General features: G+C 50.0%; 40 protein-coding genes. 18 read left to right on the top strand and 22 right to left on the bottom strand.

Translation table 11 applies throughout. From position 1 onward, the window contains the following. Nucleotides 1-42: 42 nt before the first annotated feature. On the bottom strand, nt 43-1419 hold the full coding sequence (locus tag AC5JLP_RS21105; RefSeq protein WP_496069919.1) for an eCIS core domain-containing protein: 1377 nt from the start codon (nt 1417-1419) through the stop codon (nt 43-45). A 303-nt stretch (nt 1420-1722) separates the two neighbouring features. On the opposite strand from AC5JLP_RS21105, the gene AC5JLP_RS21100 reads away from it, so the two are divergent. Both AC5JLP_RS21100 and AC5JLP_RS21095 read left to right on the top strand, forming a co-directional pair. Then, complete coding sequence (locus tag AC5JLP_RS21100) at nt 1723-3675, top strand: ATP-binding protein (protein WP_496069918.1); 1953 nt, start codon at nt 1723-1725, stop codon at nt 3673-3675. Between the two features lie 145 nt (nt 3676-3820). Continuing rightward, nucleotides 3821-6247, top strand: coding sequence for a tetratricopeptide repeat protein (locus AC5JLP_RS21095; protein WP_496069917.1), 2427 nt, complete (start codon nt 3821-3823; stop codon nt 6245-6247). A gap of 1 nt (nt 6248) precedes the next feature. Here AC5JLP_RS21095 and AC5JLP_RS21090 read toward each other — a convergent pair whose 3' ends face one another. From AC5JLP_RS21090 to AC5JLP_RS21065, 6 genes are read right to left on the bottom strand one after another with little or no spacing between them, the layout of a single operon-like run. Then, nucleotides 6249-6587: a XisI protein gene (locus tag AC5JLP_RS21090; RefSeq protein WP_496069916.1), complete on the bottom strand. Its 339-nt coding sequence runs from the start codon at nt 6585-6587 to the stop codon at nt 6249-6251. Continuing rightward, complete coding sequence (locus AC5JLP_RS21085; RefSeq protein WP_496069915.1) at nt 6575-6994, bottom strand: XisH family protein; 420 nt, start codon at nt 6992-6994, stop codon at nt 6575-6577. Before AC5JLP_RS21085 ends, AC5JLP_RS21090 begins: the two co-directional genes overlap by 13 nt. 32 nt (nt 6995-7026) lie before the next feature. Further along, complete coding sequence (locus tag AC5JLP_RS21080; RefSeq protein WP_496069920.1) at nt 7027-7110, bottom strand: DUF4351 domain-containing protein; 84 nt, start codon at nt 7108-7110, stop codon at nt 7027-7029. After that, nucleotides 7098-7238: a hypothetical protein gene (locus tag AC5JLP_RS21075; protein ID WP_496069921.1), complete on the bottom strand. Its 141-nt coding sequence runs from the start codon at nt 7236-7238 to the stop codon at nt 7098-7100. The genes AC5JLP_RS21080 and AC5JLP_RS21075 overlap by 13 nt, the downstream gene beginning before the upstream one ends. 37 nt (nt 7239-7275) lie before the next feature. Beyond that, entirely contained in the window at nt 7276-8673 is a 1398-nt protein-coding gene (locus AC5JLP_RS21070) for an ABC transporter ATP-binding protein (RefSeq protein ID WP_496069914.1), read from the bottom strand. Next, nucleotides 8670-9446 (bottom strand): ABC transporter permease, encoded by a 777-nt coding sequence (locus AC5JLP_RS21065; protein WP_496069913.1) that lies wholly within the window; start codon nt 9444-9446, stop codon nt 8670-8672. The genes AC5JLP_RS21070 and AC5JLP_RS21065 overlap by 4 nt, the downstream gene beginning before the upstream one ends. A 124-nt stretch (nt 9447-9570) precedes the next feature. Here AC5JLP_RS21065 and AC5JLP_RS21060 point away from each other — a divergent pair, with 124 nt between their 5' ends. Both AC5JLP_RS21060 and AC5JLP_RS21055 read left to right on the top strand, forming a co-directional pair. Further along, complete coding sequence (locus tag AC5JLP_RS21060) at nt 9571-11622, top strand: glycosyltransferase (protein ID WP_496069912.1); 2052 nt, start codon at nt 9571-9573, stop codon at nt 11620-11622. Beyond that, entirely contained in the window at nt 11550-11885 is a 336-nt protein-coding gene (locus AC5JLP_RS21055; RefSeq protein ID WP_496069911.1) for a hypothetical protein, read from the top strand. The genes AC5JLP_RS21060 and AC5JLP_RS21055 overlap by 73 nt, the downstream gene beginning before the upstream one ends. Nucleotides 11886-11912: 27 nt before the next feature. On the opposite strand, the gene AC5JLP_RS21050 is transcribed toward AC5JLP_RS21055, so the two are convergent. Continuing rightward, nucleotides 11913-13355 (bottom strand): tetratricopeptide repeat-containing sulfotransferase family protein, encoded by a 1443-nt coding sequence (locus tag AC5JLP_RS21050; protein ID WP_496069910.1) that lies wholly within the window; start codon nt 13353-13355, stop codon nt 11913-11915. A 97-nt stretch (nt 13356-13452) separates the two neighbouring features. Between AC5JLP_RS21050 and cysC the strand changes: the two genes are divergently transcribed. The 6 genes from cysC (at nt 13453) to AC5JLP_RS21020 (ending at nt 22563) form a co-directional block, all read left to right on the top strand. Then, on the top strand, nt 13453-14058 hold the full coding sequence (gene cysC / locus AC5JLP_RS21045; protein ID WP_496069909.1) for an adenylyl-sulfate kinase: 606 nt from the start codon (nt 13453-13455) through the stop codon (nt 14056-14058). After that, complete coding sequence (locus AC5JLP_RS21040; protein WP_496069908.1) at nt 14055-16304, top strand: glycosyltransferase; 2250 nt, start codon at nt 14055-14057, stop codon at nt 16302-16304. Before cysC ends, AC5JLP_RS21040 begins: the two co-directional genes overlap by 4 nt. A gap of 332 nt (nt 16305-16636) precedes the next feature. Further along, the gene (locus tag AC5JLP_RS21035; RefSeq protein WP_496069907.1) at nt 16637-17218 is read left to right on the top strand and encodes a Uma2 family endonuclease; all 582 of its coding nucleotides are present in this window, start codon (nt 16637-16639) and stop codon (nt 17216-17218) included. Between the two features lie 158 nt (nt 17219-17376). Then, on the top strand, nt 17377-17871 hold the full coding sequence (locus AC5JLP_RS21030; RefSeq protein ID WP_496069906.1) for a hypothetical protein: 495 nt from the start codon (nt 17377-17379) through the stop codon (nt 17869-17871). Nucleotides 17872-18293: 422 nt separating this feature from the next. Beyond that, nucleotides 18294-21860 (top strand): tetratricopeptide repeat protein, encoded by a 3567-nt coding sequence (locus tag AC5JLP_RS21025; protein WP_496069905.1) that lies wholly within the window; start codon nt 18294-18296, stop codon nt 21858-21860. A gap of 94 nt (nt 21861-21954) precedes the next feature. Further along, nucleotides 21955-22563, top strand: coding sequence for a transposase (locus tag AC5JLP_RS21020; protein WP_496069904.1), 609 nt, complete (start codon nt 21955-21957; stop codon nt 22561-22563). Nucleotides 22564-23170: 607 nt separating this feature from the next. Here AC5JLP_RS21020 and AC5JLP_RS21015 read toward each other — a convergent pair. Then, nucleotides 23171-24985 carry an ABC transporter ATP-binding protein gene (locus tag AC5JLP_RS21015; RefSeq protein WP_496069903.1) on the bottom strand — a complete coding sequence of 605 codons (1815 nt, stop codon included), beginning with the start codon at nt 24983-24985 and terminating at the stop codon, nt 23171-23173. 709 nt (nt 24986-25694) lie between these two features. Between AC5JLP_RS21015 and AC5JLP_RS21010 the strand changes: the two genes are divergently transcribed. After that, entirely contained in the window at nt 25695-28862 is a 3168-nt protein-coding gene (locus AC5JLP_RS21010; RefSeq protein ID WP_496069902.1) for an MFS transporter, read from the top strand. A gap of 273 nt (nt 28863-29135) precedes the next feature. On the opposite strand, the gene AC5JLP_RS21005 is transcribed toward AC5JLP_RS21010, so the two are convergent. From AC5JLP_RS21005 to AC5JLP_RS20995, 3 genes are all read right to left on the bottom strand, one after another. Beyond that, nucleotides 29136-30119 (bottom strand): alpha-ketoacid dehydrogenase subunit beta, encoded by a 984-nt coding sequence (locus AC5JLP_RS21005; protein ID WP_496069901.1) that lies wholly within the window; start codon nt 30117-30119, stop codon nt 29136-29138. 342 nt (nt 30120-30461) lie between these two features. Continuing rightward, nucleotides 30462-30593 (bottom strand): hypothetical protein, encoded by a 132-nt coding sequence (locus AC5JLP_RS21000; protein ID WP_496069900.1) that lies wholly within the window; start codon nt 30591-30593, stop codon nt 30462-30464. A 146-nt stretch (nt 30594-30739) separates the two neighbouring features. Then, the gene (locus tag AC5JLP_RS20995) at nt 30740-30904 is read right to left on the bottom strand and encodes a hypothetical protein (RefSeq protein WP_496069899.1); all 165 of its coding nucleotides are present in this window, start codon (nt 30902-30904) and stop codon (nt 30740-30742) included. 247 nt (nt 30905-31151) lie between these two features. On the opposite strand from AC5JLP_RS20995, the gene AC5JLP_RS20990 reads away from it, so the two are divergent. Next, entirely contained in the window at nt 31152-32039 is an 888-nt protein-coding gene (locus tag AC5JLP_RS20990; RefSeq protein WP_496069898.1) for a PhzF family phenazine biosynthesis protein, read from the top strand. Between the two features lie 29 nt (nt 32040-32068). Beyond that, nucleotides 32069-32365 (top strand): nitrate/nitrite transporter NrtS, encoded by a 297-nt coding sequence (gene nrtS, locus AC5JLP_RS20985; RefSeq protein WP_496069897.1) that lies wholly within the window; start codon nt 32069-32071, stop codon nt 32363-32365. Nucleotides 32366-32618: 253 nt separating this feature from the next. Here nrtS and AC5JLP_RS20980 read toward each other — a convergent pair whose 3' ends face one another. From AC5JLP_RS20980 to AC5JLP_RS20970, 3 genes are all read right to left on the bottom strand, one after another. Beyond that, nucleotides 32619-34010 carry an ATPase, T2SS/T4P/T4SS family gene (locus AC5JLP_RS20980; protein ID WP_496069896.1) on the bottom strand — a complete coding sequence of 464 codons (1392 nt, stop codon included), beginning with the start codon at nt 34008-34010 and terminating at the stop codon, nt 32619-32621. Between the two features lie 625 nt (nt 34011-34635). Next, entirely contained in the window at nt 34636-35592 is a 957-nt protein-coding gene (locus tag AC5JLP_RS20975; RefSeq protein ID WP_496069895.1) for a HetZ-related protein 2, read from the bottom strand. A gap of 35 nt (nt 35593-35627) precedes the next feature. Beyond that, a complete protein-coding gene (locus AC5JLP_RS20970; RefSeq protein ID WP_496069894.1) occupies nt 35628-35936 on the bottom strand; it encodes a hypothetical protein in 309 nt (102 codons plus the stop codon). Between the two features lie 145 nt (nt 35937-36081). Here AC5JLP_RS20970 and AC5JLP_RS20965 point away from each other — a divergent pair, with 145 nt between their 5' ends. Beyond that, nucleotides 36082-36231 (top strand): hypothetical protein, encoded by a 150-nt coding sequence (locus AC5JLP_RS20965; RefSeq protein WP_496069893.1) that lies wholly within the window; start codon nt 36082-36084, stop codon nt 36229-36231. 53 nt (nt 36232-36284) lie between these two features. On the opposite strand, the gene AC5JLP_RS20960 is transcribed toward AC5JLP_RS20965, so the two are convergent. Continuing rightward, on the bottom strand, nt 36285-36782 hold the full coding sequence (locus AC5JLP_RS20960; protein WP_496069892.1) for a CGLD27 family protein: 498 nt from the start codon (nt 36780-36782) through the stop codon (nt 36285-36287). A gap of 205 nt (nt 36783-36987) precedes the next feature. Beyond that, entirely contained in the window at nt 36988-37305 is a 318-nt protein-coding gene (locus tag AC5JLP_RS20955; protein ID WP_496069891.1) for a slr1957 family protein, read from the bottom strand. A 687-nt stretch (nt 37306-37992) separates the two neighbouring features. Between AC5JLP_RS20955 and AC5JLP_RS20950 the strand changes: the two genes are divergently transcribed. After that, the gene (locus AC5JLP_RS20950; protein ID WP_496069890.1) at nt 37993-39225 is read left to right on the top strand and encodes an ABC transporter substrate-binding protein; all 1233 of its coding nucleotides are present in this window, start codon (nt 37993-37995) and stop codon (nt 39223-39225) included. A 234-nt stretch (nt 39226-39459) separates the two neighbouring features. Here the strand turns inward: AC5JLP_RS20950 and AC5JLP_RS20945 are convergent, their stop codons facing one another. From AC5JLP_RS20945 to AC5JLP_RS20935, 3 genes are all read right to left on the bottom strand, one after another. Further along, on the bottom strand, nt 39460-40233 hold the full coding sequence (locus AC5JLP_RS20945; RefSeq protein ID WP_496069889.1) for a DsbA family protein: 774 nt from the start codon (nt 40231-40233) through the stop codon (nt 39460-39462). A 105-nt stretch (nt 40234-40338) separates the two neighbouring features. After that, entirely contained in the window at nt 40339-40566 is a 228-nt protein-coding gene (locus AC5JLP_RS20940) for a Uma2 family endonuclease (RefSeq protein ID WP_496069888.1), read from the bottom strand. Next, the gene (locus AC5JLP_RS20935) at nt 40536-40733 is read right to left on the bottom strand and encodes a Uma2 family endonuclease (RefSeq protein WP_496069887.1); all 198 of its coding nucleotides are present in this window, start codon (nt 40731-40733) and stop codon (nt 40536-40538) included. Before AC5JLP_RS20935 ends, AC5JLP_RS20940 begins: the two co-directional genes overlap by 31 nt. A 374-nt stretch (nt 40734-41107) precedes the next feature. Here AC5JLP_RS20935 and gatA point away from each other — a divergent pair, with 374 nt between their 5' ends. Then, nucleotides 41108-42571 (top strand): Asp-tRNA(Asn)/Glu-tRNA(Gln) amidotransferase subunit GatA, encoded by a 1464-nt coding sequence (gene gatA / locus AC5JLP_RS20930; RefSeq protein ID WP_496069886.1) that lies wholly within the window; start codon nt 41108-41110, stop codon nt 42569-42571. Between the two features lie 519 nt (nt 42572-43090). Here gatA and AC5JLP_RS20925 read toward each other — a convergent pair. Both AC5JLP_RS20925 and AC5JLP_RS20920 read right to left on the bottom strand, forming a co-directional pair. After that, complete coding sequence (locus tag AC5JLP_RS20925) at nt 43091-43306, bottom strand: hypothetical protein (protein WP_496069885.1); 216 nt, start codon at nt 43304-43306, stop codon at nt 43091-43093. Further along, complete coding sequence (locus AC5JLP_RS20920; protein ID WP_496069884.1) at nt 43290-43643, bottom strand: Uma2 family endonuclease; 354 nt, start codon at nt 43641-43643, stop codon at nt 43290-43292. The genes AC5JLP_RS20925 and AC5JLP_RS20920 overlap by 17 nt, the downstream gene beginning before the upstream one ends. 281 nt (nt 43644-43924) lie before the next feature. Here AC5JLP_RS20920 and AC5JLP_RS20915 point away from each other — a divergent pair, with 281 nt between their 5' ends. Together AC5JLP_RS20915 and AC5JLP_RS20910 are read left to right on the top strand one after the other, a co-directional pair. Then, nucleotides 43925-45463 (top strand): phytoene desaturase family protein, encoded by a 1539-nt coding sequence (locus tag AC5JLP_RS20915; protein WP_496069883.1) that lies wholly within the window; start codon nt 43925-43927, stop codon nt 45461-45463. Between the two features lie 181 nt (nt 45464-45644). Then, nucleotides 45645-45833, top strand: a complete 189-nt coding sequence (locus tag AC5JLP_RS20910) for a hypothetical protein (RefSeq protein ID WP_496069882.1) — start codon at nt 45645-45647, stop codon at nt 45831-45833. Nucleotides 45834-45860 lie beyond the last annotated feature (27 nt).

Raw genomic sequence — 45860 nt, 5'->3', positions numbered from 1 at the left:
AGCGGTCTCCCTACTTTACTCGACCCACCATTCTTTGACGCACTACCCAAAACTTTTTGTGCCTTTACTTTGTGGTGATAATTTTCCATTTTCATAAACTCCATCATATCTCTTTCCTATACTTCTATTGTCGCTTGAAACCCCCGGTCGTAAATTGTAAGGTGATGAATTTAGTAATCTTATCAGCTTCCTCGTATCATGAATATGCTGAACAACATTATTGTAGTAGGTCTTATCTCCTATTTTTATATAGGTACCAAAATTTCGTTGGGGTATAGTAACCTTTTTTATCATACTCATAATTGCCTGCTTTGGTTTTTCTTGCACGGTTTTTGCTATATCGTGGTAGGACAATCGATGAGCTAGGTCAAAAGCTGTCTTACCTAATAATTTCTTGATTTCTTTTTGTGCTTTTTTAATGTTATTCGTAAATGGTGTTCTGGTGTTTTTTGGCACGCTCTTTTTCTTAGAGCTACTGCTGGAAGCGTATTGTTTTACACATTGGATTGTTTCCTTATTAAATATTCTAAGAATTGGCTTATCACTATATAATATATTTTTTCCTTTAGTTGTATCTTTTTGACGTTTCATTTGCGATGTTATGTCTATTGCTTCCGCTATTCTTTTGTCTTTTGATCCACCTTTTTTCTTTCCATTTTTAATAGTAGCTCTATTTGCTGAGTCAAACTTTTGCTGCACCACATGAGTCAACTCATGCGCTATCAACTCCTGCCCCCCACGACTCCCTGGCTCATATGCCCCCTGCCCAAAGAACACATCCTGCTTCGTAGTAAAAGCCTTCGCCTGAATTGACCTTGCCAACCCATCCGCCTGCGCCCCCGTATGCACGCGCACCCCGCTAAAATCCGCCCCAAACGCCTGCTCCATAGGCTCTTTCACTGACAGCGACAACGGCTGTCCTCCGCTTTTCGCTCCCTGCAACTGGGCTTCCCACTCGCTAGAAATTTCTCCCTCAGCATCACCCGCTGCCTGCACGGTAATCTGCCGTTGCACCCGTCCCGCATCCTCAACCTTTGGTTGACTCTTTTCCTCCGACCTTGTACTGGGTGCTTGGAATGGGTCACTGTGAATTTCATCTACCACTTGCCGCGCCACCTGGTCAGCTTCTTGCTCGTACACATCCCCCGGCGTGCCGAGAGTCAGCTTTGCTTGCACACCTTCCAGCCCCAATGTTGGTAGTTCGGGTGGGCTGGCGGCTGCCAGTGAGCGGTTGATATTCTCAATCATCCCGCCCGACTGATTTTCTTTCGTCTCAAAGCGATCGGAACTGGCTTCCTGCCCCGCTTCCGTTCGCGCCACCTCAGGAAACGGTCGGGCGGCAAACGTCTCTTTACTCGCCGTCTGCGGTGCGGGAGGTTGCCACGTTTGCGCCTCTACCTTGCCACTCTCTTTCGCCATCGTTGCTCCTCGCCGCTCGGTGCCGTTTCTCTCGGATGTTGCATCGCCCTTAACATACCCAGCCACCCACCGCGAATCGCAACTCATCCACAGAACACAACGCGATCGCGCCGTTTAACCCTCAGAACTGTTGCGATAGTTGTTCCTCATCACGAAAAATGAAGAATCTTTAAGACTTCAAACCCTCGATCGAGTTTGAGGGGTTATCAGGGCATCCATTGGGCGTGCAACTTGGCACAGCAGCCGATCCGGTGAACCGTCCTCCCCATTGAGTCCCTCCATCAGCAATCAGGAAGAACCGCTATGACCGCGATCGCATCTCCCACGTGGTATCAGACCAACTGGCAAACGATTCAGCAAGAAGTCGGGCGGATTCGGCAGTGGGTCGAGTCTTTCCTGGAGAACAAATCGCTGGACAGTCTTCCCGATGCCAGTGCCCCAACCAGTGCCTTAACCCAACTCTGCACTAAATTCCAGTTGTCCGCCTTCGAGCGAGACATCCTCTTGCTGTGCATCGGCATGGAAATCGACCCCGCTTTTGCCCGCCTCTGTGCGAAAGCCAACGGCAACCCCGATCGCCCCTTTCCCACCCTGAGTCTAGCCCTGTCCATTTTTCCCGCTGCCCGCTGGTCGGTGCTCTCGCCCCAAAACCCCTTGCAACGCTGGCAACTAATTGAATTCGCTCCCGGCTTCACCCTCACCCAAGCGGCAATCAGAATCGACAAACGCATTCTCTGTTATCTGTTAGGCGAAACCGCCGTTGACGAACACTTGTTGGGACTGGTCACGTTCCCCGAACCAGAAACTCACCCGTTGCCGCTTTCCCAACACGCGATCGCCGATCGCCTCATGACCACCTGGTCGCAAGCCCCAGGCAAATTACCCCTCTTACAACTCTGCGGTGCTGAATCGACCACCAAACATCAAATCATCCGCAAGCTCTGCGATCGCCTCGGCTTTAACCCCGGCATGATGAACGCCGCTGTCCTGCCCACACTCCCTTCCGAACTGCATCAACTCAAGCAACGGTGGGAACGAGAAGCCATCTTAGGAAATCGCGTCTTATGCCTCGACTGCGACACCCTCTCCGCCGCCGATCTGGTTAAAACAACGGCGATTTCTCTCTTGATTGAAACGCTCCAGACTCCTTGCATCCTCAGTACCCCAGAACGCTTGCCCATTCAACAGCAAACTGCCGTCAGTTTTGACGCTCCTCCCCTCAGTTTCCACGAACAAAAATCCCTCTGGGAAACTCACCTCGGCACTGCCGCAACCGAACTGAACGGACAACTCACCAAGCTGGTCTCCCAATTTAACCTCAGCCCCGCCACCATTCAAGCCGCCTGCCTGCAAGTCACCCGTGACGATGAATGGTCAATCCAACAGCCAAACTCTAAACTCCACCATCAACTGTGGGATTTCTGCCGCACTCAAGCTCGTCCGCGCCTGGATGACTTAGCCCAACGCATCGACACCACAGCAAATTGGGATGACTTAGTGCTACCAGACCCCCAACGCGAGGTACTCTCCGACATCGCCACTCATCTGCAACAGCGATCGAAAGTTTACCAGGACTGGGGCTTTGCCAAACAAGGCAGTCGCGGTCTTGGCATCACTGCCCTGTTTCACGGCGATAGCGGGACGGGGAAAACAATGGCAGCGGAAGTCTTAGCCCAGCATTTTCATCTCGACCTCTACCGCATTGACCTCAGCGCCGTGGTCAGCAAATATATTGGTGAAACCGAGAAGAATCTCGCCCGGATTTTCGACGCAGCAGAAACGGGAGGTGCCATCTTACTGTTCGATGAAGCGGATGCTTTATTTGGCAAGCGGACGGAAGTGAAAGATAGTCGCGATCGCCACGCGAATGTCGAAGTGAGTTACTTACTTCAGCGCATGGAAGCCTACAGCGGTTTAGCGATCTTAACCACCAACTTAAAAAACGCCCTCGATACTGCCTTTTTGCGCCGCATCCGCTTTATGGTCGAGTTTCCCTTCCCAACAGCCCTCTATCGCGCTCAAATTTGGCAGCGCATTTTCCCACCGCAAACACCAACCGAAGGGCTAGACTACCAAAAACTTGGACAGCTACAGGTCGCTGGCGGCAACATCCGCAATATTGCCCTGAATGCCGCTTTTATGGCCGCTGATGCCGATGAACCCTTAATGATGAAACACATTCTTCAAGCAGCACAGCGGGACTATCTGAAGCTACAAAGACTTCTGACAAAAGAAGAAATGAGAGGCTGGGTCTAAGTTTCGGGTTTTCTGCGCCTTCACAGAAAACCTCAGTGATCTTCCGTATCTTGCTCATAAAATGCGATAACGATCGCAGTTCTAGCAACTACAGTAAGCTTATCGTAAGTATTTTCACATCTGCGCGATCACCCATCAGAAAAGCATGGACAAAAAGGACATACCTGGAATTTACGATGAAGTCTATGCCCAGGAATATAATCAAAGATTTCTTCTCAATGAGAAATCTAAACAGAATGCTGATTTTGAAGCAGAAACAATTAACAAGCTTTTAAGTGAAATCGGTGAAGGAGCAATGTGGTTAGATGTCGCCTGTGGCACGGGCTACTTTCTAAGTCGCTTTCCCAATATAGAAAGAGCCGGATTAGATATCTCACCTGCAATGCTCAAGGTTGCCAAGCAAGCAAACCCAAATACTCTATTTGTTCAAGGAGACTATAGAGATAAACGTCCGCAGTGGGAAGAAAAATGGGATTTAGTATCTTGTATGTGGTGGGCTTATTCTTATGTAGAGTCGTTATCAGAACTAGAAAAGGTCATTGAGAACTTTGCAAGTTGGACATCTGATAGAGGTATTTGTTTTTTGCCAGTTTGCGATCCTGCCGAATTGGGATCTGGTGATCTGAAACTTCCCTACACCAGCAAGGATCTAGGTGAAGGGGGTGGATTTTATCAGTTTGAAGGAGTCATTTGGAGTTGGATCGATGAAGATGCTGGAAAACGACATCTCAATTTGTTGGCTCCACAACTGAAGTGTATGCTTATTCTATTTAAGAAATACTTCGAGCAAGTAGAGATTATTGAATATCCGTTAGTTGAAGGAGCGACAAGGAGAGCGATCGTGGCTCGTTCCAAAAAGCAAAAAGAGAGTCCTGAGACAACCGCAAAAATTAAAATCCCAACATCCAGCGGATTCTTTTCATCATTCTTCAAAGCGATTCGATCGCGCGATTGGTGGCTCTACAAAATTCCACCCTTACTGGCGATCGCCTATGCTGAAATCCTCTTGCTGGATCTGCCTTTCCTCCAATCGATCCTGACTGTAGCTGCGTTGCTATTTGCGATCGCCTGTGTCGCTGCCTACGGACACATTATTAATGACAGTTTTGATGTGGAAGTCGATCGACAGGTCGGCAAACACAACTCAATGGCTCGGTTCTCGCCCTGGCAACGCGCCCTGTTTTGCCTTGCCTTGGCAGTACTGGGATTCAGCCTGCCCATCCTGATGCACTTTAGCACCCTGGCGATCGTGCTGTTGGGCATCAACTATCTACTACCTACCTTCTACTCCGCGCCACCGTTCCGCTTCAAAGAAAAAGGCATCTTCGGCATTCTCAGCGATGCTGCTGGCGCACACGCCATCCCTACCCTCTTCATCGCCACCACCTTTGCTCATCTCGTAGCTACACCATCGCTGCAAGTGATAGGGTTAGCGATCGCTGCAACTGCCTGGTCATGCTTTGCTGGCATCCGAGGCATACTCCTACACCAACTCTGGGATCGTACCGATGATTTGAGGTCTGGTGTAAAAACACTGGTGACAGAATCCGATGTCGGGAGCGTTCGGTTTTGGATGAGTCGCATTATCTTTCCGATCGAACTGCTGCTGCTCAGTGCCCTCATCCTGGTGATTGCCCACTCCACACCCCTCATTCTCGTTTTCACGATCGGCTATTTCCTCCTCAAAATCACCCTCTTCAAAGCCGATCCCACCGCGACCTTCGATCCCGCACCCATCCAAAAAGCCTACGTTGTCCCCCACGATTTCTACGAAGTCGGCTTGCCCCTCATCCTGGCGATCGCTCCCTCCTTGCAAAACGCCTGGTTCGCCATCTTGCTTCTGCTACAGGTGATTCTCTTCTACCCCGGCATCGAACGACGAGTCACCAACCTGGTGCAATCCTTTCGAGATAAGCCACAGGATTTGAACCCGATACAAGTGCAACTGAATGCGTCACAAGCAGCGTTAATGCAGCTCAACGATCAACTTCAGCAAACCAAAACTCAACTACAACAACTGCAAACAGAGGCTCAACGCGATCGCGCTCAAACCCAAACCGCCCTGGCAGTCCTTCAGGCAGAACTAACTCAGGCTGAATCGGTACAACAGAGCTTGCAAGCAGAATTAGAGCGATTCAAAGCGTACCTCCAGCACACTCAGGGAACATCCGGTGTCATGGATTATTATCGTCATGCGATCGCCACCAACCCTGACGACCTCCAACTCTATTACCAGGCACTCGAAACCCAACCCGACGATGCCCACATTCACTTACAGCTAGGCAATGCCTTAGTCAGACAAGGGCAACTTAATGAAGCGATCGCTCGTTACCAAACCGCCCTCCAATTCCATCCAGACAACGTTGAACTTCACCTGGAACTCGGAAAAGCGTTAGAGCAAGCAACGCGATGGGATGAGGCGATCGCGGCTTATCGACGAGCGATCTCACTCCATCCAACTCATGCTCTAGCCCATCAACACTTAGGCGATGCGCTAGCCGAACGCGGTCAGATCCACGAAGCCAGCGTCTCTTACCGCCGCGTCTTGCAACTTCAAGCCGCAACTTGCTGAATTATGACGTAGCGAACTCTGTATGCTGCCGTTGTTCAAGCGATCGAAAGCCCAGCACGATTCGCTCCTTGGGAATGCCAGCCGCGACCAGATCAACCGCAATGCCCTCCTCTGTGCCATCATGCTGAATCCAGAGCTTGTCGCCAATCCGATCAATGTGGATTAACGTCCCGTAAATCCGATAGCCATTTTGCCAACCCGTTTCGACCAAAAGATAGCGATCGCGGTCTCGATCGCACACCAACTCAATCTGAACCTGGTCATCGCCAGCGAGAAAGTCGGCGTAGTCTTGCAAAACTTTTTCAACGGCTTCAAAATACTGAGGGTTTAGTGAATCCATCGGGCGATCGCCTCCTCAATTGGATCAAAGGTGACTAGACTAACAATGCCATCCTCAATTAAGGTTCTGCCTGCCTCTTCTTCAAAAACTGTTTTATAGGTATTTTCAGTCACCGCTAAGTACAAACTATGTTCAGGGTAATAGCGTTTTAGTAACCGAGCATACAACACAAACTGACCAACAGCTTGCTCAAGATCCTTCATGTCTGAAGGACTGGTGAAACTTTTAACCTCAACCGCTATTTTCTCTTCGCCTCGCAATGCAGCTAATAATCGCTCTGCACCTAAATCAACAAACAGGTTCTTTCCACGCGCCAGTCGAATTCGCAGGGGATCGTGAGTAATTGTCCAGCCATCTTTAATCAGAGCATTTTTAACGGCATCATGATAAATATCTCTTGCAGGCATGATATTCTCGACGCTTTAAGCAACTTCATAACTCATCTATTACTCTGTTCGGTTAACCAAGTCTCTAGATCAGACAAACCGGAGAAATCGAGCAAGGCTTCACCTAAGGCTTCCAACTGAGCAATGGGCAGGGCAGCGATTTGCGATCGTACCGGCTCCGGCAACTCACCCACCCCCGATTCAACAATCGGAAAATGAGCGATCGCTCTGCTTCCTCTGCCCAACTGGTTGTAATCTGCATCATACCCCTCTCGTTCTCCTGCCTCTAGTTTACCAAGTGGTCATGATCCATTATGCTGCCCCTCTACTGGGTGTTCGTCCTCAGCTTCGAGCGCTGAAACCACCTGCATGTAGCACTCTCCTGATAAATTGCAGATGCCAAAATGAGAGTGCTCGTTGTAGCTGTAGTGGGGTTTGACGTAAAAGGTGCCGACTTTTTCAAAAACATCGCAGATTTGAAGCTGTTGATTCACCTCAGCTTGCGGTAGTTCATCTAACTGCTCATAAAGATTTTCTGGCATCGTGACCAACGCAAAACCCAGCACATATTGACCGGGCGCAATACTGAAGTCAATGCTGCGACAGAAGCGTATGTAAGCGCCCTGCTGCACTTGATGAGGGACGATCGCTTGATGTTGATGGGAGCCTTTTGCATGTACGACGACATTAAATTTATTCGTGATCATCAGAGAGACGATCGGCACCTCAATGGTTGCTTTTAACAGAAACTCGCAACAGAGATAAGCCTGTTCTCCCTGCTGGAAGACCGTTGAAAATTGTCCATCTTGATTGCAAATGGCATAGCGAACCAGTTGAGCTTCTTTGGCATCAGGCGAGTCAACCGCCACAAAATTGTCAGCCGTTGCCCAGAAAAAGGCGTTTGATGCCTCGATCGCCGTTGTCACTGGTTTCATCAGCGCAGACGCTTGAGTAGCAGGGTTGAGAGCGCCCCTTCGCAGTTGATGGAACTGAATAATCGCGGCTCTCGGTTCGCCTTGAAATAGCTTCTGTCCCTGATGCAGCAGAATCGCTTCCTTGCAATATTGCTGCACCGAATCCAGTTGATGCGTCACCAGAATAATCGTTACCTGTCGTTTGATCAATGCTTCCAGACGGGCGTAGCACTTCTGCTGAAAGAAAATGTCGCCCACTGCCAGCACTTCATCGAGGATCAGCACATCACAATCTAGAAAGGCAAAGAGGGAAAAGGCTAACCGGGCTTTCATGCCAGAGGAGTAGAGCTTCATGGGGCGATCGAAAAACTCCCCCAACTCCGAGAACGCCTCAATCTCTTGCAACCGACTCTGCACAAAACCAGGTGGAAAACCCAGCAGTTCGGCACTATAAATGGCATTGGCTCGTCCACTCAGTTCAAAGTTGAAGTCCGTGCCTAACTCCAGCAGGGAAAGTACTTTGCCCTCTAACCGATAGCTGCCCTCGGTGGGCTTCAACACGCCCGTGATGATCTTCAACAACGTGCTTTTGCCCGCACCGTTCTCGCCCATGATACCCAGGAACTCACCCCGTCGCACTGCAAACGAGACGTGCCTGAGTGACCAAAACGGTTGATGGTAGCTTTGCTGCTTAGGACTGGTCCATTCCCGCGCCCGATCCCAGGGATTGCGGTAGATCTTGAAGCACTTCCCTAAATTCTCGACTTGCAGCACTACATCGCTCATACCACGTCTCGCACATCATCTTGCAGTTTGTCATTCACCGTCGCCCCCAGCCAAACAAATAAAGTGATCCACGCTGTGATGATGATCCAACTCTGAAGGCTCGGCAGTCGATTTTCAAGCATCACATAGCGAATGGCTTCAATCAAAACATAGGGTGGATTCAAGTAGAGCCAGGGATGAATCGCTGGCGGAATCACCGTATCGGGATAAAAGATGGGCATCGTCCAACTCCATAGGGGAATGAGGAACTGGAGGCTTTGCCGGATGTCGGGAAACAGTGTTTGCAGATTTGCCAGCACTAACTCCATCCCGAACCCTAACCCTTGCAGCAACATTGCCAGCAGCGGTAAGAGCAGGAGGCTCAAACCCAGGTGTCCACCAAACGCAGCACTGAGCGGCAACAGTAAGACCAGGTAAATGAACAGCAGCAAAAAAGAGGTGACAGCCACCTTTGCCACAAAAATTTCAGGAGGAATGGCTAACCGTTTCAGATAGGTAGCATTTTGCGTAAAAGCATTACCACCCTGCACGATCGCATCGGCAAACGTGCGCCAAGGCAATAAGCCACTGGTCAGGTAGAGCGCATAAGAATGCCCTTGGGTGCCACGCGAAAGTAGCAGGGAGAACACGATCGTGTAGATGATAATTTCGCACAGGGGATGGATGAGATTCCAGAAGATGCCGATGCCTGTGCCTGCATAGCGGAAGTGCAGTTCATTCCAGGCATTGTAGAGAATGTAACGACGATAGTGATAAAGGTGATGAATCAACACAGCTTGTTTGATCGCTCAGGTTTTCGACACAAAAGTTTGGCTACTCAAAGGATTCCTGATCCTTGGCTCACTGTGCGACTCTTGTATAGTATCGGAGAGCTTCCTCCTTGAGTAGATTTTGACCGTGAGCGATCGCCCGTTGACCATGACCCCAGCCGACAGCGTGAGTGCCTTCATCCACCTTCTGCAAACTAGAAAGTGGGCGGTTTACTCGACCGACGAGCCGACAACCCCTGTGGTCTCCATCATCTCTTCCTTCTTCAATGCCCATCAGTATTTTGAAGCAACCTACCAAGCGGTCATCAACCAGACCTTTCAGAACTTTGAGTGGGTGCTTGTCGATGATTGCTCTACCGATGCAGACGCGATCGCCCTCTTCCAGACGCTACCAACCAAGTCCAGCAAAATCAAAACGCTCAAACATGATGTCAATCAGGGCTTGTCAGCAGGTAGGAACACGGCAATCGCCCACGCGCAAGGCAAATACCTCTTCTTCATCGACTTAGACGACCTGATCGATCCGACCTACATCGAAAAGTGCGTGCTGTTTCTGGAGACCCATCCCGACTGCTCGATCGTCAACTCCTACTCGGTTGGCTTTCAGGCTGAGGCATACTGGTGGCATCATGGCTTTGATCAGCCTGCACGGTTTATTGAGCAGAACTGGGTGACGGGTCGCCTGCTGTATCGCAAGTCAGATTTTCATCGTTTGGGTGGCTTTGATACCGACCTGAACGTGTATGGCGATTGGGAACGTTGGTTAAGGGCGATCGTTAACCAGCAAAAGGGCTGGACCATACCTGAATACCTGGACTGCTACCGTCGCACAGGTTCTGGGTTGTTGGCGACCTTGCTCAACGATCCAATTGAAAATAAGCGAGAAATCGATTTAATTCAAGCTCGCTATCGCCCCTTTTTCACCCGTGACTGTTTTAATCCTCCTGTTATTCACAGCCACCGTTTTGATAGTCAGCCAAGCCAGCCTACCATTGCCGTCAAAAATCCACTGAAACGATATGGCAATCGTCAACGTGTCCTTTGCTTCTTCCCTTTTTTGGAAGTGGGTGGAGCCGATCGCTTCAACTTAGATCTCCTGACACTGCTAACCGAGCGTGGCTATGAGTTCACGATCGCCACTACCTTAAAGTCCAACCATCGCTGGCACCAGCACTTCTATGCTGTCACTCCAGATATCTTCCACCTGACCCATTTTTTAGATGACAAGGACTGGCTGGCGTTTACTCAGTACATCCTTACATCAAGACAAATTGATCTTGTCCTCATCTCCAATTGCTACATCGCCTACTACTTCCTGCCCCTGCTCCGCCAAGCGTTTCCCAACGTCGCCTTCGTTGACTTCACGCACACGATCGATCCGGGTTGGCGCGGCAATGGCTATCCCAGGCTCTCCTGTCAGTTCAGCCAATGGCTTGATCGCCAGGTTGTCACTTCTAAGTTTTTAGCAACGATTTATCAGAGCGCGATCGACCCAGAGAAATTGCAAGTCTGCTATACCAACATTGATGCCGAGCAATGGGTTCATGATCGCCAGAAGCGTCAACAACTCCGATCAACGCTGAACCTTGCCGATGACATAGTGGTGCTACTGTTTCCTGCCCGCCTGGTCGAACAAAAGCGTCCGCTCTTCCTAGTCGATCTGGTTAACGCGCTAAGTGTTCACACTACCTCGATCGCAGTGCTTGTAATCGGTGATGGAGAGTTGCTGCCTGACCTGACAGCCAAAATCAGCCACCTGAATCTGGAGCCTTACGTTCACCTCCTCCCTCCGGTTGCCCCAGCCGAAATGCTCGCCTTCTACTCTGCCGCCGATATCTTGCTTTTACCGTCAGCCTACGAGGGGGTGTCCCTCTCCCTTTACGAAGCGATGGCAATGCAACTCCCCGTTGTTGCATCAGATGTGGGAGGACAAGCAGAATTAGTGACTCCTGAACGGGTTTTCTTGTGGCTAAAGGCGAGAGCGATGCACCGGAGATACTGGCGTATCTACAGGTTTTGCTACCACTCATTCGGAGTCAGTCGCTACGCCAGCAAGTGGGCGATCGCGCCCGCCAGCGCATCGTTGAATCTTTCAGTTTGGCAAGTATGGCTGACCAGATGGAAGCGATCTTTGGAGAGGCGATCGCTTTGCGTCAAGCCAGTCCTGAAGTTAAAGTAGAGCGGGCGATCGCGTCAGAGATGCTGTTGCTGGCTCTAGAATACGTACACCAGGATCAAGCCTTCAGCCATTTGTGGCAAGAAAAGTGCTGGCTGGAACGAGAAAGGAACCAGCTACGGCAAGAGAAGCAACGCTTGGAAGAGGAACGCCATGAACTGGCGTGGAAAAAGCGAGCAATGGAATCATCTAAGTTTTGGCAGTTGCGAAAACAGTGGTTCAAGCTGAAGCGGTGGCTGCGATTCACTCAAGAAGAAGAAATCTAGGTAGTGCAATTCTCTGAAGTTGATCTATTACAGATCATTCCAGCCAAACTTCATCCCCAAATACTCTTCTAGTTCCTGGTTATGCTTATAAAAGAAATCAAACAAAGTTTTTCGTAATTGATCATCAACAGTTGGATAAGATCCCAGATTCAACTTGGGATAGCTGATTAAATCACAATCAGGTATATTTAGAAACTTGAAAACGCCCTTCAAGGTGTTGGAGGGTGAACCATACAGGTCTTCACTGTTCAAAACTAGAAATTGCTCTTTAGGGAAACGTGACATCCATCGCTCTAAAAAAGGTAGATAAAGGCTGAACCAAAGATAGCCATGCTCTGTTTTCCAATACGTTTCGCTGACCTGAGCAAGATTTTCAGCATTTCCTAAAATTGCCATTTCATCCGCGATCGCTTCACCTAAAGAGCGGTTTTCTAAGCCCGCTTTAGCAGACATGTAGAAGTGAGATATTGTTCTGGAAACTGGATTTCTCAGTAGGATAATCAATTTGATCAGGGGAAACGCATTAAAGACTCGTTCTGCTGCACCAATCGTTCCCAGATACCAGGGGGTTGCCTCTCCGGTTAAAAATCTCTCCTTCTTGAATGAGCGTGGAGGAAATTGAGCCAAATACCAATCGAGTCCATACTCATATCTTTCATTAAAAAATTGTATTTCTTTCTCATGTGGATTAATAATTTGAGGATGTTGTGATAGATAGTGAAAGAGAGAGGTAGTTCCTGCCTTACCTACGCCAATGATTAAATAGTTGATAATCGTTTGCTGCTGAGATATTTTTTTCTCTGCCGATATTTGGTAATTTGATTGTAGCCATGCACGTCTATAAGCCTGGATTGCTTCAGGTAATCTATGCTGTTTCGTCAATATGTCTCCCAATACTGCATAAGCCAGACGATGAATCTTAGGAAGTCGTATCACTTGCAAATAGAGGTTGGCTAGTGACTCCAACTCATCGATTTCAGGCAAGACAAAATACTGAATTGTAAAATGAGGAAACTGTAAGCTTGGCTCTAGATAAATGGCTTTATAACTTAGCTTCAAAGCGTTATTCCAATCTTCTTGCTGTGCAAGCGCAGATGCTAGAATAAGAGCATCTCTCCATGTTGTAGTATCAGCCTTACTTCTCAATTCTTCCAGCGGCTTTACAACATCCGCCAAAACTGCAAAAGCTGCTTCTAAAGTCAAAGTTTTTGAAAAGGATTCCAGTAAAGACTCCCTTTCCTTTTCGTTAAAACCTAATCGAGCGAAGACTTTGGTTAAAGCTTCAGAAGTCATTACCGATCGGGGCTGAACTTTCAAGGCTTTTTGATAGGTTTCAAGGGTTTTCTCTAAATTACCTTGTTCATCGTAAAGTTCAGCTAACTGATGATAAATGACATCGCTGCGTGGATTAATCAGCAACGCTTTCTGATAATGCTCAATTAATTTAACCAGTTGTTCATCACTAGACATACTTCCTCAAAAAATGTAGAACTTCTTTGAAATCTCGAAACCTTTTTCTAGCTGGTTTTCAGATAATAGACCATGACGTTTAGATCCCTGCTAAAGCATGACTGATGACTCTCCCTTAAAGCATAGTGGCATAATCTTATGGCTAACTGGACTCAGCGGAGCAGGGAAGACGACGATCGCCCAGTACCTGGAGCATAAACTAAGAGAGGGCGATCGCCCAGTCGAACGGTTAGACGGAGATGCGATTCGCCAGCACCTCTCGCAAGAGTTAGGCTTTAGCCGCTCAGACCGTGATACTAATGTCCGTCGCGTTGGTTATGTGGCAAATCTTCTCAACCGTAATGGAGTGATTGTCATCGTCTCCCTCATTAGCCCCTACCGCACCGTCCGAGATGAACTACGCTCTACCCTCCACAACTTTGTCGAAGTTTATGTCAATGCGCCTCTAGAGGTCTGTGAAGCCAGAGATGTGAAAGGGTTGTATGCTAAGGCGCGATCAGGTCAAATCAAATCTTTTACGGGCATTGATGATCCCTACGAAGCACCACTCAACCCCGACATCACCTGCAATACTGCCGCAGAAACGGTAGAGGAGAGCGTTGCTAAGATCATGACCTGGCTAGAGGCTGCGGGCTATTTACAAGGATCAGAGCGTTTTGCTTCTGCCAACAGCGATCGCGCGTTTCAGCATATATCACCATGAAACTCTTCTTGATCACCAGCGAATGTCCTCCAGTGCCGGGTGGGATTGCCACCTATGTCGGCAACACGGCGGCGATGTTTGCCGCTGCTGGACATGACATCACCGTTTTTGCCCGCAGCCAGCAATCAGGCATCGCACAGCAGGGACACTGCACCTTCATCAAAATCGCGCCCAAAGACGTGCATCTCCTTGCTCCCACAAGAGCACATTCCCTCTCCGAAGCCCACCCTGCTTTTCCCTACAACGTCATGGGCTACTGGGGCGCTTTAAGTTACCAACTAGCAGAAGCGGTCATTGACTACATTCGCAAGCACGGCAAACCCGACGCGATCGAGAGCGAAGATTTTAGCGGACTTGCCTACTTTTTGATGCAGCAGAAGCTCATCGGCTGCCCGGAACTGCAAGGAGTGCCGATCGTCCTCACCCTGCACAGTGCCCAATATATGCTCTACCCCGCCGACCAGATGCCCAGCTATCGACTCTCTGATTACTGGGTCGGTCGCATGGAAAAGTTTTGTACCCTGGCGGCAGATGGCATTGTGGCACCGACTCGATACATTGCGAAACAGGCGATCGCCGCGTTAGGTGACGACTTAGACATTGAAATCATTCCGTTACCTGCATCTAAACAGCTTCTCCACACCGATCAACTCCCTCACGCTCAACCCCAACCGGGAGACATCGTGTACTTTGGGCGGCTCGAAGTGCGGAAAGGCATTTTGCCCCTGGTCGAAGCGTGTCGTCGTTTGTGGGATGCCGGGATTGAGTTTCGGTTAACGGCGATCGGCGGCGACACCTGGTATCACCTCCAGGGCTGTCACATGAAGGCTTACTTGCAACAGAAATATCGTCGGTACATTGAGTCCGGTCAACTCGTCCTTTTCCCACCACTGGCTCAGGCTCAGTTATACGAACGAATCGCTAAAGCCTGGTGTGTAGTGCTTCCTTCCCTCTGGGAGAACTTCCCTAACACCTGCCTAGAAGCCATGCTGCTGGAAAAGGTGATCCTGGCAAGCTCCGGCGTTGGTCATGTTGAGATGCTCCGGACTACCAAGGGAGAAGCAGGCATCCTTTTTGATTGGAACGTGCCCGGTGATTTTGAGCAGCAACTCAAGCAAATTCTGGCGTTCACTCCTGAAGAGATTTTGCAGGCAGGTCAGCAAGCACGGGATGTGGTTTTGCAACTCACCGGACATCCTCAAGTCCTCTCACAGCGACTGGCATACCTGGAAAAAGTCATTGATCGCCACACCCAAAGAACGTTCTTTCCGTCCTTAAACTATCCACCGCACGGCTATATTTCCCTTCCCCAAGTCTCGACTAACAACGTAGAAAACAAAGGCAGAATCTCTGTTTGCGTCCCGTTCTACAATCACGGACAGTTCATCGAAGAAACGCTAGAGTCGGTTTACGCCTCAGACTACCCCGATCTCGAAGTGCTTTTGTTGGACGACGGCAGCACCGACCCGCAAAGCCTAACAAAGCTGGCAAAGCTTCAAAGCCATTACCCGAACCTGAAGGTGATCCGTACCCCGAATCAAGGCGTTGCTGCCGCTCGTAATCAGATGGCAGCGATCGCCAGTGGTGAGTACATCGCGTTTCTGGACTCCGACGACAAGGTATCGTCCACCTTCTACACTCAAGCCGTCAAAGTATTAGACCATTACCAAAACGTCGGCTTTGTTGCCTCCTGGCTTCAAGAGTTCGGCAGTTCCCAGAAAGTTTGGCTTGCCTGGAATCCTGAATTTCCCTACTTACTCTGCCACAATATGCTTGGTGTATGTACCGTGGTACGAAAGTCTGCCTACTTAGCAGTGGGCGGCATGAAACCAGCCTTAGCCGAAAACCTGGAAGACTATGAATGCTGGATTAGCCTCTGTGAGCAAGGCTGGGTCGGAGTGGTGCTGCCAGCACTGCATTACTTCTACCGGATTCGCCCCACGTCCCGCTTAGGCACCAGCAATCGGGAGCAACTGTTGTATTTGTATGAAGCGATCGCTCGTCTCCACCCGGATCTATACAGCAAGTATGGCAGTGAGATTTACCAACTCTTAAATCAGAACGGTGCTTCCTGGCTTTGGGATCATCCCTCCCGCAATGCAGCGGTAGCAACCACAGACTTGACGGGTATGGAAATTCTCATGCTCATCGTCAACAAGTTAAAGCGCATGAGAAGTGACGGAGGCATCGCTTTAATTTTCAGAAAGTTGCTCCTCTTAGCGCGATCGCGCCTTCGCAGAGACTGATAACGATAAGCTTGGCAAACTGTACATCTGTGTCCGAACAATTTTTGGCAGAACCGTCTGTACCAGTCCTTATGCGACATCAAAAATTCTTCAGTTAGTTTGCCTATACTGGAAAAAATGACAGCCTTCTCGCACAGCAAGACTGTGCTGATTGCTGAACAACTGCATAGGCTCGTACTAGACTGTTAGTGCAGTATAGAACTTTATTTTTTATACCAATTTCAACTTTTCGCAAATCCGTCTTTTTAGTATAGAACTTTAACTTTTTGCCGCTCTAAACAACCAACGAGTTCATAGGCGTTTCGCAGCTTTCTGGTATAGGAGATTATTTTATGGATACAGATACTGCTATTGCTCTTCGTCGTTTGTCTGTACACGATTATTACCGGATGGCAGAATCCGGGATTTTCCAGTCGGATGAACGGGTTGAATTATTAGAAGGACAAATTATCCAAATGGCAGCGAAAGGAACGGCTCATCGAGCAGCCGTGACAAGAATTCAACGGCTGTTTGATCAGCGTTTGGGCGATCGTGTGTTGATTTGTTTGCAAGATCCCGTTCAGCTAAATGATTATTCAGAACCAGAACCGGATATTGCGATTCTAGTTCCAGATCCACTGGATTATGAGGAGCATCATCCAACGGCATCAGAAGTGTATTTGCTGATTGAAGTTTCTGATGCAACCCTCAAGTTTGACCGAGAGGTAAAAGCACCTCCTTATGCTCGTGCTGGCATTGCAGAGTATTGGGTATTGGATGTAAACGCTCGCAAGCTGCATGTCTACCGTGTGCCAAGTGCGGATGGGTATCAGAGTGAAGCTATTCTGTCTGAAGCATTGACAATCGCACCATTGGCGTTTCCAGAGTGTGTGATTACGGTAGGGGAGATGCTGCGATCGCACTCTGCTGCTTAGCGTGCTCATGGTTCCCATGAGGCTTCTTAGAGCCGCAGTGGTGGAAACCAGCCGATTGGTTACGGTAGCGATCGCGGTTGGGATGATTTTAGTCACGTTGAGAGTGTATTTGTGGTTGGGCACTCTAGGCTGGTAAATCTCTCAGGGAGAACGCTACTATGTCGATGACTTCAATTAGTGCAACGCTTGACGCAAAAGACCGGGATGCCGTGATGGCTGCTGTGACGACCATTAGAGAGAAGCTACCGTTTTTGATTGATTTGACAGCGGACGACCGCAAGGCTCTACCGAAGATGGGCGATAAGAGTCGGGCGTTTGTCAGCAAGGCGTTGGAGGTGGCGACGCAGAACCCGGACTTTTTGCCAAGGTCGTTTGACTTGGAGGAGTTGCGGAGAGATGTGCAGTTGTTTGAAGCGATGTATCCGATCGTGGTGGCGCTGACGCAGTTGCAGGAACTGGTGGATGATACGTGCTTGGCAGCAGGAAGTGAAGCATATGCGGCGGCGTTGCAGGTATATAACTACGCGAAAGCAAGTGGACAGGGTGCAGGGCTAGATGCAGTGGTAGGTGAGATGGGGCAACGGTTTGCTCGCAAACCCCGAAAGACTAAGGCACCAGAAGGAACGACACAGCCGCAAGGGGCAACAATGTAGCTTAAAGCCTGACGATTTGACTTCCGAAGCTGACGGTTGAAGCTCAGAGCTTGGATGTTAGAGCAAAAAGCTCAACGTTCCGAGGTCTGAGCTTCGTTCTTGGAGCAAAAAGGTCGGAGTTTCGAGTAAAAAGGTCGAAGTGTTGAGTAAAAAAGTCGAAGTGTCGAGTTCTGTAGCTTGCGTCTGCAGAGCAGTGGTTGGAGTTTTGAGTTCTGAGGGCGGAGTTTCGTGATCGAAGCTCGATTTGTCGAGTGCAGAGGTTGGACGGTGAGGGTTGGAGGGCGATCGCTCTCTGATCTGATGCTTGCGCCAGGAGGAGCAGTTGTTCCTAAGGATGAGCAATGTAAAGCTGTTGTGGTGTCAACGAATAAAATGATTCAAAATGGAGGCTACGGTGTCAAAGGTTTTGGGTTACTTGCTAGATGACTGAGGTCAAAGTCAAGGTATTTTTCTCCTACTCTCACAAGGATGAAGACTTGCGTGAGGGGTTAGAAGAACATTTGAAGTCTTTAGAGCGGCAAGGCAAGATTGAACCCTGGCACGATCGCAAAATTGACCCCGGTACAGATTGGCGTAAAGAGCTTGACAGTCAGCTAAACTCGGCAGATATTATTTTGCTGCTTGTTAGCCCAAGCTTTGTCAATTCCGATTTTTGCTACTGCACCGAATTGGAGCAGGCTAGAAAACGTCATGATGCTGGCGAGGCTTGCATTATTCCAATCTTTCTAAGATCCCTTGATCTGGGCGCACTTGAGAGAACGCCCCTACAAACGTTACAAGGATTACCGGAGCCAACCAAACCGATTACTAAGTGGGACGATCGGGATGAAGCCTTTACCGTGGTTGCCAAAGGCATCCGTGCAACTGTTAACAGGATTCAGCAGGAAAAAGAGGCAAGGCAAGCTGCTCAATCCAGCGAATTAGCTCGCCAATCGCCAATGCGATCGCGCGTTCCAGATGAGCACTATATCGAGCGGGATGAGGCGAAAAAGCTATTGGAACGGTTTGAAACCGCACTCCAGCAGCCGGAAGGACGGCCCTTACTGTTTAATATTTGCGGCATTGGCGGAGTTGGCAAAACAACATTATTGGGTCGCTTGCAGGAAGCTCATGCAGAAAACGTTGATTTTCTGGAGGTTTGCTTTGCGAAGACGGCTGATATCGAAACGCCGCTAAAACTCATGCGGAAGTTGCATCAGCAGGTAATGGCGCTTTTGGGTACTGAGACGAGCAACGACGCGTTTAGACAGCGGGAGCAGCTATTTGAAACAACGCTTTTTGCGTTGAGCCAGCAGTCGGTAGATGGAAAAGAACCCAGTAGTGAAGACGCAAGGAAGATTACGAGCTGGTTTGAACGGTTTATCTGGTTAGGGACAGCAAGCTTTGCATCGACCTCAAGCAAACCGAAAGCCTATGGCACTTCAGGCGCGGAATTTGCGGCTGTAGGGGCAATTGGTGAGGGTGCTGAGGGTTTACAAGACTGGATACAGCAGCGAGTCCGGCATCATCCTGCCACCAAAGATCAGCCTGAGCTACAGGCACTCATGTTGGAACCCGTTTCCAAACTGACGCAAGCGTTTGCCGAGAGTTTAATGCAAGCTGCCCAACGCAGAGAACGATCGCTTGTGCTGATTTTAGATACCTACGAGAAAGCGCAGGCTTATCTCAATCAATGGCTTTGGCAGTATTTGGTTGAAGATACCCCGCTGTATATGGCACCCGTGCGGCTGGTGGTGGTCGGGCGGCGATCGCTGCAAATCGATGAAGGTTGGCGCAAGCTCAATCAAGATCGAAAGCTGCTGCATGAGACATCACTCCAGAGATTTGACAAGAAGAAAACTGAGGACTACCTTCAGCATATTGGCATTCAAAATGGCGGGACACGCGCCAAAATCTATAGGGCAACCCAGGGATTACCCTATTATCTGGATTGGGTACGGAAACAACGAGAGGACGGTAAAGAACCTGACTTCTCCAAAGGCAATCAGGCGATCGCTGACCTACTCTTGCAGGGAATAGACTCCCAGCAGCGGCAGCAACAGCGGCAGCTTTTGCAGGTGGTAGCCTGTTGCCGATGGTTCGATCTCCCAATGATTCGAGTTTTGTTAGGGAGCAAGAACTTAGATTGGCAACAAGGCATTGATAATGCAGAGAGTTATTTTGAATGGCTGAAGCACTCAGATTTTGTTGAGTTTAGCAAAGGGCATTATTGCTTAGATGATGTAGCGCGCGATGTTTTTCGGCAGTCCTACTTCCAGGACGATCAGAATCAGTTTCGTAAAACCCATGCATTACTCGCTGACTACTTTAAACAGCAAGCAGATGAGCTTTTTGACCCTCAAAGTCTTCTACCCGATCCGTATGAGGATGAGGAGTGGCGAGGATTAATCGCGGAGTTTCTCTATTACAGTCTTTTTGGCAAAGGCAGAGAAGGACTTCAGCACTATATTGAGCAAGTCTTCATCGCTGCTTATTTGCGAGAACCAGATGTGTTTATCGCACCCTTTGCTTTCATTAATGCAGAGTTGAGTGAAGAAAGCCAAACGCTGCTTCCTGGCGCAACAGGCAAGTTTTTTAAGGATGCTGCAATGGCGCTCAGATTCGGTTGGCTTTTTCTAGGTCAGCCGCCCAAAAGCTACAAACTTAAATTTGAAGGTGAGGATGATTTATCAGAAGATGAGATCGCGGCACACTTGAAAAAGGTTGAGGATTCTTTGCAAGTTTTGCTGGAGCAAGTAGGCAACTTGCAGGATGGCTTGGGTAAGTGTGTCGGACTGATCTATAAGTCCCTACGTTGCAATCGATCCAGAGAAATCATTGACGCACTTTTGCAAGCAAAAAGTCAGGCTGAACAGCTACAGACTCATTGCCGTCCGAAACTACTCCACAGTCTTTTTTCAAAGCTTGGTGCTTTGCTGAGCGTAGTAGAACGCTATCAGGATTCGCTAGATTGTTGTGAGAACGTATTAGAGCTGTGCGAAGGTAATCCACTCACTTTCTTTGTAAAAGGTGTGGCACTCGGCGAGTTAGAACGCTATGAGGAAGCGCTAGAAAGCTTCTCCAAAGCAGTTGACCTCGACCCTAAAGCTATTAATGCTTGGATAAACCGAGGGGCTGTACTCTTTAGCTTGGAGCGCTATGAGGAAGCACTGGAAAGTTTTCAAACAGCGACTGACCTCGACTCTAAAGATGTTGCTGCTTGGAGAAAACGGGGGGGGGTACTCTTTAGCTTGGAGCGCTATGAGGAAGCACTGGAAAGTTTTCAAACAGCGACTGACCTCGACTCTAAAGATGTTGCTGCTTGGATGGATCGAGGGCATGTACTCCTTAATCTAGAGCGTTATGAGGATGCGCTGGAGAGCTATCAAAAAGTGCTTGACCTCGATCCTAAGACTGTTGAGGTTTGGAGAAATCGAGGGAACGCATTCGCCAACCTAGAGCGTTATGAGGAAGCATTGGAAAGCTATCAAAAAGCGCTTGACTTCAACCACAAGGATATTGCTGCTTGGAGAAGTCGAGGGGATGCTTTACAAGAACTGAAGCGGTATGATGATTCTCTTGTCGCTTGTGAGCGAGCGCTTGAAATTGATCCTGAAAATTCTCATACACTGAACTCTTATGCCTTAACGTTGAGCCTGCTTCAAGAGTTTGAGAAAGCCATCGCGGCGGTTGACAAAGCAATCAACTTGAAGCCTGAAAAAGTGTTATACAAAGCGAATCGCAGTATTGTTCTAGCGAGGGTTGGTCGATACGCTGAAGCCCTTGCTGCCTGTGAGGAAGCAGTAAAGCAAGCCCCTGAGCACGAAAGCGGCTATTACGCCAAAGCCTGCTACTACGCTCTGCAAGATGAACTTGAACAGGCAATTGATCACTTGCAAAAAGCAATTGCGATTGCACCTCGTCTCAGCCGCAGGGAAGCCAGGCACAACCCAGATTTTGACCGTATTCGGGATAATGAGCGCTTTCGAGCGTTGGTGTACCCAAAATAGACATTCTGAGCCAGGAAGGATTTGGAACAGCGATTTCTTCGGAACGCTTTGCGAACGCCTTCCACTCTTCACCACTCAATAACGATCGCCTCTATTGGCTGGGAATTCTATCAATCAGGGACATTGGCAGAATTTTGTGAAATACGATCCAGGCAAACATCACAGGCGATCGATTTGTCTGAAAGGATATGATTACGCTTCAGCCGGGATGTGGTTTATTACTATCTGCACGTATCAACGGCAATGTCTGTTTGGTGAAATTAGTGGCGGTGAAATGCAGTTGAGCAAGATTGGAGAAATAGCAGAATCTTGTTGGCAGGCAATTCCAGATCATTTTCCCAAGGTTCAACTAGATCAATTTGTAGTGATGCCTAATCATCTGCATGGGATTATTTCTACCGCCGATACCTGTAGGGGCATGGCATTGCCATGCCCCTACCCGACGATACGACCTGAAGAACGGAGATTTGGAAAACCGATCGCAGGTTCATTATCAACCATTGTCGGTTCATTCAAATCAGTCGCTACCAAACAGATTAATCTCCTTCGTAAGGCACCTGGAACTCCGGCTTGGCAGCGCAATTATTACGAACATATCGTCCGCAACGAAGCATCATTGCAATACCTGCGGCAATACATTCAGAACAATCCCCTGTCCTGGCAGGAAGACCAGTTGCATCCGGATGTGCCGTCCAAGTGGTAGGGCGATCGCCAGAGACAAATGCGCGATCGCCCTCCAACCCTCACCTTTCGATCTCAGAACTCGAAACATCGACCTTTGAACCTGACACTTCACCTTCCAATCTCGAAACTCCGACCACTGCTCTGCAGACGCAAGCTACAGAACTCGGAACTTTGACTTCAGAACACGAAACTCCAGCCTCAGAGATTGAAACTCCAAGCTCAGAACCCGGAACGTCGAGCCTGGAACACGGAACTTCGAGATCAGAACTGCAAGCTTCGTGGTCAGAAGTCAACACACCCTGTAATTTGTCGAAAACTGCTTGCTAAACGCTCCAACTTGCAGTCCTTTTGTATCTCATACCAATTTGAATTGAAAATGCGACACATCCTGTAGGGGCAAGGCAATGCCTTGCCCCTACCCACCGATTGATCTGTAGCCGTCATTCTTTAAACCGGTATTACTGGCATCGGGTTTACCAGGTACCAGGGTTTTTTGTCTGCCCACACCACACTAACGTCTTGCAGGAGAGCGCAATGCCGATTTAGGGATTGAACCAGCATATTCTCTACCTGATTGCGCTCACCCCTGGTTGATTGACAAAACTCCTGGAACCCCTTGTTCTCGCTTAAGCCAGCAGTTCGCCTGTTTCCTGGAGGGAGTGCAGGCGGCGATAGATGCCTGCGCTGTTCAGCAATTCATCGTGGTTGCCAACTTCCACAATGCGACCGTTTTCGAGAACCACAATTTTGTCAGCTTCACGGACGGTGCTGAGACGATGAGCGATGATGATCAGCGTGCGGGTGCCAAGAATGGCGCGCATCGCCAGTTGGATTGATCGCTCCGACTCGTAATCCAGGCTAGAGGTCGCTTCGTCAAAAATCAGCACATCTGGTTCCATAATCAGGGCACGGGCGATGCCGACTCGTTGACGCTGACCACCAGAGAGGCGAACACCCCGTTCACCGACGATCGTCGCATAGCCGTTGGGCATATGGCGGATGAAGTCGTCTGCCTGGGCAATGCGGCAGGCTTCGCGCACTTGCTCGATCGTCGCGTTGGGATTGCCATAGAGTAGGTTATCCATCAACGTGCCGTTGAAGATATCCACTTCTTGGTGGACGATCGCCAACCGTTTGCGGTAGCCGGTTACATCCAGACGGCGCAGGTCGTACCCATCCATCAGAATGCTGCCGCTATTTGGCTCGAAGTAGCGGAACAGAAGCTTGACCAGGGTGGACTTGCCAGACCCCGATCGTCCTACCAATGCCACCGTTTGATACGGTTCGATGAGCAGATTAATGTCCTTCAGCACCGGGCGATCGGGGTCATACCCGAAGGTCAGGTGCGAAAACTCCACCTTGCCTGTGAACTGATATGGCTCTGCATCCTTGTCTCGCACCAAACTACCCGCATCTTTCCCAATGGGAAGCTGCATGAATTCGTGAAAGCGAATCATTGAGGCATAGCGGCGGGCAAAGACTTCTGCCAGTTGGCTAATCGGCTCGACTTCGGCATACGCCATGCTGGAGACCGTTAGCGTGGTGACAAAATGACCGAGCGAAATTTCGCCTCGCACCGCTGCCATGAGCGTAAAGACCAGCACCAAAAAGACGCAGCTTTGCACGATCGTCCGCTCGTACATCCCTAGCTTGACGTAACCTTTGTGAATACGATAATCCACCACTTTGAACTCACGCTCGAACCGTTGGCGCTGTCGTGTCAGCTCTTGGGCTTCAGTCGCAAAGGCTTTCACCGTTTTGATGTTCGTGATGATCTCCGAGTTTCGGCTTTCCGTGTCTTCAATATAGCGATCGAGCTTTTCTTCCTGTTTTGTCAACCTGGTCAACCCCGATAGGCTGAAGCTGAGAATGCCGACAAAGGAAAGAAGCAAGACGATCGCAATGCGCCACTCAATCAGCCAGATGACGGTGAAGATGCCGATAATGCGGGCCACTTTGGGCAAGAGTTGACCTGTAATTTCGGGATACGTCCATGTATGGTTAGAAATCCCCTTAGCAACGCGTGCCGCAATCCGTCCAGGGTTGTTTTCGTCGTAGAACTCCAGTGGTAAGGTCAGCACTTTTTCCAGTGCCTTTTGAGCGTGATCACGACGGGCACGAAAGGCGGTATCCCAGTTAAACCACGGCCCCAACCAGGGTTGAATGGGTGCCCGACCGACTGAAACGAGACACACCATTGCTAAGAGAACCATTAACGAAAGCATTTGCCCCTGTGGTTGCCCTGTTACCTGTGCAACGCTTGCAATCAGGTTTTGCACAGGCTGATCCAGCGGCTGCTTAGATAGCACGTTAAGAATCTGCCCGATCGCGTAAGGGCCAAACAAATCAATGATTTCAAAGACACTCATCATTGCAATGCTGAAGACGGAAATCCGCCAGTACCGATGGTAATAGCGGACAATGTCTTGAAATTTCGCCATGATTCCTCCTTGAACGGTCGATGCCTGATTTGCATTGAGCCGCGTAAGCAACTCAAGCTAGCTGTTCACGACGAACAGCGGTTCTGCTATAAGGGTTTCACTAACGAATTAGGTGTCAGATGACGATGTACCAAATTAACGATGCAAGTGCATTAAGCGAATAGTGCATTAAGCGGACAGTGCATTGAGCGGATAGTGCATTGAGCGGATAGTGCATTGAGCAGATTGTGCATTGAGCGGATAGTGCATTGAGCGATCGCACAGCTTGCTTCCAGGCACACAGCACGAAGCCTTGAGTTATGCTACAGAAGTAGTATTGTAATACAAATTCGACTGTTTGCCAAAATTTCCGAAGCAGAAAAATGACTTAATCTTGACTAAAGCCTCGGAAGTTTAAGCGATGTCATTTGGTGGTGATGCTTGATTCCTGGTTCAAACCTTCGAAGGTTGCGCGTAAGCCCTAGCTTCTTTCTCTTCCCTTCTAGCGTTTATTCTCTCTTTCAACCTTTACCTTCTTTTAATCAACAGCGCCTTACCCCCTACATTTCATCCCTTGGGCGCGATCGCTTCCAACTCAGGAGAGATGAAGCAACGCGATGACCTCGGCGATTCTGTGTACAACAAGAGCAATGCTTCTATGCTAAAGGCGTATTAAACCTCTGCAAGTTGTGGGCTGCTTGAGTTGAGCTTTCATGAGGGAATTTTCAGTATGGTTAGTCATTTTGGCCTAGCGTTGAGACTGGGCAGCCTACCGCTATGGATGGCTCAAGTGCCCGTGGAAGGGGCGGTCGATACACCTGAGAGGGCCGCTCTAGTATTTTCAGGTCCACAATTTTTTATTGCCTTGATTGCGGGGTTGGTATTGGCGTTTGCCTTTCAATTATTGCTAACCAATCTTTCGGTTGCAGCAGGCATTTCGTATTTGGGACGATCGTCCCATTCGGACTCAGATGATGACCACGAAGCCGGAAGTCTCGGCGGAACGGTGAAGAAAATTGGCTTTGCAGTAGGGTTATGGACGCTCATTACGGTAAGTGTGGCGCTGTTTCTAGCATGTTTGCTAGCCGTAAAGCTAAGCCTTATCACCAGTGCTGCACTCGGCGCGATCGTGGGCGTCGTGATCTGGGGCGCTTACTTTGTTTTACTGGTGTTGTTTAGCTCAATGACCGTTGGCTCTCTCGCGGGTTCAGTCGTCAACACGGCTGTCTCCGGCTTTCAAGCCATTTTTGGTACGGCGACCGCCGCGTTGGGTGCAAAAGCTGTTAACAATCAGGTTGTAGCAACCGCAGAGGCAGCGGCAGCAGCCGTCCGACGAGAACTAGGTTCAGGGCTTGATCCGGCTAGCGTGCGCGATTCGATCGAAGATTATTTGGATGCCTTGCGTCCAGCGGGATTGGATATGTCCAAGGTTCGTAGCGAATTTGAGAAGCTAGTCAACGATCCAGAATTGCGCGAAATTGCGGGCAGTGGCTCTCCCGTAGAAATTGCTGATCGGCTACGGAGTATCGATCGCGGTACGTTCGTGAATCTGGTCAGCAGCCGTACCGACCTCTCTCGCCGGGATGCGGAGCGTGTGATTGGTCAGCTTGAATCGGTTTGGCAGTCGGTCGTCAATCAGTTTCAAAAGAAAGACCCCACCGCAGAATTAGTCGAGTACCTCAAGTCTGCTCAACCTGAAGCGCTGAACTCTAATGAACTCAACGCTAAGCTCGATCGTCTGACCGAAGAGATCCGTGCACAACGTGAGCTAGTGCAATCCGAGCAACTGGCCTCTGCGCAATCGCCCAAAGAAGAAAGCAGTTTGGTGAATCGAGCGCTTCAGTTTGGTTTTACCAGCCTGATTGGAACGGTGATGGGACGTGGGGATTTGTCTGACCTGAATGTGGAGAAAATTCTCGGTCAACTTCAGACAGCCAAGGATAAGCTTGGCGACACTACAAAACAGGTGGCGCAAAAAGTTCCGGGACAGCCGTTTAACACTGTCAAGGCAGATGTTGAAAACTACTTGCTGAATGCCTATTCCTGGCATCTGAATCGCGAAACGCTACAGACTGAGTTTCGGGATGTGATTTACGATCCTGAAGCCGATCCGCTCACCGTGCAACGGCAGTTAGAGCAACTGAACCGCTCCTACTTTGTGGATGTGCTGACGCAGCGTAATGACCTCACGCCTGCGAGAGTTTCTGAAATTGCCGATCAGCTAGAAGTCATTCGGGTTTCAACGCTGAGTACGGTGATGGCAGCAGCGGCTCAAGAACAGTCGCAAGATGCTCGTAGTCGGGTGGAAAACTATCTGCGATCGACCAACAAGGAAGAACTGAATCCCGAAGGCATTGAGCGCGACTTTCGTCTTCTGCTAGACGATCGCGAGGCTGGTTTTGATGCCCTGCAGTCTCGTCTCAGTCAGTTTGACCGCAACACGCTGGTGGCACTACTTGCGCAACGGCAGGACACTACCCCAGAAGAAGCCGATCGCATCGTCACCCAGCTTGAAAGCACTCGCGATAGCGTGCTGAATAGTGCGCGTGAATCGCAGGAGCGGGTGAAGACTGAAGCTCTGGCTGTACGCAATCGGGTCGAAACCTACCTGCGCAACACCAACAAGTCAGAACTCAATCCCGAAGGGATCAAGCGCGACTTTCAACTGCTGCTGGATGATCCGCAAGCGGGTCGTTCTGCCCTGCGCGATCGCCTCAGCCAGGTCGATCGAGACACGTTGGTACAGCTTCTCGCCCAACGGCAGGACATCACGCCTGAAGAGGCTGATCGCATTGTCACCCAACTTGAGGATGTGCGTCACAATGTCATCTATGCGCCGCGCATTGTGGCAGACAAAGCGAAGGATCAGTACGACCAGGTGACGACCGCGATCGCTGATTATTTGCGTCGCACCAACCTGTCAGAACTCGACCCCAATGGCATCCAGCAAGACTTAAATACGCTCTTGCACGATCCCAAGCAGGGCACATCCGCACTACGGCAACGGCTCTCTCAGGTCGATCGTGAAACGTTGGTCAAGCTGCTAAGCCAACGAGACGACCTCACCGAAGAACAAGTCAACCAATACATCGATCAGGTGCAGGAAGCGATTCGTCGCATCGTCCGTTCACCGCGTCGGTTAGCTTCGCGTACAAAACAGCGCGTGCAAGATTTCCAGACCAATGTGGAAGGCTACTTGCTGCAAACAAACAAGGATGAACTCAATCCTGAGGGCATTAAGCGCGACCTGCAATTGTTGCTGAATGATCCCCGTGCAGGAGCTAGCAGCCTGGGCGAACGCCTCAGCCAGGTCGATCGCTCAACCATCGTGGCACTGCTCTCCCAGCGTCAGGATATCTCCACCGCAGAAGCGGAACGGATTGTTGATCAGGTACTCTCTGTGCGGGATCAGGTGTCAGCTCAGGTTCAGAAAATCCAGAGCCGCATTCAGTCGGTTATCGACAGCATTCTGGCACGCATTCGGGATTACCTCAACTCGCTCGATCGCCCCGAACTGAACTACGACGGCATCAAGCGCGATGTCCGCACGATGTTCTACGATCCCCAGGCTGGTTTTGACGCGATGCGCGATCGGCTCGGCAGTTTCAACCGCGATACGCTGGTAGCCGTCCTTAGCTCTCGCGAAGACATCTCCGAAGAGCAAGCCAACCACATTATCGATCAGGTCGAAGACGCTCGTACCAGCGTGCTACGTCGAGCAGAACGTTTGCAAGCAGACGCTCAACACCGCTTGGCAGAGGTCAAATATCAGGCGCAGAAGCAGGTGAAAGAAACTCAGAAAGCGGCTGCCAGTGCTGCGTGGTGGTTGTTTGGCACCGCCCTTGTCTCGGCTGGAGCGGCGGCCTTGGCGGGTGCGCTTGCAGTTAGAGGTGTCTAGTCACCGTTTCTAAAAGGCTCACACCTAACGCCTCTCTTCGGAGAGGCTTTTTTTATTACGACTCATACCAATTTGAATTGAAAATGTGACACATCCTGTAGGGGCAAGGCATTGCCTTGCCCCTACCCACCGATTGATCTGTAGCCGTCATTCTTTAAATCGGTATCACGCAAACCTCGGAGGTTTTCACCAAAAATCAGGCATCACAATCAAATGTAGTCGCTTAAACCTCCGAGGTTTTGGTCAAAATGACTAAGTACCGAAACGTTCAATTTAGACTTTGAGCGTCACCATTTTTTGCACCGCTTCCACAATTTGCTGCGGCTGGACGATCGTCAGATTTTCCAGACCGCCATTGTAGGGAGTGGGAATATCCTGAGATGAGAGCCGTAGGACGGGGGCATCGAGTTCGTCGAAAAGGCGATCGTTAATCGAGGCAATCACTTCAGCCGCAATCCCGCCCGTTCGCATGGCTTCTTCCACAATGATGACGCGGTGGGTTTTGCGAATCGATGCGCCGATCGTGTCAAAGTCCAGCGGTTTCAGCGAGAGCAAGTCGATCACTTCGGGATCGTAGCCGTCTTTTTCAAGCGTTTTAACTGCCTGCAGCACATGATGACGCATCCGAGAGTAGGTGATGATGGTGACATCTTTGCCCGATCGCACCACTTCCGCCTTGTCCAACGGCAGCAGATATTCGCCCTCTGGCAAATCTTCCTTCAGGTTGTACAGCAGGACGTGTTCAAAAAACAGCACCGGATTATTGTCACGAATCGCAGACTTCAACAATCCTTTGGCGTTGTAAGGAGTGGAACACGCAATGATTTTGAGTCCTGGTACGGCTTGAAAGTAGGTCTCTAACCGCTGCGAATGTTCTGCACCCAACTGACGACCCACGCCCCCTGGTCCCCGAATCACCATCGGAATCTTGAAGTTGCCGCCCGATGTATAGCGCAGCATCCCAGCATTGTTGGCAATCTGGTTAAAGGCCAGCAGCAAGAACCCCATGTTCATGCCTTCAATGATGGGTCGTAGCCCTGTCATCGCGGCTCCCACTGCCATTCCGGTAAAGCTATTCTCCGCGATCGGCGTATCCAGCAACCGCAGATCGCCATACTTCTTATACAGATCCTTCGTCACCTTGTAGGAACCGCCGTAATGCCCTACGTCTTCTCCCATTACCATGACGGTTGGGTCGCGCTCCATTTCTTCGTCGATCGCTTCGCGCAGGGCATTAAAGAAAAGTGTCTCTGCCATTGGTTCCTCTAGTTGCGGCAATTGATGTCATTTTACAAGAGTCGAGGAAGGTTTGGCGGTCAGCGGTCAGCAATCAGTGGGAACGGGTAGTAGGGAGTGGAGAATGAGGAGTGAGGGGAGAAGTTTTGAGTTCTAAGTTTTGAGTTTCAAGAGAGGTGAGAGGCGAGAGGTGTAAGAGTTTTGAGTTGCCTCCTCTGCCTTCTACCTTTTCCCCTTTGCCTTTTACCTTCTGCCATCAGCCCTCAGCTTTCAATGCTCCACTGTCCCGCTTGCTTTTAATAACTAACAACCCTAGCGAAGCCATGCCGAGGGCTTTACAACTTCTTCTGCCTTCTGTCTTTGTCAATTCTGCGTTACCCAATGTGACAACACCCCCAACGCGATCGCAGCGACCCAGATTTGCACCAGCATGGGGTTAATCAACACAACTACTACGCCCATTGCAATTAGCCCGGTTCCAATTAATCTGACCATGTTGCTTCTTTGTCAACGTCTACTCCTTCCTTCTGGTGGCGACAAAAAAATCGGCAAAGTTAACGAAAACTTGGTAAAACGAAAAAATCCTCTGAAGTCGTCATGGCTCAGAGGATTTTTGTGGCAAGGCGCTTGTCTGGAGGCTTCTAGTCTTGCGTCGTCCAGCGAGCGACAAGACGAGTGCGATCGCCAATCGACTCCGTTACCCAAATCATTGTGAGTTTCGGTTTACGTGCGAATCTAGAAGCGGTAAATTCAGCACTAGAAGCACTCTGAGCAGGTTGTGTTTGTTGTGTGTGTGGAGATGGCATATTGGGGGCGTTCCTTTGGTAAACATAGCTACACTATGAAACGTTTTTGTGCTAACTCCCGTGATTTACAGCGGTCTTCTCATGTGATGATTGGTTAGAAAAGATGTGATTTGCAGTTTCCAAACCAGGAAACAGCGTGATGTTTAAGCGCTAGATTCCCACCCCTCTTATGTCAAGAATTAAGATTTTTTATTAATCCTTATCATTTCATATTTATTCTGTTAAATCCGTTTTTGAGTTCAATCTTATGTCGTCTTTAACCTTCTATATTGTTGATGTTTTTGCCGAGACGAAATATGCAGGCAATCAGTTAGCAGTCTTTACAGATGCTGGATCGCTAGCAACTGAAACAATGCAGCAGCTAGCGAAAGAAATGAACTATTCAGAAACCACGTTCATTTTGTCGCCAGAACAACGATCGAGCGGCTATGATGTGCGCATCTTTACACCGAATCAAGAGCTACCATTTGCCGGACATCCAACGTTAGGCACTGCATTTATTTTGCAGCATAAGATCATCCAGAAGCCTTTTGAGACAGTGGCGCTGAACCTTAAGGTTGGTCAAATTCCGGTCAATATTTTTTATGCGAACGGTTTGGCTGACGTGCTTTGGATGGAGCAGCGATCGCCCGTTTTTGGTGAGACGTTTACACCAGACGCGATCGCGCTTATTCTCAATTTGGATGTTACTGATCTTGATCTCAATTTCCCCATTCAAGATGTTTCAACGGGCGTGCCATTCATCATCGTGCCGCTTAAAACCCATCAAGCATTAAAGCAAATTAGAATTAATAAAGATCGCTATTTTGCCTTCATTGAACAGACTCAAGCCAAAGAAATATTGGTCTTTTGTCCAGAAACCTATCACCCCGAAAATCAACTGAGCGTCCGCGTTTTTGCGGACGCTTTAGGCATTCCTGAAGATCCTGCGACGGGCAGTGCAAATGGTTGCCTAGCAGGCTATTTAGTTCAGTACCGCTACTTTGATACCCCTTCCATTGATGTTCGTGTCGAACAAGGTTATGAAATCGGTAGACCGTCACTCTTGCTACTAAGAGCAACCCAGACAACCACTAAGATTCAAGTATCTGTTGGTGGTCGAGTGCAGTTGATTGCGCGTGGTGAATTTGTCTAAGGGCGGTTAGAACCAATGAGTTGATGCGGATGATAAGAGGCTATATTCTCAGTCTGTTTGATCCAGAATTTGTCACTACAGGCGTAAAAACCGCCGTTTTTGTGGGTTCTTTGCTGTTTGCCATCAATCATGGGCTAGCGCTATTACGCAACGAAATGACCGTCGATCGCTGGATCTCAGTCGCTGCCACATATGCAATGCCATATTTGGTCAACGTCTATGGGCAGTACAGCTACCGTCGCAAGCTGTCCAAACAACCAAGTCCTTTGTTGAGCGAGGCTGGTAAGGCAAGGTTGCCACAATCGCGGGAACGGACAATGAAATGAGGTTGGGTCGATCGCTCAGATAAAACTCTGATTGGCTGACAGAAGCTTTGAAAGGCTGATCGTTCCGTTGCTTACCCGCCCGTGATTAAAATCCGTTCTAACGATGCAAACCCGTTAGAACGGGTTGAAAGCCGCTTGCAGTCCTCTTGAGAGGACTTCCTTCTGTTAGCCCGCACTTTGAGTGCAGGGCGGGGTAGGAGATCACGGCAAGATTTGTCAGCCAACAGGGTAAGACCTTACTCTTTCCATAACTTCATTTCGCTTCCTGATCGGGGCTGTGAGCCAGTCTCAGGGCCTTTAATGCTGCAAGCTGTTGCTCAAGGTTTTGAATGACTTGATCGAGCGCAGGCAAAAGATTCAATTGCTCAGGACTGTGCAGAGGGTAAAAGCGTGAGCGGATGCGGATCTCGGTCACTTTTTGCTGAAGGGCCTGGGCGATCGCCAGCGTATCGCGGCTGAGGCTTGCAAGCTGTTGCTGCTGGTAAAACTTCAGCGCAGCACCTCGTAGCACTTGAACGGTTGCTTCTTCTCCATTAGCTCCTGGCATAACGCGTAAACGGAGTAAGAGGCGCTGCTTTTGATACAGTCGCTCAATTTCGACCTGCTTTGGCTTTTGAATGGGAATCAAGGGTAGGTGAGTTAGCAGTTTCAGCTCGTTGACCATGCCTTGAATTGCGTCTAGGGGCAGTTCTTCTAGAACCGATTGCAGAACACCGTTCTGGCTCCAAAGAATGCGACCATACTGCGCCTGCCGTTCAAAATACAAGCGCCCAATGCCACCTACCAGTAGCCGTCCTAGCAGTTCAACCAGCAGTTCGGAGGGTGGCAGGGTAGCCAGAGCCACTACAGGTTCGGTCAGATGCTTCGGCTCTACAGGCAAAATGGGCAATGCATCGACAGGGGAGGGGACTTCTGGTGGATTGGTTGCCGTAGGCGGACGCTCTGCTTTCAGAATGAACGTTTCACGAAGACGATTGGCATCGCTGGGTACCTGTTCAGACTCTGGCGATCGTGCATCCATCTCAGCATCAGACGCAACCAGCGGAGACGACATGATCACAGGCGGCGCTTCAGGGACTGCAATGTCTAAATCGTAGAAGTTAAGGTCTTCGGGACTATCAACGAGCAGGGTCGGATGGGAGTTTTGATCAAGATGGGAAGGCTCTGCTTCAACAGGCTCAGTCTTGGCGCTTTCTGCCGCACTCTTTTTAGCTGCATCTTGAGCCGTCAACCGTTGTCCTGTGTGTTCTGCGATCGCGCGTACAGCAGTCGCTTTGGGACGGCTTGGCTGTCGCTGGCTGCCTGTATAGCTCAGATACGCAGACAACGCCGCATGATGCACATCGGTCGCCAGCGTTTGCGGTGCGAGTGAGCAGTTCATGTAGGCCAGAATACGGCGCACATAGTCTAGAGCCGCAGCATCTTCCAGGTTGACCATCCCTAGCTTTAGACGACTGCCGTCCAGGGAAAGCGGCAGCAGTTGATGATAAAGACACGCCTCAAACGGGAGAATGCTATCAATCAAACGGAAAACTTGCTCGGTATCAAGATGGGCAGTCCAATCGGCTTTGGGTTTAGCTGTAACCGCAAAGTCTTGAGAGTCTGCTGCCTGTGCTTCAAAGTGATCGCTCGGTGAAGACACCATAGGAGTGAACTGAACCTGTGTACTTAGGATCTAGATTGCCCCAGTGCTTAAGCGTCTAGCACGCATTTCGCGGTTGACAGTCTTGTAAAGGTTGGAGCGAATGCTTGAGCTGCAGCCGTAAGCAAGATGCAAGCAACCCGAACTTAACGAATAAACCAAAGGTACTCGACAAAACAAACTTGGAGATGAGCCAATCGGCCTGCCAAACTGCCATTAAGAAACTACTTTGGTTGATCGCAGAAGCTAAAGGCAATGAACCAGTCGGAACCGTCGAAGTGCGAATCAGATGAGATTGTCAATCAAGTCTAGCTTATGGCAAAAATAAGATTAGCTCCTTGCTCTGGTCACTTACTTCACAGTCGATCGCACCCTCTAAACGAACCCTTCATTCTTACCATTCTTACCACTTGTGTAACGCCTCAAATCAGCGACGGCAAGCAGCCTCGACAGCACCACCAGCAACTTTCAACCGTCCGTTGCCTTTGCATTGTTGGGCGGCTCACTACCCACATACTATTTCTAGATCACAGTTCACGTCGCATACACAGTTCGCCGTCCTCTTCTTCTCAAGCAAGTGGCTCTCTTTAACGCCTGACCTGACAAAAGTGCCTAAAAGGTTAACGGTCTAGTTGTCGCGGTCTGGCGCGTTTCCCAACCAGGCGACGACCAGATCTTGCTGGTTCTTAGAGGCAAAGACGCGGACGGCGTGGTAGTTGATCTTTTCGCGAAGACGGTAGACCTGCCGGACAGGCATATCCAGCGCTTCGGCGATCGCCTCTTGCGATCGCCCCTGAAGATAGAGGCGCAACCATTCCGCCGCCGTAGGGCCAAGCTTATCCAGCAGGTAAGCTTCAAAACGCTGACAAACAGCGGCGCGCAGCTCTTGTTGTTCTTCTGCTGCTTGAGCATCCTGATACTGAGCAACAGCCTGGGAATCCAGTAGGCTCACAGACCCTTCTGATTCATCCGGTGAAATTTCTTCAGACACTAAGCGAATAAACTCTTGGGCCGGAACCTGGGTCATGCCACCTCGTTGAGAGCGACGCAAGTAGTTCACAAAGCGATAGGAAAGCAGGGGCTGATTGCGAATGGGACGCAGGCAGTATTCTTCTGTACTTGCTAACAGCAGGGCATTCCGCAGCCGTGCGTCTTGCGTGCATTTGGAGATCCAAAGAATTTGCTGTTGCATGTAGCTATCGGTTTGCAGCAGTTCTTGAATGACTTCTTGCAGTACGTCAACCACAGTGCGCTGACGATCGCGAGACAACGCAATCCACGTGCGGATCTTGTTGCGAATTAAGAAGAGGCTACTGAGACGTTGAATCAGGCTTTTGTAAGCACGCTCAGGCCCAAAGTCAAGATAGCGCTGACGCAAAATCCGGTAGCGGTAGTCCATCGCTTGCTCTGCAACCTGCCGTGCAGTGGGGGACAGGTCATCAAACCGATCCAGATTTTCACCCATAAGCCAGCGCACGATGCTCTCTCGCGTCGCGGCACTGTGGTGTGGGATATCTGCCTCTAAGCGCGATCGCCACTCGGTTTCTAATACGTCAGCCAATACCATCGTTTGAGTCAAGACCATGAGGTTGTCATCCCAGTCGTTCTAAACGCCCTCTATTAAAGAGTTTGCCTTACCTTGCCCATTTGACGCACCACCCACAATAGCGAGTCTGGGTTTCCAACTTTAGAAAACTGCGGTTGGCTGACTGGTTTGCGATCTTGATGCAGAGCATTGTCGATCAACATAATTAGCATTGTACTAACCGCATTCCAAAGTTCAGCATTTTGAACGTTGAGTTTTGCACGATCGAGCTGCAAAAGGTAGAAGGCAGAGGGCAGAAGAAGTTGTTGGTTGTTAGAAGTAAGCGGGACAGTGGAGCATTGAAAGCTAACCGCTGATCGCTGATGGCAGAAGGCAAAGGGCATTGGTAGAAAGTGAAGGAATGCAGGTGAAAGTCAAGCTAGCCACTTGATAGTATGCCCCACTCAGCGAGCCTCCAAGACCACGTGCGACGACGTCAGCCACCAGCGTTACCCAACGCAGTTGTCAGCCAACCACGCCAGGCGTTGCGTGGCTAAGCGCACGACCACTGACCCCCTGCCCGACATCGCGGCATCGGCAAAGCGCGACCTTGCTGGCCTCAAGGCGGTACGCCAAAACCTTCCCAAGCTCGACTGGTCACCGTCCCCAGCCGTCTTGACAGGAACAGGTTTGTCTTAACTTGCGAGGAATGCCCTTGACCTTTTGCCTACCCTTTGCCCTTTACCTTCTGCCTATATAAACTGCCACGCCAGCGCACCAGCAATCGACACGATCGCGAGTACACCAAACGTTTGCGTCAGACGTTTGAGAATGGGCTGAATCTGGTATGTCACCACAAGACGATCCTGTACCAGCATTTCGGGTGGCTTTGCCCAGAGTTGCCCATCGTACCAACCCGACTCTTCATAAAAAATCGTGGCGTTTGATAGACGAGACCGAATATACGTCCAGCCCAGATATAGACGAGTCAACACTAACGACAAAAATAAAGTAGCCCCTGCGGTACCAGCCAACGCAAACTGAGCCGGATGTTTGGCAGGCGGAAAACTGGCAGCCGCGATCGGCCCTGCAATAAGCCAACTCCAGCCCCAAACCCAGCACAGCTTCCGGATGTATGGCGGTAAGTCGAGCGTTGCCCACCGGAAAAACCAGGATTCTTTTAATGCCCCGTATTCGTTTAAGGGCTGCTGCTCAAGTGGAACCGGACAGGCAGAGACAGAAGACTTCATGGTTAAGCCATGTGGTAGCGAGCTAGCACACTCTACACTATAAACGACTTCAGCCGTAGGCACGAGAGGGCTGTAGGCGATCGGATTTCAAAAAATTCCCCTACGCCTATTGCTATAGAACGTAGGGGAACCAACACGTTAGACCAAGCAAACTGTCTACTTTGAAGCGAAGCATTTTGGGGCAAAGCATTGCGCAAACGGGTGACTAAAGCGCGTCATCCTCCATCCGCGCCATCACAACGGCACAGAAAGTAAAAGCAGCCACCAATGGCATTGGGGAGGCAAAGAAATAACTAAACGCACCAGCAGTGATAGCACTTAGGCCAGCAGCGGCACACCAAATTTTCTCTTCAAAACACAAGCCGCGCTTTGCCTTGATTGCTCTCAACACTTGAGTAGGAATGGGCACCGGCATTACTGCATTGGGTGGAAACGCCCAATAATCAGTGCGTTCTTGAAACAGGTCAGTCCAACCGTTTTCAGCACACCAATCTTCAATCCATTGAGGGGCGTAATGATTCATATCTCGACGTGTTGGTAAATGTCGTTGTGAATAAACGGTAAGTATGGAAAAGGTGTAAGTGCCAGGGTGAAGCGTTTTAGATGAAACTGAAGCCCAGTTCTTGATCACGCTTGCTAGCATTTGGCAAGTCCCTTACGCTTTGAGACTAACAGAGTCACTCATTAGGCAACAGCCAAAGAAATTAAAGTTAACGTCTTTCAGTCATATGTCTAAAAAATGCATTCAAAGCGCCCTGAAAATGAGCTGTTTCATGCGGAATCCTACCATCGAAATCGCTAATTGTAGATAGCTTATCTCCTTCCTGGCAGGCGTTTCATGGCTTTGAGCGCTTGTTGTTTACACTAATTAACAACCTGCTACAATCCTTTAGAAAAAAGATCATCTGTTGTTAGTTTGAATCCTGGTTTAAACCACTTCTAACTTAATGAGCATCTGTCAACAAAAGCCACGCTGCAAGCCATTTTGCATCTGCATTGTGCGGCTTCCTGGCTCCCATTGCCACAGCAAGGCTTCACCCTGGAAAAAGTTCAACTCTGAAAAGCCAGCACAAAGTGAGCAGGATGTGATGAAATAAAAACTGCGATCGTTCCATCTAGCTACGAGCCAGCGAGCAATACATCTGAACGCAATCAATAGCAGGCTTAATGGACAACGCAAATGTATATAATGTCTCTCACGCTGAAAGCTATGCAAACCAAGGCTCGATTCTCGTTATTAGTGGCTTTCGCGATCGCGCTGAGCGCCTGTAGTCCTAACCCTGCACCAACAGCATCGGGGTCGCCGCAAGCATCAGGCACAGCCACTTCATCGCCCAGCAGTTCGGTAGCCGGAATTGCGATCGGCGTTGGAGTTGCCCAAACCAGCAATGTCGCGCTTTTAGGGCAAGAAGAAGTTGCAGGCGCAAAAATTGCGGAGAAGTACTTTAACGACAAAGGTGGCATTAACGGCACGCCCATCAAGCTGGTGTTTCAAGACACTGGTGGCGATGAGCAAGGGGCAATCAACGCGTTTCAAACCCTTATTACGAAAGACAAGGTGGTGGGTATTGTCGGCCCTACACTCTCGCAGCAGGCGTTTGGTGCAGATCCGATCGCCGATCGAGCCAAAGTACCTGTAATTGGGCCATCCAACACGGCTAAAGGTATTCCCCAGATCGGTGACTTTATCGCCCGTGTGTCTGCGCCTGTCTCTGTCGTTGCGCCCAACTCGGTGAAGGCTGCACTCAAAATCAATCCAAACATCAAGAAAGTAGCGGTTTTCTACGCCCAAAATGATGCCTTCAACAAGTCCGAAACCGAGATTTTTCAGCAGACCGTCAAGGATCAAAAGTTAGAACTGGTTACAGTTCAGAAGTTTCAAACCACTGATACTGATTTTCAAAGCCAAGCGACCGCTGCTCTTAACTTAAAGCCTGATCTTGCCATCATTTCTGGCCTCGCGGCGGATGGAGGAAACTTGGTGCGGCAACTGCGCGAATTAGGCTACAAAGGCTTAATCATCGGCGGTAACGGACTCAATACATCTAACCTTTTTCCCGTTTGTAAAGCGTTATGCGATGGTGTGTTGATTGCTCAAGCCTACAGCCCAGAGCAGCCTGGTGATGTCAACGCCGCGTTCCGCGAAGCCTACCGCAGCCAATTTAAGAAAGAGCCGCCCCAGTTCAGCGCACAGGCATTTGCAGGCGTACAGGTCTTTGTCGATGCGTTGAAGGTCGTAGATAAGCAGACCAAAGTGAGTCAGCAAGCCTTACCTGATTTGCGAGTGGCGCTCAATAAGCAGATTCTCCTTGGCAAGTACAGCACGCCGTTGGGTGAAATCTCGTTTACCCCAGAAGGTGAGATTGTTCAGAAGGCGTTTTACGTGGCACAAATCAAAATGGATGCAGACGGCAGCAGCGGCAAGTTTACGTATCTGAAGTAAGAAGCTATAGGGTTTAGGGGGAGGGATATAGGGTGTGTTTTAAAACACTGCCTAGGGGCAGCGCTGTCCAACGATAAGCGACCGTATCAGGGCCTCCAAGAATCAAACTCTTGCGCGTCTTAGCTTCGTCACTAGCCCTTCCAGGCGGCAACGCGCATGTGAGCTTGATGCCATCGCCGCATGCAAAAACCCTCTGCTAATACATTTAGCCTTCTGCCTTCTACCTCCTGCCTTCTACTTACTCACCTGCGCCAGGGTTTGCTCTAATTCTTCAACCGAACTCACGCCTGAAAAAGCTTCGCCGTTCATCACAAAGAAGGGGGTGCCAGCCAGTCCTAGCTTCTTGCCAAGCTCAACGTCTTGCTGAATGGCAGCTTCGGCATTAGCCCGATCGCGATCGAAGCGGGTCAAATCGAGCTTGAGTGCTTTCGCTGTCTCCTGGTAGAACGGTTCTCCAAGCTGCTCCTGGTGCGTAAATAGGGCATCGTGGAACGCCCAGAACTGCCCTTGCTGTCCAGCAGCCCAGGCGGCTTTTGCGGCAGGCATGGCTTCGGCATGGATGTTGGTTAGAGGAAAGTGTTTGTAAACCAGGGTCACGACATCGCGATGCTTTGCTATGAACGGTTGTAGGATGGCGTGTGCTTTGCTGCAATAGGGGCATTGAAAATCGGAAAATTCGACTAGCAGAACTTTTCCTGCTTTGGCACCCGTTGTAGGAGAGGTACCAATCAGCGCTTTGGGATTCGTCTTTGTTTGTTGCAAAAAGGCTTGTTGGGCTTGCTGTTGGGCGGCTTGTTGCTTGCGCTGATACGCTTGCACCGAATCGAGAATCGCTTCTGGGTTGTCTCGAATAATTTGTAAGACTTGCTCTTTAAGCTGAGGGCTGACTTGACTATCGGCCTTAGTGGGGATGGAACAGCCAAAGAGCGTGAAACACAGCACTAAAAGCCCCGCCAGCCAACCAAACCAGCGCCTTGGAGATACATATCGCATTGAGACGATCGCCATACACTTCAACCACAAACTGCTGCTTCTGACTAGGCAACTCTAACATTTCAGCGTTGCTTCAGTTTGCGTCTGCGTGCGATCACCTGAATGGACAAACTAAGCGCTTTAAGCCGTCAAAATCCCGGCTGACGTAAGGACAAATCCGGGTAAAACGCTCTCCCCAGAAGGGCTAGCAGGCTTTGTAAGCATCTCTACAGGCTGCTGCGATCGGTAAATTTCCACCGTTTCTGTCTCCGAATCAAGCAGCCAGCCCAGTTGCAGTCCATTTTCCAGATACTCTCGCATCTTTGCCTGAAGATCTATTAACTCGTCGCTGGCAGACCGTAATTCCACCACAAAATCGCCTGAAGATCTATTAACTCGTCGCTGGCAGACCGTAATTCCACCACAAAATCAGGACACAGCGGCATATATTTTTTCTGTTGTTCAAAGGTCAAGGCTTGCCAGTGCTCTAAGCGCACCCATGCCGCATCGGGAGAACGAATCGCACCATTGGGCAACTGAAAGCCTGTAGATGAACCAAAGGCAACACCTAACCCAGCCTGATCACTTCAAAGCTCCAAACAAGCACTTAGTTTGAAATTGCGTCGCCCTGTCTCGCCGTCACTCAATGGCACAATAACAAGCTCTCCTTTGGCTGTGCGCTCAAATTTCAAGTCTCAGTTGGCCTGACAGATTTGCTCAAACTGCTCATCGGTGAGGTCTAACGTGGGACGCAGGGCTAGAGTGAACACAATGGTTGCCTCTAAAACAAGAATGGTTCACTTCACTATAGGAGATGCCGCGATCGCAGGGGTTGCTGTGCTATCAGCGATCGCGCTGGCGCTGAACCGTATACTGTAGGTTGCACATAGAGTCAGAACGAGGTCACGGCATGGCATCCCTTCGCAGTTCCATCCGCGAATTGCACCAGCAACTCATCAGCAAGGAGCGATCGGCGGTTGAAATCACGCAACAGGCACTTGAGCAAATTCAAACCCTGGAGCCAACGCTGCATAGCTTTTTGCAGGTGACAGCGGATCATGCCCTGGAGCAGGCACGACAGGTGGATGCCAGAATCGCGGCGGGTGAAGACATTGGGCTGCTGGCAGGAATTCCGATCGGCATTAAAGATAACCTCTGCACGAAAGGGATTCCGACAACCTGTGCCTCGCGCATTCTCGAAAATTTTGTGCCGCCCTATGAATCGACGGTGACGCAAAAGCTGGCGGCTGCGGGAGCCGTCATGGTGGGCAAGACGAACCTGGATGAATTTGCGATGGGCGGCTCAACGGAAACATCGGCGTTTCAGCTCACAGCAAATCCCTGGGACACCTCACGAGTGCCGGGTGGCTCATCAGGCGGCTCAGCCGCCGCCGTCGCAGCAGGAGAATGTGTCGTGTCGTTAGGGTCTGATACGGGTGGATCTATTCGTCAGCCCGCTTCGTTCTGCGGCATTGTGGGCATGAAGCCGACTTACGGATTGGTGTCGCGCTATGGACTCGTCGCCTTCGCGTCTTCCTTAGATCAAATCGGGCCGTTTGCCCAATCCGTTGAAGATGCTGCCATTTTGCTGGGCGCGATCGCAGGGTATGACCCGCAAGACTCCACCAGCCTCAAGGTTGACGTGCCCGACTACACGCAGTTTCTCACAACCGACCTTAAAGGTAAGAAAGTCGGCGTGATTAAGGAAACGTTTGGCGAGGGGCTTGATCCAGCGGTGGAAAAAGCAGTAAGAGGGGCGATCGACCAGCTTAAAAGTCTGGGAGCCGAAATTCAAGAAATCTCCTGTCCGCGCTTTCGGTACGGCATTGCGGCGTATTACATCATTGCACCCTCCGAAGCCTCCGCAAACCTCGCTCGGTACGATGGCGTGAAATACGGCACCCGGATTGCCGATGCCAAGAACCTAATAGATATGTACACGCGCACCCGTGCTGAAGGGTTTGGTGCGGAGGTCAAACGCCGGATTATGATCGGCACCTACGCGCTCTCGGCTGGCTATTACGATGCGTACTACCTCAAAGCGCAGAAAGTGCGGACACTGATCAAACAAGACTTTGAAGCCGCCTTTGGGCAGGTGGATGTCTTGGTGAGTCCCACCGCACCCTCAACTGCGTTCAAAGCAGGCGACAAAACCACCGATCCGCTCAGCATGTACCTCATTGACCTGATGACCATTCCCGTCAATTTAGCAGGATTACCCGGCATCAGCGTGCCCTGTGGCTTTGACGATCACGGCTTGCCGATCGGTCTCCAAATTATCGGCAACGTCCTCCGCGAAGATCAGGTGCTTCAAGTTGCCCATGCCTATGAGCAAGCAACCGACTGGCACAAGCAAACGCCAACGGTAAAGTGAGCGATCGCAACGCTGAAGGATGCTGGTTTAAGTAGGACGATCGCAGTTTGAAGCGTGAACGATCGTCCTTAATGGTTCAATTATGCTGCTGCCTGTTTCAGTGAACGCTTTTCGGTATCAATCGAAAAGCCATTTACGTCCCGCGTGTCATCACAAACAGTAAGCGCGGCTCTTTTGCATTAGATTTTCTCATCTGATACCAATTTGAATTGAAAATGCGACACATCCTGTAGAGGCAAGGCATTGCCTTGCCCCTACCCACCGATTGATCTGTAGCCGTCATTCTTTAAATCGGTATGAAACAGAAGCGTTCCACTTCTGGAGCGAACAATTCTAAGTTTTCTGGTCTCTCTTATCCGTTTAGTGATAGGTTGAGCTTGTTAGCGCAGCAAGCGAGTAGCCGATCGCAAAAAATGAAGACGCGATCGCCCTTTTGCTCAACGCCGATGTCGATCGCAACCTTCTCAACAGTGAGGGACTACCCGCACTGCAACTTTAGCGTTCAAGCTCGAATGTCTTTCAGCGCGGCTCTGGATCAACACCCAAAGCGCGTAACTGCTCTACCAAACGTGCGGCCCGTTGTTCTACTTGCTCTGCCCGTTGTTCTGCCTGTTCTAACTGCTGTGCCAACTCCGTGTAAGTCAGAAATTTCTGCCCATCGGGACGAAAGATTTCTAGGATTTCGGGGGTTGGCTCAAAGCGAATACCCAAGCAGGGACTAACCCAGCCTGTCATTTCGTCGATGATGTCTAACGCGGTATCGGTGCGGAGCCAACCGATCCAGTTTGCCGTCATCCGGGTCATAGATGTAGTATTCCTCAACCCCATAGCGGCTATAGAATTGCAGCTTTTTGGCGAAATTGCTTAAGCGATTGCCAGGAGACAGAATTTCAAAAACGACTGTGGGCGGCAGGTTGGCTTCTTCCCATTGCTTGTAAGAACCGCGATCGCCTTTGAGTGGTCCCATCACCACCATCATATCGGGCGCTTGCCACAGGGTGTTGTCGCCTTGCACGGGATACCAGAGCAAATCGCCTGCCACAAATACATCAGGATTGGCATCAAAGAGCAAGTCTAAATTTTTTTTGATCAGGACAATTCATTCAAACTGCTTGGTGTTATCTGCCATTGGTTGCTTGTCACTGTCCGGGTAGATCACATCTGGTTGGGTTGCCTGCACGTGTGACATTGCCTCAACCCTTCTCTAGCGAGCGCTTACGGTGGTTTAAACCTAGCATGTTTGATCGCGCTACCGTGCAGATGATCATTCTGGACACGCGATCGACCAATTCTCCCGATTTACTTTGACCTCTCGTTACAATGCCAGAGGCATGAGTGGGCAATGATGCAGGTATGGAACAAGCGTCGCAGTGTCAGGATGATGGAAACCTTGATGTCATTGTCATTGGCAGCGGCATTGGTGGATTAGTGGCAGGAGCGCTGCTGGCTCGTTATGGCAAGCGGGTGCTGATTTGTGAAAGCCACACCATTCCGGGTGGAGCGGCGCACAGCTTCTCGCGACAGGGGTTTGAGTTTGATTCGGGACCGTCGTTTTACTGCGGGTTGAGCGATCGCCACTCACTCAACCCATTGCGGCAAGTGCTGGACGTGTTAGAAGAGTCAGTACCCGCGATCGCCTACGACCCGATGGGGCATTACCACTTTCCTGAAGGCACCTTCCCGGTCTATGGAAATGTCGATCGCTATCGGGCGGCGATCGCGCAAATCACGCCGCAAGGTGCCATCGAACTGGCTCGGCTAGAAAAACGACTGCTGGCTTTGTACGAGGCATTGCAAGGCATTCCTACTCTGGCACTACGAGCCGATTGGCACCTGGTTCCCCTTTTGCTCACTCGCTATTTGCCATCCTTGCTCAAGCTGTTGCCGCAAGCGGGCGCTGTGCAAAGCTCTGTTGCCGATTTGATGCGTGATTTGCACGATCCCTGGCTGCGGCGATTGATTGATCTGGAGTGTTTTCTCCTTTCTGGACTCAACGCCGAAGGAACGATCGCACCCGAAGTTGCCTTTATGTTTGGTGAACGGACGCATTCTGTGATTGATTATCCTATTGGTGGCAGTGGGGCGATCGTACAGGCATTGGTACGAGGCTTGCAGAAATGGGGCGGTACGTTGCGGTTAGGTGCTCACGTTGAGCAGATTTTAGTGGAATCTGGTAAAGCCGTTGGGGTGCGCTTGCGGAATGGCGAGACGTTAAAAGCGGCGATCGTCATTTCCAACGCCACCGTTTGGGATACGTACAGCCACTTGTTGAAACCAGATGATCTACCAGCAAGCTATCGCCAAAATGCTTTAGGAACTCCCGCCGTAGATAGCTTCATGCACCTGCATCTGGGCATTCGATCGAACGGCTTAGAGCACCTCACGGGACATCATGTTGTCCTGCACAGTGCCGATCAGGATCTTACTGTTCCAGGCAATACCTGCATGATTTCCATTCCCTCTGTGTGGGACGCGAATCTAGCTCCAGCGGGTCATCACGTCGTCCATGCCTATACCCTGGAACCCTATACCGACTGGCAGCGAGGCAGCGACTACGCGGAACGAAAGCGAGAACGTGCAGAACCCTTGTTCCGGGCGTTAGAGAAGGTGATTCCAGATGTGCGATCGCGCACTGTGTTAGAACTCATCGGCACACCGCTCACCCACGCCCGCTACCTCCGTCGTCATCTGGGCACCTATGGCCCCGCCATTGCGGCTGGTCAAGGGATGTTTCCCAGCGCCCAAACCCCGATTGCGGGTCTGTACCGTGTGGGTGACAGCACCATGCCGGGAATTGGTGTTCCTGCGGTCGCGGCTTCTGGAATTCTATGCGCCAATACGTTAGTACAGCCAGGGCAAACAGTAGAATTGCTGAAGGATCTGTCGCTTTAGCTAGAGACTATCATCAATTACTCATACGCATCACTTACAGCAGGGGTTCCAGCCCCCAGTCTCATTTGTTAGGACGGGCATGGTATTGCTGATACCTCAATGTTTCTGAGCTTAATTGATGACGCGCTCTAGCTGCCCAATTTGATGAGAAGCAAGCATCATTATTCCTAGAGTTTTCTTCATGACGATCGCTCCAATCATTCGTAGAGCTAAGCCCGAAGACTTGGCAACAATCGTTGGGTTTAATTTAGCCTTAGTTAAAGAAGCACGCGGTAAAACACTAGAACCTACAACGCTTCACAAGGGTGTCCTGGCGGTACTGGAGGATGGCGATCGTGGCTTCTATAGAGTTAATTTGACATCTTCATAATTAAAATTAAGGGAGCCGTAACCCTTT

This window comes from Stenomitos rutilans, from assembly GCF_059505485.1.
Note: the sequence above shows the minus strand (reverse complement) of the source record. Positions and strands in the feature narration are given on the sequence as shown.

What these genes read in the sequence shown, in the direction of transcription:
- AC5JLP_RS21105 (WP_496069919.1), bottom strand. Translation starts at nt 1,419, where the DNA reads ATGGCGAAAGAGAGTGGCAAGGTAGAGGCGCAAACGTGGCAACCTCCC.
- AC5JLP_RS21100 (WP_496069918.1), top strand. Translation starts at nt 1,723, where the DNA reads ATGACCGCGATCGCATCTCCCACGTGGTATCAGACCAACTGGCAAACG.
- AC5JLP_RS21095 (WP_496069917.1), top strand. Translation starts at nt 3,821, where the DNA reads ATGGACAAAAAGGACATACCTGGAATTTACGATGAAGTCTATGCCCAG.
- AC5JLP_RS21090 (WP_496069916.1), bottom strand. Translation starts at nt 6,587, where the DNA reads ATGGATTCACTAAACCCTCAGTATTTTGAAGCCGTTGAAAAAGTTTTG.
- AC5JLP_RS21085 (WP_496069915.1), bottom strand. Translation starts at nt 6,994, where the DNA reads ATGCCTGCAAGAGATATTTATCATGATGCCGTTAAAAATGCTCTGATT.
- AC5JLP_RS21075 (WP_496069921.1), bottom strand. Translation starts at nt 7,238, where the DNA reads ATGATGCAGATTACAACCAGTTGGGCAGAGGAAGCAGAGCGATCGCTC.
- AC5JLP_RS21070 (WP_496069914.1), bottom strand. Translation starts at nt 8,673, where the DNA reads ATGAGCGATGTAGTGCTGCAAGTCGAGAATTTAGGGAAGTGCTTCAAG.
- AC5JLP_RS21055 (WP_496069911.1), top strand. Translation starts at nt 11,550, where the DNA reads ATGGCTGACCAGATGGAAGCGATCTTTGGAGAGGCGATCGCTTTGCGT.
- AC5JLP_RS21050 (WP_496069910.1), bottom strand. Translation starts at nt 13,355, where the DNA reads ATGTCTAGTGATGAACAACTGGTTAAATTAATTGAGCATTATCAGAAA.
- cysC (WP_496069909.1), top strand. Translation starts at nt 13,453, where the DNA reads ATGACTGATGACTCTCCCTTAAAGCATAGTGGCATAATCTTATGGCTA.
- AC5JLP_RS21040 (WP_496069908.1), top strand. Translation starts at nt 14,055, where the DNA reads ATGAAACTCTTCTTGATCACCAGCGAATGTCCTCCAGTGCCGGGTGGG.
- AC5JLP_RS21035 (WP_496069907.1), top strand. Translation starts at nt 16,637, where the DNA reads ATGGATACAGATACTGCTATTGCTCTTCGTCGTTTGTCTGTACACGAT.
- AC5JLP_RS21030 (WP_496069906.1), top strand. Translation starts at nt 17,377, where the DNA reads ATGTCGATGACTTCAATTAGTGCAACGCTTGACGCAAAAGACCGGGAT.
- AC5JLP_RS21025 (WP_496069905.1), top strand. Translation starts at nt 18,294, where the DNA reads ATGACTGAGGTCAAAGTCAAGGTATTTTTCTCCTACTCTCACAAGGAT.
- AC5JLP_RS21015 (WP_496069903.1), bottom strand. Translation starts at nt 24,985, where the DNA reads ATGGCGAAATTTCAAGACATTGTCCGCTATTACCATCGGTACTGGCGG.
- AC5JLP_RS21010 (WP_496069902.1), top strand. Translation starts at nt 25,695, where the DNA reads ATGGTTAGTCATTTTGGCCTAGCGTTGAGACTGGGCAGCCTACCGCTA.
- AC5JLP_RS21005 (WP_496069901.1), bottom strand. Translation starts at nt 30,119, where the DNA reads ATGGCAGAGACACTTTTCTTTAATGCCCTGCGCGAAGCGATCGACGAA.
- AC5JLP_RS21000 (WP_496069900.1), bottom strand. Translation starts at nt 30,593, where the DNA reads ATGGTCAGATTAATTGGAACCGGGCTAATTGCAATGGGCGTAGTAGTT.
- AC5JLP_RS20995 (WP_496069899.1), bottom strand. Translation starts at nt 30,904, where the DNA reads ATGCCATCTCCACACACACAACAAACACAACCTGCTCAGAGTGCTTCT.
- AC5JLP_RS20990 (WP_496069898.1), top strand. Translation starts at nt 31,152, where the DNA reads ATGTCGTCTTTAACCTTCTATATTGTTGATGTTTTTGCCGAGACGAAA.
- nrtS (WP_496069897.1), top strand. Translation starts at nt 32,069, where the DNA reads ATGATAAGAGGCTATATTCTCAGTCTGTTTGATCCAGAATTTGTCACT.
- AC5JLP_RS20980 (WP_496069896.1), bottom strand. Translation starts at nt 34,010, where the DNA reads ATGGTGTCTTCACCGAGCGATCACTTTGAAGCACAGGCAGCAGACTCT.
- AC5JLP_RS20975 (WP_496069895.1), bottom strand. Translation starts at nt 35,592, where the DNA reads ATGGTCTTGACTCAAACGATGGTATTGGCTGACGTATTAGAAACCGAG.
- AC5JLP_RS20970 (WP_496069894.1), bottom strand. Translation starts at nt 35,936, where the DNA reads ATGCCCTTTGCCTTCTGCCATCAGCGATCAGCGGTTAGCTTTCAATGC.
- AC5JLP_RS20960 (WP_496069892.1), bottom strand. Translation starts at nt 36,782, where the DNA reads ATGAAGTCTTCTGTCTCTGCCTGTCCGGTTCCACTTGAGCAGCAGCCC.
- AC5JLP_RS20955 (WP_496069891.1), bottom strand. Translation starts at nt 37,305, where the DNA reads ATGAATCATTACGCCCCTCAATGGATTGAAGATTGGTGTGCTGAAAAC.
- AC5JLP_RS20950 (WP_496069890.1), top strand. Translation starts at nt 37,993, where the DNA reads ATGCAAACCAAGGCTCGATTCTCGTTATTAGTGGCTTTCGCGATCGCG.
- AC5JLP_RS20945 (WP_496069889.1), bottom strand. Translation starts at nt 40,233, where the DNA reads ATGGCGATCGTCTCAATGCGATATGTATCTCCAAGGCGCTGGTTTGGT.
- gatA (WP_496069886.1), top strand. Translation starts at nt 41,108, where the DNA reads ATGGCATCCCTTCGCAGTTCCATCCGCGAATTGCACCAGCAACTCATC.
- AC5JLP_RS20925 (WP_496069885.1), bottom strand. Translation starts at nt 43,306, where the DNA reads ATGACAGGCTGGGTTAGTCCCTGCTTGGGTATTCGCTTTGAGCCAACC.
- AC5JLP_RS20915 (WP_496069883.1), top strand. Translation starts at nt 43,925, where the DNA reads ATGGAACAAGCGTCGCAGTGTCAGGATGATGGAAACCTTGATGTCATT.
- AC5JLP_RS20910 (WP_496069882.1), top strand. Translation starts at nt 45,645, where the DNA reads ATGACGATCGCTCCAATCATTCGTAGAGCTAAGCCCGAAGACTTGGCA.